58 protein-coding genes (1 of these 58 running past the window's edge) are annotated in these 55280 nt (G+C 63.9%); 24 read left to right on the top strand and 34 right to left on the bottom strand.

The window, feature by feature from the left end; genetic code table 11:
• The 4 genes from AC0L3C_RS07790 to ftsE all read right to left on the bottom strand — a co-directional run.
• Window positions 1-500 carry the 5' portion of a lysophospholipid acyltransferase family protein gene (locus AC0L3C_RS07790; protein ID WP_473263809.1) on the bottom strand. 274 nt of this gene lie to the left of the window's left edge, so 500 of the gene's 774 nt are visible here — the first part of the coding sequence; it begins with the start codon at window positions 498-500; its stop codon lies beyond the left edge, outside the window.
• Window positions 501-533: 33 nt separating this feature from the next.
• Window positions 534-1238: a YdcF family protein gene (locus AC0L3C_RS07785; RefSeq protein ID WP_473263810.1), complete on the bottom strand. Its 705-nt coding sequence runs from the start codon at window positions 1236-1238 to the stop codon at window positions 534-536.
• Between the two features lie 276 nt (window positions 1239-1514).
• Window positions 1515-2483, bottom strand: coding sequence for a cell division protein FtsX (locus AC0L3C_RS07780; protein WP_027514144.1), 969 nt, complete (start codon window positions 2481-2483; stop codon window positions 1515-1517).
• Entirely contained in the window at window positions 2476-3135 is a 660-nt protein-coding gene (gene ftsE, locus AC0L3C_RS07775) for a cell division ATP-binding protein FtsE (protein WP_275170936.1), read from the bottom strand. The genes AC0L3C_RS07780 and ftsE overlap by 8 nt, the downstream gene beginning before the upstream one ends.
• 191 nt (window positions 3136-3326) lie before the next feature.
• On the opposite strand from ftsE, the gene AC0L3C_RS07770 reads away from it, so the two are divergent.
• Both AC0L3C_RS07770 and AC0L3C_RS07765 read left to right on the top strand, forming a co-directional pair.
• Window positions 3327-4208, top strand: a complete 882-nt coding sequence (locus tag AC0L3C_RS07770; RefSeq protein ID WP_473407597.1) for an MJ0042-type zinc finger domain-containing protein — start codon at window positions 3327-3329, stop codon at window positions 4206-4208.
• 59 nt (window positions 4209-4267) lie between these two features.
• Window positions 4268-4642, top strand: a complete 375-nt coding sequence (locus tag AC0L3C_RS07765; protein WP_473407596.1) for a response regulator — start codon at window positions 4268-4270, stop codon at window positions 4640-4642.
• Window positions 4643-4747: 105 nt separating this feature from the next.
• Here AC0L3C_RS07765 and AC0L3C_RS07760 read toward each other — a convergent pair whose 3' ends face one another.
• Window positions 4748-5908: a DUF4175 family protein gene (locus AC0L3C_RS07760; RefSeq protein WP_456653287.1), complete on the bottom strand. Its 1161-nt coding sequence runs from the start codon at window positions 5906-5908 to the stop codon at window positions 4748-4750.
• Window positions 5896-7830, bottom strand: coding sequence for a TIGR02302 family protein (locus AC0L3C_RS07755; protein WP_473407595.1), 1935 nt, complete (start codon window positions 7828-7830; stop codon window positions 5896-5898). Before AC0L3C_RS07755 ends, AC0L3C_RS07760 begins: the two co-directional genes overlap by 13 nt.
• 177 nt (window positions 7831-8007) lie before the next feature.
• On the opposite strand from AC0L3C_RS07755, the gene AC0L3C_RS07750 reads away from it, so the two are divergent.
• Complete coding sequence (locus AC0L3C_RS07750) at window positions 8008-8391, top strand: carboxymuconolactone decarboxylase family protein (RefSeq protein ID WP_473407594.1); 384 nt, start codon at window positions 8008-8010, stop codon at window positions 8389-8391.
• A gap of 226 nt (window positions 8392-8617) precedes the next feature.
• Entirely contained in the window at window positions 8618-9514 is an 897-nt protein-coding gene (locus AC0L3C_RS07745) for an NAD(P)-dependent oxidoreductase (protein ID WP_456653285.1), read from the top strand.
• 401 nt (window positions 9515-9915) lie between these two features.
• Here AC0L3C_RS07745 and AC0L3C_RS07740 read toward each other — a convergent pair whose 3' ends face one another.
• Both AC0L3C_RS07740 and AC0L3C_RS07735 read right to left on the bottom strand, forming a co-directional pair.
• Window positions 9916-10242 (bottom strand): DUF1330 domain-containing protein, encoded by a 327-nt coding sequence (locus AC0L3C_RS07740; protein ID WP_219680482.1) that lies wholly within the window; start codon window positions 10240-10242, stop codon window positions 9916-9918.
• Window positions 10243-10376: 134 nt separating this feature from the next.
• Complete coding sequence (locus AC0L3C_RS07735; RefSeq protein WP_473407593.1) at window positions 10377-11075, bottom strand: winged helix-turn-helix transcriptional regulator; 699 nt, start codon at window positions 11073-11075, stop codon at window positions 10377-10379.
• Window positions 11076-11257: 182 nt separating this feature from the next.
• Between AC0L3C_RS07735 and AC0L3C_RS07730 the strand changes: the two genes are divergently transcribed.
• Window positions 11258-11776, top strand: coding sequence for an SRPBCC family protein (locus AC0L3C_RS07730; RefSeq protein ID WP_473407592.1), 519 nt, complete (start codon window positions 11258-11260; stop codon window positions 11774-11776).
• Window positions 11777-11833: 57 nt separating this feature from the next.
• Here AC0L3C_RS07730 and lysA read toward each other — a convergent pair whose 3' ends face one another.
• The 3 genes from lysA to argH all read right to left on the bottom strand — a co-directional run bounded on the left by lysA (window position 11834) and on the right by argH (window position 14904).
• Window positions 11834-13099 (bottom strand): diaminopimelate decarboxylase, encoded by a 1266-nt coding sequence (lysA, locus tag AC0L3C_RS07725; protein ID WP_473407591.1) that lies wholly within the window; start codon window positions 13097-13099, stop codon window positions 11834-11836.
• A gap of 23 nt (window positions 13100-13122) precedes the next feature.
• Window positions 13123-13413 (bottom strand): LPS translocon maturation chaperone LptM, encoded by a 291-nt coding sequence (gene lptM / locus AC0L3C_RS07720; RefSeq protein ID WP_007615309.1) that lies wholly within the window; start codon window positions 13411-13413, stop codon window positions 13123-13125.
• A 93-nt stretch (window positions 13414-13506) separates the two neighbouring features.
• Complete coding sequence (gene argH, locus AC0L3C_RS07715) at window positions 13507-14904, bottom strand: argininosuccinate lyase (RefSeq protein ID WP_473407590.1); 1398 nt, start codon at window positions 14902-14904, stop codon at window positions 13507-13509.
• Window positions 14905-15010: 106 nt separating this feature from the next.
• Here argH and tlpA point away from each other — a divergent pair, with 106 nt between their 5' ends.
• Window positions 15011-15700, top strand: a complete 690-nt coding sequence (gene tlpA / locus AC0L3C_RS07710) for a thiol:disulfide interchange protein TlpA (protein ID WP_473407589.1) — start codon at window positions 15011-15013, stop codon at window positions 15698-15700.
• 10 nt (window positions 15701-15710) lie between these two features.
• Here tlpA and AC0L3C_RS07705 read toward each other — a convergent pair whose 3' ends face one another.
• The 6 genes from AC0L3C_RS07705 to AC0L3C_RS07680 form a co-directional block, all read right to left on the bottom strand.
• Window positions 15711-15905 (bottom strand): hypothetical protein, encoded by a 195-nt coding sequence (locus AC0L3C_RS07705; RefSeq protein ID WP_473407588.1) that lies wholly within the window; start codon window positions 15903-15905, stop codon window positions 15711-15713.
• 147 nt (window positions 15906-16052) lie between these two features.
• Window positions 16053-16934, bottom strand: coding sequence for a 3-hydroxybutyryl-CoA dehydrogenase (locus AC0L3C_RS07700; protein WP_473387397.1), 882 nt, complete (start codon window positions 16932-16934; stop codon window positions 16053-16055).
• A 192-nt stretch (window positions 16935-17126) separates the two neighbouring features.
• Window positions 17127-18071, bottom strand: a complete 945-nt coding sequence (locus tag AC0L3C_RS07695) for an electron transfer flavoprotein subunit alpha/FixB family protein (protein WP_007597340.1) — start codon at window positions 18069-18071, stop codon at window positions 17127-17129.
• Window positions 18071-18820, bottom strand: coding sequence for an electron transfer flavoprotein subunit beta/FixA family protein (locus AC0L3C_RS07690; protein ID WP_473263825.1), 750 nt, complete (start codon window positions 18818-18820; stop codon window positions 18071-18073). The genes AC0L3C_RS07695 and AC0L3C_RS07690 overlap by 1 nt, the downstream gene beginning before the upstream one ends.
• A gap of 125 nt (window positions 18821-18945) precedes the next feature.
• A complete protein-coding gene (locus AC0L3C_RS07685) occupies window positions 18946-19518 on the bottom strand; it encodes a cob(I)yrinic acid a,c-diamide adenosyltransferase (RefSeq protein WP_473263826.1) in 573 nt (190 codons plus the stop codon).
• A gap of 1 nt (window position 19519) precedes the next feature.
• Window positions 19520-19714 carry a twin transmembrane helix small protein gene (locus AC0L3C_RS07680; RefSeq protein WP_035974492.1) on the bottom strand — a complete coding sequence of 65 codons (195 nt, stop codon included), beginning with the start codon at window positions 19712-19714 and terminating at the stop codon, window positions 19520-19522.
• A 204-nt stretch (window positions 19715-19918) separates the two neighbouring features.
• Between AC0L3C_RS07680 and AC0L3C_RS07675 the strand changes: the two genes are divergently transcribed.
• On the top strand, window positions 19919-20812 hold the full coding sequence (locus AC0L3C_RS07675; protein WP_473263827.1) for a YihY/virulence factor BrkB family protein: 894 nt from the start codon (window positions 19919-19921) through the stop codon (window positions 20810-20812).
• Here AC0L3C_RS07675 and AC0L3C_RS07670 read toward each other — a convergent pair.
• Both AC0L3C_RS07670 and gluQRS read right to left on the bottom strand, forming a co-directional pair.
• Complete coding sequence (locus AC0L3C_RS07670) at window positions 20739-22034, bottom strand: ATP-binding protein (protein ID WP_473407587.1); 1296 nt, start codon at window positions 22032-22034, stop codon at window positions 20739-20741. The two genes, AC0L3C_RS07675 and AC0L3C_RS07670, sit on opposite strands and share 74 nt — an antisense overlap.
• Window positions 22035-22137: 103 nt before the next feature.
• On the bottom strand, window positions 22138-23010 hold the full coding sequence (gene gluQRS / locus AC0L3C_RS07665) for a tRNA glutamyl-Q(34) synthetase GluQRS (protein WP_473263829.1): 873 nt from the start codon (window positions 23008-23010) through the stop codon (window positions 22138-22140).
• A 112-nt stretch (window positions 23011-23122) separates the two neighbouring features.
• Here gluQRS and AC0L3C_RS07660 point away from each other — a divergent pair, with 112 nt between their 5' ends.
• Window positions 23123-23776 (top strand): DNA-3-methyladenine glycosylase family protein, encoded by a 654-nt coding sequence (locus AC0L3C_RS07660; protein WP_473407586.1) that lies wholly within the window; start codon window positions 23123-23125, stop codon window positions 23774-23776.
• Here the strand turns inward: AC0L3C_RS07660 and AC0L3C_RS07655 are convergent.
• Window positions 23773-24660, bottom strand: a complete 888-nt coding sequence (locus AC0L3C_RS07655) for a LysR family transcriptional regulator (protein WP_473263831.1) — start codon at window positions 24658-24660, stop codon at window positions 23773-23775. The two genes, AC0L3C_RS07660 and AC0L3C_RS07655, sit on opposite strands and share 4 nt — an antisense overlap.
• Before the next feature lie 174 nt (window positions 24661-24834).
• Here AC0L3C_RS07655 and AC0L3C_RS07650 point away from each other — a divergent pair, with 174 nt between their 5' ends.
• From AC0L3C_RS07650 to AC0L3C_RS07610, 9 genes are all read left to right on the top strand, one after another.
• Window positions 24835-25809 carry an NAD(P)H-dependent flavin oxidoreductase gene (locus tag AC0L3C_RS07650; protein ID WP_473263832.1) on the top strand — a complete coding sequence of 325 codons (975 nt, stop codon included), beginning with the start codon at window positions 24835-24837 and terminating at the stop codon, window positions 25807-25809.
• 33 nt (window positions 25810-25842) lie between these two features.
• The gene (locus AC0L3C_RS07645; protein ID WP_473283487.1) at window positions 25843-27027 is read left to right on the top strand and encodes an ABC transporter substrate-binding protein; all 1185 of its coding nucleotides are present in this window, start codon (window positions 25843-25845) and stop codon (window positions 27025-27027) included.
• A 22-nt stretch (window positions 27028-27049) separates the two neighbouring features.
• On the top strand, window positions 27050-28558 hold the full coding sequence (locus AC0L3C_RS07640; RefSeq protein WP_473407585.1) for an acyl-CoA synthetase: 1509 nt from the start codon (window positions 27050-27052) through the stop codon (window positions 28556-28558).
• A 204-nt stretch (window positions 28559-28762) separates the two neighbouring features.
• Window positions 28763-29083, top strand: coding sequence for a hypothetical protein (locus tag AC0L3C_RS07635; RefSeq protein ID WP_473407584.1), 321 nt, complete (start codon window positions 28763-28765; stop codon window positions 29081-29083).
• Window positions 29084-29095: 12 nt separating this feature from the next.
• Window positions 29096-29725, top strand: coding sequence for a hypothetical protein (locus AC0L3C_RS07630; RefSeq protein WP_473263835.1), 630 nt, complete (start codon window positions 29096-29098; stop codon window positions 29723-29725).
• A gap of 250 nt (window positions 29726-29975) precedes the next feature.
• Complete coding sequence (locus AC0L3C_RS07625; RefSeq protein ID WP_473407583.1) at window positions 29976-31736, top strand: NAD(P)-binding domain-containing protein; 1761 nt, start codon at window positions 29976-29978, stop codon at window positions 31734-31736.
• A 126-nt stretch (window positions 31737-31862) separates the two neighbouring features.
• Window positions 31863-32840 (top strand): peptidyl-alpha-hydroxyglycine alpha-amidating lyase family protein, encoded by a 978-nt coding sequence (locus tag AC0L3C_RS07620; RefSeq protein WP_473407582.1) that lies wholly within the window; start codon window positions 31863-31865, stop codon window positions 32838-32840.
• Between the two features lie 214 nt (window positions 32841-33054).
• Window positions 33055-33612, top strand: coding sequence for an HNH endonuclease (locus tag AC0L3C_RS07615; protein ID WP_007597381.1), 558 nt, complete (start codon window positions 33055-33057; stop codon window positions 33610-33612).
• 255 nt (window positions 33613-33867) lie between these two features.
• Window positions 33868-34701, top strand: a complete 834-nt coding sequence (locus AC0L3C_RS07610; protein ID WP_473407581.1) for a GIY-YIG nuclease family protein — start codon at window positions 33868-33870, stop codon at window positions 34699-34701.
• A 200-nt stretch (window positions 34702-34901) separates the two neighbouring features.
• Here AC0L3C_RS07610 and AC0L3C_RS07605 read toward each other — a convergent pair whose 3' ends face one another.
• The 9 genes from AC0L3C_RS07605 to AC0L3C_RS07565 form a co-directional block, all read right to left on the bottom strand.
• Entirely contained in the window at window positions 34902-35720 is an 819-nt protein-coding gene (locus AC0L3C_RS07605) for a pPIWI-associating nuclease domain-containing protein (RefSeq protein ID WP_473407580.1), read from the bottom strand.
• An 86-nt stretch (window positions 35721-35806) separates the two neighbouring features.
• Window positions 35807-36799: a hypothetical protein gene (locus tag AC0L3C_RS07600; protein WP_473407579.1), complete on the bottom strand. Its 993-nt coding sequence runs from the start codon at window positions 36797-36799 to the stop codon at window positions 35807-35809.
• Window positions 36762-37589, bottom strand: a complete 828-nt coding sequence (locus AC0L3C_RS07595; RefSeq protein WP_473407578.1) for a hypothetical protein — start codon at window positions 37587-37589, stop codon at window positions 36762-36764. Before AC0L3C_RS07595 ends, AC0L3C_RS07600 begins: the two co-directional genes overlap by 38 nt.
• A 342-nt stretch (window positions 37590-37931) precedes the next feature.
• Window positions 37932-38324, bottom strand: a complete 393-nt coding sequence (locus AC0L3C_RS07590) for a hypothetical protein (RefSeq protein WP_473407577.1) — start codon at window positions 38322-38324, stop codon at window positions 37932-37934.
• A 91-nt stretch (window positions 38325-38415) separates the two neighbouring features.
• Window positions 38416-38886 carry a hypothetical protein gene (locus tag AC0L3C_RS07585; RefSeq protein ID WP_473407575.1) on the bottom strand — a complete coding sequence of 157 codons (471 nt, stop codon included), beginning with the start codon at window positions 38884-38886 and terminating at the stop codon, window positions 38416-38418.
• A 359-nt stretch (window positions 38887-39245) separates the two neighbouring features.
• Window positions 39246-39923, bottom strand: a complete 678-nt coding sequence (locus tag AC0L3C_RS07580; RefSeq protein WP_473407574.1) for a hypothetical protein — start codon at window positions 39921-39923, stop codon at window positions 39246-39248.
• 916 nt (window positions 39924-40839) lie between these two features.
• Window positions 40840-41157: a hypothetical protein gene (locus AC0L3C_RS07575; RefSeq protein WP_473407573.1), complete on the bottom strand. Its 318-nt coding sequence runs from the start codon at window positions 41155-41157 to the stop codon at window positions 40840-40842.
• Between the two features lie 9 nt (window positions 41158-41166).
• Window positions 41167-42693 (bottom strand): argonaute/piwi family protein, encoded by a 1527-nt coding sequence (locus AC0L3C_RS07570; protein ID WP_473407572.1) that lies wholly within the window; start codon window positions 42691-42693, stop codon window positions 41167-41169.
• Entirely contained in the window at window positions 42690-44090 is a 1401-nt protein-coding gene (locus AC0L3C_RS07565) for a toll/interleukin-1 receptor domain-containing protein (RefSeq protein WP_473407571.1), read from the bottom strand. Before AC0L3C_RS07565 ends, AC0L3C_RS07570 begins: the two co-directional genes overlap by 4 nt.
• A gap of 830 nt (window positions 44091-44920) precedes the next feature.
• On the opposite strand from AC0L3C_RS07565, the gene AC0L3C_RS07560 reads away from it, so the two are divergent.
• Window positions 44921-45670, top strand: coding sequence for an SOS response-associated peptidase (locus AC0L3C_RS07560; RefSeq protein WP_473407719.1), 750 nt, complete (start codon window positions 44921-44923; stop codon window positions 45668-45670).
• A 74-nt stretch (window positions 45671-45744) separates the two neighbouring features.
• Window positions 45745-47898: an exonuclease domain-containing protein gene (locus AC0L3C_RS07555; RefSeq protein ID WP_473407570.1), complete on the top strand. Its 2154-nt coding sequence runs from the start codon at window positions 45745-45747 to the stop codon at window positions 47896-47898.
• A gap of 257 nt (window positions 47899-48155) precedes the next feature.
• Here the strand turns inward: AC0L3C_RS07555 and AC0L3C_RS07550 are convergent, their stop codons facing one another.
• Together AC0L3C_RS07550 and AC0L3C_RS07545 are read right to left on the bottom strand one after the other, a co-directional pair.
• A complete protein-coding gene (locus tag AC0L3C_RS07550) occupies window positions 48156-49292 on the bottom strand; it encodes a recombinase family protein (protein WP_473407569.1) in 1137 nt (378 codons plus the stop codon).
• Between the two features lie 122 nt (window positions 49293-49414).
• Window positions 49415-49792, bottom strand: a complete 378-nt coding sequence (locus AC0L3C_RS07545) for a recombinase family protein (RefSeq protein WP_473407568.1) — start codon at window positions 49790-49792, stop codon at window positions 49415-49417.
• A gap of 246 nt (window positions 49793-50038) precedes the next feature.
• Between AC0L3C_RS07545 and AC0L3C_RS07540 the strand changes: the two genes are divergently transcribed.
• Complete coding sequence (locus AC0L3C_RS07540) at window positions 50039-50320, top strand: hypothetical protein (RefSeq protein WP_473407567.1); 282 nt, start codon at window positions 50039-50041, stop codon at window positions 50318-50320.
• Here the strand turns inward: AC0L3C_RS07540 and AC0L3C_RS07535 are convergent.
• The 3 genes from AC0L3C_RS07535 to AC0L3C_RS07525 are packed head-to-tail and all read right to left on the bottom strand — an operon-like array spanning window position 50317 to window position 52711.
• Window positions 50317-51738: a sensor histidine kinase gene (locus tag AC0L3C_RS07535; protein ID WP_473407566.1), complete on the bottom strand. Its 1422-nt coding sequence runs from the start codon at window positions 51736-51738 to the stop codon at window positions 50317-50319. The genes AC0L3C_RS07540 and AC0L3C_RS07535 overlap by 4 nt on opposite strands.
• On the bottom strand, window positions 51735-52400 hold the full coding sequence (locus tag AC0L3C_RS07530) for a response regulator transcription factor (RefSeq protein WP_473407565.1): 666 nt from the start codon (window positions 52398-52400) through the stop codon (window positions 51735-51737). Before AC0L3C_RS07530 ends, AC0L3C_RS07535 begins: the two co-directional genes overlap by 4 nt.
• Complete coding sequence (locus AC0L3C_RS07525; RefSeq protein WP_473407564.1) at window positions 52400-52711, bottom strand: PepSY domain-containing protein; 312 nt, start codon at window positions 52709-52711, stop codon at window positions 52400-52402. The genes AC0L3C_RS07530 and AC0L3C_RS07525 overlap by 1 nt, the downstream gene beginning before the upstream one ends.
• A 146-nt stretch (window positions 52712-52857) precedes the next feature.
• Here AC0L3C_RS07525 and AC0L3C_RS07520 point away from each other — a divergent pair, with 146 nt between their 5' ends.
• The 4 genes from AC0L3C_RS07520 to AC0L3C_RS07505 form a co-directional block, all read left to right on the top strand.
• Window positions 52858-53130 (top strand): PepSY domain-containing protein, encoded by a 273-nt coding sequence (locus AC0L3C_RS07520; RefSeq protein WP_473407563.1) that lies wholly within the window; start codon window positions 52858-52860, stop codon window positions 53128-53130.
• A 9-nt stretch (window positions 53131-53139) separates the two neighbouring features.
• Window positions 53140-53706, top strand: coding sequence for a cytochrome b/b6 domain-containing protein (locus AC0L3C_RS07515; RefSeq protein ID WP_473407562.1), 567 nt, complete (start codon window positions 53140-53142; stop codon window positions 53704-53706).
• A gap of 50 nt (window positions 53707-53756) precedes the next feature.
• The gene (locus AC0L3C_RS07510; RefSeq protein ID WP_007604849.1) at window positions 53757-54452 is read left to right on the top strand and encodes a VIT1/CCC1 transporter family protein; all 696 of its coding nucleotides are present in this window, start codon (window positions 53757-53759) and stop codon (window positions 54450-54452) included.
• Window positions 54453-54610: 158 nt separating this feature from the next.
• A partial coding sequence (locus AC0L3C_RS07505; protein WP_473407561.1) for an APC family permease occupies window positions 54611-55280 on the top strand: 670 nt, incomplete at its 3' end.

Here is a 55280-nt window from a genome sequence, read left to right as displayed (position 1 = left end):
CCGCTTTTGTAGTCCGGTGGCGCGCCCGGAGCGCGGCGCGTGCCTTCGGGAAAGATCACGAGCTGCCCACCGCTGCGCACCGCCTCACGCGCCCGCCGCGTCATGTCCAGCAGCGCCTTGACGCCGGCATTGCGGTCAATCGCGATCATCCCGGTCTTGACCAGGAACTGGCCGAACACCGGGATCTGCATGAGCTGACGCTTGAGGATGAAAATCGGACGGTCGAAAAAACCCGGCAAGACGAACGTCTCCCAGAACGACTGGTGCTTCGCCACGACGACCAATGGTCCCGTCGGGATCTTTTCGAGGCCGCGGAATTCCACCTTGATGTTGCAGACCGTCCGCATCAGAAACAGCGTCGCCTTCGCCCACCATTGCGCGACCGTGAGCATGGCGCGCGGCGGCAATGCGAAGGTCGGCAGCGCCACGATCGCGAGGCACACCAGCACGGTATAGAACAGCACGTTGAACACGAGCGATCGCAGGAAAATCAAGAACATCGAGGATCCGATCAATTGCCGATCAGTTGCCGATCAATTGGCCTGTGCGGTGGCGGGCCGCTTCGACTGCAGCCCGGAAGGCTGCTCCGACATCTCGGGCGAAAGGTCAATCCCGAAATCCTCCAGCCGCACCCTGACCTCGGCCGCGATGTACTTGACATATTCCGACAGCAGCAGCCGCAAGGTGGACGCCGAGGTCCACCACGGCTCCTCGCGCCATTTGTCGCCGACCACCACGAACGGGATCAGTGTCGTCTCCGGCATCGCATGCGAGAATTCCACCAGCGCGCGCGGCATGTGATAGTTCGAGGTGACCACGATCAGCGACTTGAAGCCGCGCCCCGCGGCCCAGCGCCGCGCTTCCGCGGCATTGCCGCGGGTCGAGACCGCCGTGCGGTCGAGATCGACGCAGCAACGCATGAAGGACTGGTTCTCCGGCAGCGTCCGGGAGATGTCGCTCGCGGTCGAGGTCGGATGCACGCCGGAGATCAGGAGCCTCTTGCCGTAGCCGGCAGCGAGCAGCTCCATCGCATCCGACACCCGCGAGGAGCCGCCGGTCAGAACCACGATGCCGTCCGCCTTGCGGTCCGGCGCGATCTCGGCGCCGCGCAATTGCGACAGAAACGCGATGAAGCCCGCCGCCGCGCCGACGAAGGCGAGCGCAATCGTCGACATCACGGCCGCGCGCAGCCAGCCGCGCGGCAGTTTCGGCGATCGATCGTCGGTCGGCGCGCTCATGCGATGTCGGTGATCCCTTCCCAGAGGTGATTTTAGGACGTTTTGAGGCGAAGTGGAGTCCGCTTTGTCGGCCTCAATCGATGTGGCGAAGCACTGGGGCCGCGAACTAGATTTCCCCTCTCCCCTTGTGGGAGAGGGTGGCTCGCCGCGATAGCGGCGAGACGGGTGAGGGGTATGTCTCCGCGAACTGGCATCGACGTTCGTGCACGTGGATAGAACCCCTCATCCGGCGCTTCGCGCCACCTTCTCCCACAAGGGGAGAAGGAAGAAACCATTTCAATCGACATCATTCAGCGTCGCGAACAGCGTCTGGCGCGAGGCGACCGCGGTGATGGCGCCAATCAGCACGGCCTGCACCGCGAGCACGATGTAGCCGGACGGCCGCAGCGAGAAGGTGCCGAGCAGCGCGGCGAACTGATCGCCGACGGGAGTGCCGGAAAACCAGCCTGCAATCGACTCCGAGAAGCCGAATACCAGCATGGCGGCGCCGCCGCCGATCACGCCGCCCTCCAGCCCCAGCCTGAGGAAATGCCGCAGGAAGCGGTTGGCGATGTAGCGGTCGCCGGCGCCGACGAAATGCAGCACCTCGACGATCGGACGGTTCGCCGCCATGGCGCCGCGGGTCGCGAACGACACCGAGATGATGGTGGCGACGATGACGAGCGCGAGGATGCCGAGACCGGCGAGCACCGTGGCGTTGGTCATCGAGCGCATGCGCTCGATCCAGGCGCGGTGATCGTCGACGCTGGCGCTTGGTGCCACCTGGGTCACGCGGGCACGCAGAGCGCCGAGATCGAGCGCCGTGCCGGGCTGCACGCGCGCGATGATCATGCGCGGCACCGGCAGATCGTCCATCGACAGGCCGGTGCCGAGCCAGGGCTCGAGCAGCTTGCCGCTTTCGTCTTTCGTGAACGGCTTGACCTCGACGATGCCGGCTTGCGCGCGCATGGCCTCGGTCACCGCCGCGGTGTCGCGTTCGAGATCGCGGCCAGTCTGCGGGCGGACCTGGATGGTGATTTCGCTCGCGACATCCGACTGCCATTCGGCGGCGGAGGCGCTCACCAGCAGCACCGTGCCGGTCGTCATCGACGCCAGGAAGGTCATGATTGCGACGACGGCGACCAGCGCGCGGCCGTGGATCGAGGCGCGCGGCACGATCGGCGACATGTTGCGCGCCCGGGCCGGAAGCGGCGGCCCCTCCTGCCCGAGATCGACCAGCACGCCGCGCTCGTCGGGCCTACTCATAGACGTGCAGCCGTCCCTGGTGCAGCACGAAGCGTCGCGCCTCGTACTGGTCCATCAGGGCGATATCGTGGGTGGCGATGATGACGGCGGTGCCTGACTTGTTGAGCTCGATGAACAGCCGCAGCAGGCGACGACCGAGCGTCGGATCGACGCTGCCGGTCGGCTCGTCGGCCAGCAGCAACTGCGGCCGCGAGATCACGGCGCGCGCGATCGCCGCGCGCTGCTTTTCGCCGCCGGACAGGATCGGCGGCAGCGCGTCCATGCGCTCGCCGAGCCCGACCCATTTCAGGAGGTCGATGACCTCCTTGCGGTAGCTCGATTCGCTGCGGCCCATGACGCGGAACGGCAGCGCGACGTTTTCATAGGTGGTCATGTGGTCGAGCAGGCGGAAATCCTGGAGCACGATACCGATGCGCTTGCGCAAGCCTGCGATCTCGTCCTTGCCGAGCTGCGAGATGTCGTGACCGAACAGATTGACGAGGCCCCGCGTCGGGCGATGCGACAGGAACAGCAGGCGCAGCAACGAGGTCTTGCCGGCGCCGGACGGGCCGGTGAGAAACTGGAATGAATGCGCCGGGATCTGGAAGTTGAGGTCGCGCAGGACCTCAGGCCCCAGGCCGTAGCGCAATCCGACATTTTCGAACCGAACCAAGCTCAGCTCCGTTCGAGAGAGGCCGCGGGCCGCACGGCTGTGCTCCGCCACACGCGATCAGCGGGTTTTGCGGCCGTTATGGTTTCCGGTTCGTTAACGGTCGTCCTGTAGCATAATTGATAGCATCTTTCCCGCTCGGTTCTCCGCGACCGTGTCACCGTCAAGACTTGTCCGTGCATCAAGGCTCGTCCATGCATATCGTCTGCCCTCATTGTACGACATCCTACGCCATCAAGCCCGCGAGCCTTGGGGCGAACGGCCGGACCGTGCGCTGTTCCCGTTGCAAGGAAACCTGGGTCGCCCATGCCGAGGATGCCATCGAGGAGGCATCTGTCCCGGCCATGGCCGCGGCCAGCCGGGCCGACGACCAGTCCGATCTCGCCGAGCAGTGGAACTCCTACGCGCAGGACGACGGCGCCACTGACGCGCCTGTCGTTGACAGCCCCTCGATCGCCAGCGACTGGCCGGACCAGGAAACCAGCGACACCGAGGACGAATGGTCGGCGGCCGCCCGGTCCGCCGAGGAGGAAGTCGTCGGCGAACAGCACCAATCCTGGTTCCGCGGCCTGTTCGGACGCCGCCGCGGCGCGCGGGTGCGCCGTCCGGTTGCCACGGCGGCCCCGCGAAAATCCCATTTCGGCCTGCCAACTGCCTGCGCCGCGATGGGCGCGCTGGTGCTGGCGCTGGTGATCTGGCGCGGCGACATGGTGCGGTTGCTGCCGCAGACGGCCGCCTTCTACAGGATCGTCGGCCTCGAAGTGAACCTGCGCGCACTGGCGTTCAAGGACGTCAAGCTCTCCAGCGAGACCGTGGACGGTAAGCAGGTGCTGGTGATCGAAGGCGTGATCGTGGGCCAAGGCAAGAAGCCGCTCGACATTCCCCGGTTGCGCTTCGCGGTGCGCGACGCGCAAGGCGCGGAAATCTACGCCTGGAACGCCGTTCTGGAACAAACGGTGCTGCAGCCCGGCGAGCGCGCCTTCTTCCGCTCGCGCCTGGCCTCGCCCCCGCCGGAGGGCCGCAATATCGACGTTCGCTTCTTCAACCGGCGCGACATTGCCGGTGGCAGCGTATAATCGATTTCGCAGGTCTCGCAGGCAAAGTTGGTCGCGAGATTGATCCCGAGGTTCGTCTCATGTCCAAGATCCTGATCGCCGACGACGAGGATTCGATGCGCCAGCTGGTGGCGCGCGCCATCGCCATGGACGGGCACGATATCGTCACCGCGCAAGACGGCGCCGAGGCGCTGGAGATCCTTACGCGCGCCGACGGCGGGTTCGACCTGCTGCTCACCGACATCCAGATGCCGGTGATGGACGGCATCGCGCTGGCGCTTTCCGTCGCACGCGATTTCCCCGATTTGACCATTCTGCTGATGACCGGCTTTGCCGACCAGCGCGAGCGCGCCTCGAACCTCAATGCGCTGGTGCATGACGTCGTGACGAAGCCGTTCTCGGTCGCAGACATCCGCACGGCGGTGGCGGATGCGCTTGCGGCGAAGAAGGGGTAGCGAGTCGGGTTCGTAGTTTGTAGCCCGCATGAGCGCAGCGACATGCGGGACCGGCGGGCCCCGGATATCGCTTCGCTCATCCGGGCTACGAGAGCTGCGTCAGCCTCAAAAATCCTTCAGCAGCCGCTCAATGTAGTCGAGTTCGATCTGCGGGCGCGAGCTGTCCCCCAAGCGGCGGCGGAGCTCCTCGAGGATGCGGCGGACGCGCTGGGCGTCGATCTCGCCGGGGATCTTGACCGTGTAGTCGTCGCTCAGATCGCGGCCGTGAAGCGGGCGGCCGAGCGGATCGGTCTGATTGCCGCCGCTCTGCTGGCGGCCGGCGCGGTTGCCGGGACCATCGCCCTGCCCGTCGCCATCACCCTGCTGCATCGCCTCGGCCATCTTCTGCGCGCCCTTGCGCAGGGCTTCGAGCGCCTTCCCCTGCGCGTCCACGGCACCGTCCGAATTGCCTTCGCCGAGCTGCGAGCCGGCATCGCCCATGGCCCCGTCGGCGGCGTCCAGACTGCCGTCGTCATCGCCCTGGTCGCCGTCCTGATCGCCATCCTGGCCCGGCTGTCCCTGCTCGCCCTGCTGACCCTTTTGCCCCTTCTGGCCCTGGCTCTTCTGGCCCTTTTGCCCCTTCTGCGTGAGGCCGCGCTTGGCGAGTTCATCCTGCAGCTTCTTCAGGCGGTCGCGCAGCGACTGCTGATCCTGCTGGAGGTCCGACATCGACTGGTCGCCCTGCTGCTTGCCGCGCGAGCGCTCACGCCGGGAATCCTGCCCCTGCTTGAAAGTCTTGTCGCGCAATTGCTGCTGCTTGCGGATCATGTCGCTGAGCTCGTTGAGCGCCTGCTCCATGTCGCTGTCGCCGGATTGCCCGGGCTGCGCCATCTGGAGGTTTTCCATGATCTGCGCGAGCTGCTCGAGCATGCGCTGGGCCGCTTCTTTGTTGCCTTCGCGCGCTGCCTTCTCGATTTGCTTCAGCAATTCGTCGAGGTCGCGCTGCGTGATGACGGAACGATCGCGGTTGGAGGATTGGCTCTTTTCCGTCGCGCGCTTGTAGTCCTCGAGCTTCTGAATCGCATCGGATTGATTGTTCAGGCTCTTGCCGGATTCCTTCTGCCTGAGGCTATCGCCAGAATCCTGCATCGCCTTTTCAGCGCCATCGAGCAGGGCATCGACATCCTGATCCTGCTGGGCAGCCACGGGCGAGACACCTCCCAACAGGAAGGCGAGGCAGGCGATCGAGATCGCCTTCAAGACTGGCACGCGTGCTAGCTTCCGCATTTACGGTCTCGCGTCGACTGGTTGGCACCGTCGTTGCCCGGCTTCGCCCGGTTGTTGGCCGACTTGCGATAGGCCTGAAGCTGCTCGCGCAACGCGTCCTGCTGCTTCGCCAGCTCTTCGAGCTGCTCGGGCGTGGCGTTCTGGGTCTTTTGTTTCAGCTCGACGGACTTGTCGAGGATGAGCTGAACCTCTGCGGGGAACGGCTGCCGGGGTCCAAGCGGGTTCTGCTCGGCGCGCCGGGCGAGATCGCGCACCTTGCCGGCCATGGCCTCGCGAAGCTTTTGCGTCAGCGCCTTGATCTCGTCCTCGCTGGCGCCGCGTTCCAGCGCCCGCTTGAGCGCATCCTGGGCCGAGCGCAGCGCGGCGTTGACGCTGCCGGCGACACCGTCGTCCTCGATGGTGACGGCGAACGCCCACATGCTTCCCACCACATCGCGCAGCGCCTCGTCGGTGCGGGCAGCCTCCAGCTGCAGCGCCAGGCTGCGCAGGCCGAGATAGCAGCCCGCATCCGGCGTGAACAATTCGGGTGCGATCATCAGCGCGTCGAGCGCGGCGTAGACATCCGAATTCTTGTTGGCGTCGAGCGCGAGGATGCGGCGCTGCTCGACCAGCGCGCGCGCGAGCGAGTTGGTGAACAGCCGCTCGGGCAGGCGCATGTTGAACGGCTCGCTCCTGGCCTCGTTGCCGGCCTCGTCCTTTGCGCTGAGGGTCAGCGTGACGTCGGCGCCGGCATAGGGATCCTCGCTCAGGTCTTTCACCGTCTGGCCGACACCGTTGCGGGTGCGCGCATTCGGCAGCACGAGCGGGAATTGCGGCGGCTGGAATAGCGGCCGCGCGGCGGCCTTGGTGTCGGCCTCCTTGCGGCCATCTTTGGCATCGGCGGGACGCAGGCCGATTTGCGCGTCGGCGCCGGTGACGCCGTAATCGTCCTCGACCTTGTAGGTGAGCTGGAGTCCGCCACGGGCCTGGCGCTCGGGATCCTTGGCCAGCGCGATCGTCGGCGGGCGGTCCGGTGTTGCCGCAAACGCCCATTGCGGCTGGCCGGAGGGCGCGCGGACATGCGCGGTGCCGTCGCCGCTGATGGAAAAATGCTTCTCGTTGGTGCCTTTGGGCGCGGCTTCGGTAGGCTCGACTTCCTTGAGGCCGCCGGAGACGGCAACATCAAGACTGCCGCCGGAGGAGCGAACGATCAGGGTCGAGCCTGCGGGAACGGCAAGCGGCCCGCTGGCCGGTAGCGCCGCGGCCTCCTTGTTCGCGGCCGACAGGATGACCGGCGGCTTGCCGGTGTAGAGCGGTGGCGTGACCCAGGCATCCACACGAACATTCGTCGGGGCCATCATGCCGTTCCAGTGGAAGGCAGCCACGAGCCGCATCGCACGCTCGTCGCCGGCGGCTAAGAAGGTCGCAACCAGCATCACCATGACCAGCGCGCGCAGCGCCCAGGGGTCATGCAGAGCGAGCCGGGGCTTCGGCAGACCGGCGCGGATGCGCTTGATCGAAGCCAGCGTGCGCTCGCGCTGCGCCCGCCACAATGCCTGCGCAACCGGGTCTTGCGAGCTCAGCGTGTCCGTCAGCGTGGTGGCCGGCCGATGACGGATGCCAGAGCCGCGGTCGAGCCGAGCCAGAGCCTCCTCGCGGCTCGGCCAGCGGAAACGACTCAATGGGAACAGCACGGCAATCGCAACGCCGGCGAAAACGACAAGACCGATGGCGCGGGCAATGGACGGCAGGGCCAGCCAGAGGCCGGCCCAGGACACCACCAGGAACAGACCGACGACGGTGAGAAGCCGCGCCAAATTTGGCCAGGCACGCTCCCACGCGATGGCATAAGTGGCCCGCTGCAGGGCTTGCGCCAGCTTCAGCCGCGACAGAGCGTCGCCATCGCGGATCGGGTCTGACGGGTCGGGGGTGACGCCGTTCAATCAACTCTCCAGGTTGCCCGGTAGAGAAGCGTACCACAACGGCAGCACTGAGGCATCCGTTCCTGTACGGGAGACACCCCTTTTCCCGCATAACACGAGGACGTGACTGGCACGCCGCAACCCCGTAATTTCCGCGCCGCCAGCCAAGAAAAACGCAAGAGAAGCAAAGGAAACGCCATGGACAAGAAGATGCACGACAAGGGCCTGGAAGTCCGCAAAGCGGTGCTCGGCGAGGCCTATGTCAACAACGCCCTGAAGAGCGTCGACGATTTCAACCGCCCGTTCCAGGAGATGCTCAACGAATATTGCTGGGGCACGGTGTGGGGCCGCGAGGAGCTGCCGCGCAAGACCCGCAGCATGCTCAACATCGCGATGATCGCGATCCTCAATCGTCAGCACGAATTCCGCGCGCATCTGAAGGGCGCACTCACCAACGGCGTCAGCCGCGACGAGATCCGCGAGATCCTGATGCAGGTCGCAATCTATGGCGGCATGCCGGCCGCGGTCGACAGTTTTCGGATCGCGCGCGAGGTGTTCGCGGAGATCGACGCAAAGGCGTGAGGGGGGGCCGGTGTGAGGGACGGGGCCGTGACGTCCCTCCTCCACGTCGTCCTGGCGAAAGCCAGGACCCATAGCCACCGGCAGGCGTGGTTACGGGGGACTGGGAGTTGCCACTTCGCGTTACAACCTCTCCCTGGGGTAAATGGGTCCTGGCTTTCGCCAGGACGACACCGAGGATGGATGCGCGCCGATCAACAACAACGAATATTCAACACAAGGAAACACCATGGACATCGGATTCATCGGCCTCGGAAACATGGGTTTCCCGATGGCGCGACGGCTGATCGAGGCCGGCAACCGGCTCGTCGTGTTCGACACGCGCCAGGAGGTCGTTGACAAGTTGGTGGCGCGCGGCGCCACTGCGGCGACGTCGCCGAAGCAGGTCGCCGACCAGGTCGAGACGGTCATGGCGAGCCTGCCTTCGCTGCAGGCTTCGCTTGCGGTTGCGACGGGGCCGAACGGCGTGATCGAGGGGAGCAGCGTCAAACGCTTCATCGATCTCTCCACCGTCGGCTCGGCGATGGCGGTGAAGATTCACGGCCTGCTCGCCAAGCATGGCATCGTGCAGATCGACTGCCCCGTCTCCGGCGGCGTCGGCGGCGCCGAGAAAGGCACGCTCGCGGTGATGGTCTCGGGGCCGAAGACCGAGTTCGAGCTGCTCAAGCCCGCGCTCGAGATCATCGGAAAGGTGTTCTTCATCGGCGAGAAGCCCGGCGCGGCGCAGACCATGAAGCTCGCCAACAACTTCTTGTCGGCCACCGCAATCGTGGCGACCTCCGAAGCGGTAGTGATGGGCGTCAAGGCCGGACTCGATCCCGCCGTGATGATCGACGTCATCAATGCCGGCTCTGGCATGAACACCGCGAGTCGCGACAAATTTCCGCGCTCGGTGCTGCCGCGCAGTTTCGACTTCGGCTTCACCACGGGACTGATGGTGAAGGACGTGCGGCTGGCGCTGGAGGAGATGAAGCAGCTCGGCCTGTCGATGGAAGTCGCGGATGCGGTCGGCCGGTTGTGGGAGACGGTCATCAGCGCGGAAGGCGCCGAGTCCGATTTCACCGCGGCGATCAAGCCGATCGAGAGGAAAGCGGGCGTTTTGGTTGGCGGCAGGCCACCCAGCTAGCGCCAACACGAGAACGCAGCGCCGATGACCGGCGCTGCGCTGTCCTCCTTGGATCGATCTGCTACGAGCGGCGTCTGCCAAGGTCCGGAAGGTCGATCGGCTGTTCCAGTTGAAGGGAGGCCGAGCCCCCGCTGCATTTGATATACTTCTCGTCGCACCTGCGCATGCACCGTCTCTCGCTCGAGCATTTCGCAGAGGTATTGTTGCAGCTGACCCACGTAATGTCGCACCGCGTGACCCGGGCCGACGCAACGCCGGAAAGTCCGAGCAGGAAGGCCACGCCGCAAGCTACGAAAAGCATGCGAAGCAGGCCGACGCCGGCGAGTGAACCGTTCATTCCAATCTCCTATGTTGGCCGGGCACGTCTGCGCCTGCCGCCGAGTGTTTGACGAAGACGCAGTTCAAGCCTTGGCGAGATAGGGGATCGTGCCGGCCAAGTCCGTATCGTCGATCAACTGGAAGCGGCTCTCGCTGCCGCCCCTGCGCGCTGCCGCGAAGCGGCCGTAGGCGGGATCAGCGACGAAGGACTCCGCTGCCTTTGCGGTTGGAAAGGACATGATCGCGATCAGCGAGGTGTCGAGAGGGGCACCTTCAAGGGTTTTCACATTGCCGCTGCGGGAAAGATACTTGCCGCCATGCTTGTGCACCAGCTCGTGGACGGACGCTGCGTAGTCCGGCACCCACTTTCCGTCGGTAACTTTGATGTCCGCGATCAGATACGCTGTCATGTCGTGTCTCCTGGCTCGAGTTCAGCTCCGCGTTGATACAGGCGGGCATCACTTGGGTGCCAGAACACGGCCGGGGCTCGCCAGTACGGGAACTGTAGCGGGGCGATACAAATACTGAATTGCGCTGCCCTGGATCAGCTCGCCAGCTTGCGTTCCTTGGCGAACGGGCTGAGGCCCAGCCAGCTTTGCATGGCCGCGGCAAGCTGCCGGTCGCCCGTGAGGAGCATCCGCCGGCTTGCGACGGCCGCGCGCACGGTATCGAGTCCCATCCAGATCGCCGTCATCGTGCGCAGATCCACCGACACGTAAAGATCGACGTCGAAACCGGGATCAATCGAGCAGAGGTCGACGCTGTCGTCGGGATCGACGATCAGCCACCACGATCGCTGCGTCGAAGGCAATTCCGGATACGCGAACTGCAGAACACTGCGGCGGGTCGGCATCGGCGTCGTGTTCAAATTCCGCCGCATGTCCCACATCAACAGCTGGACATCGAGATGCTGAAGCGACAGATGCGACTCGATGCGGCGCTGGCCCCAGATGCCGAACGCCTCGACGATGGGGCCGAGTTCGCGTCCGGCGGCGGTCAGCTGATACTCGATCACGCCGCGCTCGGAAGCCGACGGCTGGCGGATGACGATGCCTGCGGCTTCGAGTTCCTTCAGGCGCTGGGAAAGCAGCGCAGGCGACATGCGGGGAACGCCGCGGCGCAACTCGTTGAACCGGGTCGAGCCGGCGACGAGTTCACGTAGCAGTACGACGGTCCAGCGCGTGCATAATATCTCGGCCGCCATCGCGACCGGACAGAACTGCCTGTAGCTGCCGATGGTCATGCGGGCCTCCGTGACAAGCGAAGGTGCAACCTTAGGGCCGCGGCGCGCGGCTTCCTAGTTCAGTTTCTGTATCAGCAGCGATTCATTCCCTGAACTGGCCGCGGACCGTGGTGAGCGTCTATTCGACCTGCATTGGCAAGCCGGCCGCCGCGATCACGGCCCGCCGGACACAGGAGATTACCATGAAGAAATACGATTCAGCGGCTTCCAGATTGCTCGTTTCGGTTCGCAGCGCCGCGATTTGTGCCCTCGGCCTGGGCGTCAGCGTCATGCCGGCGTCTGCAGCCAATCTGACGAGGAGCATCGAGGTCAGCAGTGCTGCGGCCGAGGTGTGGTCCGTCATCGGCCCGTTCTGCGCGATCAAGGATTGGCTGCCGCCGGTGGGGCAGTGCATTGCAGACGGCAAGTCGCCGCCAACCCGGACGCTCGTCACCAGGGACGGCAAGGCCTCGTTCGTGGAGACGCAGACTGCGCGGAACGACAAAGACTACAGCTATTCCTACGCGTTCCTGTCGAGCCCACTGCCGGTGAGCCAGTACAAGTCGACCATCAAGGTCACGGCAAAGGGTGAAGGCGCGTCGGTGGTGACATGGACCGGAATCTACACGCCCGACCCCGGGCGGGAGAAGGAAGCGGTCGATGCCCTCGGCGGCGTCTATGATTCCGGTCTCGCCGCGATCAGGGACCGGTTCAAGAAGTAGGAGTCAATGCAGCGATGGGCGCAGCGGTAGCTGCGCTCATCGTGGACGGTCACAGCCTCACAACCAGGGCGCCGGCTTATCCATCGCGATCAGCTGCTCGACCTCGATGCGCGGTCGCACGACGGCGTACTGGTCGCCCTTCACCAGCACTTCGGGCACCAACGGCCTCGTATTGTAGTTGCCGGCCTGCACTGCGCCATAGGCACCTGCGGTCATGATGGCGATGAGGTCACCGGGCTTTGGCGTCGGCAGCGTGCGGTCGAGCGCGAGGTAATCGCCGGTCTCGCAGACCGGGCCGACGACGTCGGCCGTGATCGTGGCCGCGCCCTTCGCCGGCTGTCTCACCGGCAGAATATCGTGATGGGCCTCGTACAGCGTCGGCCGGATCAGATCGTTCATAGCGGCATCGATGATGACGAAATCCTTGCCGTCGCCGTGCTTCACATAGATCACCTTGGCGACCAGGATGCCGGCATTGCCGACGATCATGCGGCCCGGCTCGAACATCAGCGTGCAGCCGAGATTGTGGCTGACGCGCTTGACCATCGCGGCATACGCATCGGGCGCCGGCGGCGCTTCGCGGTCCATGTAATAGGGAATGCCGAGGCCGCCGCCGAAATCGACATGCGAAATGTTGTGGCCGTCGGCGCGCAGCGTCTGCACGAATTCGGACAGGATGCGGAACGCGATCTCCATCTTGGAGAGGTCGGTGATCTGGCTGCCGATATGCACGTCGGTGCCTGTGACCTCGATGCCCGGCAGCTTCGCGGCGCGGGCGTAGATCTCGCGGGCATGCGCGATCGGGATGCCGAACTTGTTCTCGGACTTGCCAGTCGAGATCTTTGCGTGAGTGCCGGCATCGACGTCAGGATTGACGCGGATCGAGATCCGCGCGGTCTTGCCCATCTCGGTCGCAAGGCGCGACAGCAGCTCGAGCTCGGGCTCGGATTCGACATTGAGACAGAGGATGTCGGCGGCCAGCGCGGCACGCAGCTCGGCTTCCGTCTTGCCGACGCCGGAGAACAGGATCTTGTTTGCGGGAATGCCGGCGGCCAGCGCGCGCTTCAATTCGCCGCCGGAGACCACGTCCGCGCCGGCCCCGAGCCTCGCCAGCGTCCGTAGCACGGACTGGTTGGAGTTCGCCTTCATGGCGTAGCAGACCAGCACCTTCTCGCCCGCGAAGGCGTCGGCGAAAACGCGATAATGCCGCTCGAGCGTCGCGGTCGAATAGCAATAGAACGGCGTGCCGACGGTTGCAGCCAGCTCGGACAGGTTCACCGCCTCGGCGTGCAGCACGCCGTTGCGATAGTCAAAATGGTTCATGGCGTTGGCTCAGTTGCCCCAGCCTATCGGCTGGGTCTTTCGTCCAGGAGCGGGTCGAGGATAAACGGTTTCTTCCTGCCCTTGGTCGCCGCCGGTGCGGCGTCCGCGCCATAGGTGGGATTGAACACGCTCGGCGTCTTCTGGGCTTCGGTCTCGGTATCGGTCGGCGGCGCGACGTTGGCCGTGGACGCGCTGGAGGCTGTCGGCGGCAGATCCAACGGGCCCTTGCGGCCACAGCCGGCAAGCGCGAGCGCCGTCAGGCTCAAGACAATGATGGCCCACCCCGAGCCGGCCGGGCGAAACTTTGACGTCACGACGAAATCCCCACTACGCGCGGCGCACCATACAGAGATTGGCGCGCTCTGGCGAGACCCGGATGATCATGAAACATAAGCGAAATTTTGCCCTCAGCCCAATTTTCGCTGTTTTTCCAGCCGCCTCAGCCAGGCCTTGGCCTGCGCCGCCACGTTCTTCGGCGCGGTGCCGCCGAAGCTGGTCCGGCTCTTCACCGACGATTCGACCGAGAGCACGCCGAGCACGTCCTTCGTGATCTTCGCTTCGATCGCCTGCATCTCCCTCAGCGGCAGCTCGTGCAGCGCCACGCCGCCCTCGGCGGCTTTCGCAACGATGCGGCCGGTGACGTGATGGGCCTCGCGGAACGGCATCTTCAGCGTCCGCACCAGCCAGTCGGCAAGATCGGTCGCGGTGGCGTAGCCCTCGCCTGCAGCAAACTTCATCTTCGCTTCATCGGGCACGAGATCGCGGACCATGCCGGTCATGGCGCGGATCGCGAGCGACAGCGCGGCGAAGCCTTCCATCGCGCCCTGCTTGTCTTCCTGCATGTCCTTTTGATAGGCGAGCGGCAGGCCCTTCATCACGATCAGCAACCCATTGAGCGCGCCGATCACGCGGCCGGTCTTGGCGCGCACCAGCTCGGCGGCATCAGGATTGCGCTTCTGCGGCATGATCGAGGATCCCGTGGTGAACTTGTCGCTGAGGCGGATCATGCCGACCAGCGGCGAGGTCCAGATCACGATCTCCTCGGCGAAGCGCGACATGTGCACGGCGCAGATCGAGGCCGCCGACAGGGTCTCCAGCACGAAGTCGCGATCGGAGACCGCATCGAGCGAGTTCGCCATCGGACGATCAAAACCGAGCGCCTTCGCCGTGGCGTGACGGTCGATCGGAAACGAGGTCCCGGCGAGCGCCGCAGCTCCGAGCGGGGACTCGTTCAGCCGCTTGCGCGCGTCCTGGAACCGGCCGCGATCGCGCGCGGCCATCTCGACATAGGCGAGCAGATGGTGGCCGAAGGTCACCGGCTGCGCGGTCTGCAGGTGCGTGAAGCCCGGCATGACCGTTCCGGCATGCTCCAGCGCGCGCTCGACCAGCGCCTGCTGGAACGCGGCGAGCGCGGCGTCGGTCTCATCGAGGACATCGCGGACATAGAGACGGAAATCGGTCGCGACCTGGTCGTTGCGCGAGCGCGCGGTGTGCAGGCGGCCGGCGGCAGGGCCGATCAGCTCGGACAGGCGGCTCTCGACATTCATGTGAATGTCCTCGAGCGCGCGCTTGAATTCGAAGCCGCCCTTGCCGATCTCTGACAAAATCGTGTCTAGACCTTTGCCGATATTTTTCGCATCAGAGGCCGTGATGATGCCCTGTGCGGCCAGCATCGCGGCGTGGGCCTTGGACGCGGCAATGTCCTGGGCAAAGAGGTGACGATCGACGTCGATGGAGACGTTGATCTCTTCCATGATCTCGTCGGGACGTTCCGAGAACCGGCCGCCCCACATCTTGTTGCTCATGATCCCCTGCTCACGCCTTGCCTGTCGCCGCCGCATGTTTGCTGACGGCTGCCAGCCGTATTAAGAGGCCTCTGATAGCCATATCTGCGACCGGATGACAAACGATATGCTCGACCCCAACGATAGGCTCGACCAAAGGAAAGCGCGGTCGGCCACGCGCCGTATCCCTGTCGTCATCGCCACCGTGGTGGTCGGGGGCCTGGCTGGCTTTGCAGCGCTGTACGGGCTGGGTCTGGGCCGGGCCCCATCCGGCGATCCCGCCTGCCGGGCGGCGGTGAACACCGCACAGAAGATCGCGCCGCTCGCCCATGGCGAGGTGGCGGCGCTGACCATGGCGACCGCACCGCTGAAGCTGCCGGATCTGGCCTTCGAGGACGCCGACGGCAAGCCGAAGAAGCTGTCGGATTTCCGCGGCAAGACGCTACTGGTGAACCTCTGGGCCACCTGGTGCGTGCCCTGCCGCAAGGAAATGCCGGCGCTCGACGAGCTCCAGGGCAAGCTTTCGGGCCCGAGTTTCGAGGTGGTGGCGATCAATATCGACACCCGCGACCCCGAAAAGCCCAAGGCGTTCCTGAAAGAGGCCAATCTTATCCGGCTCGGCTATTTCAACGATCAGAAAGCCAAGGTTTTTCAGGATCTTAAAGTGATAGGCCGGGCTTTAGGCATGCCCACCTCGGTGCTGGTCGATCCCCAAGGCTGCGAGATCGCGACGATCGCGGGGCCGGCGGAATGGGCGAGCGAGGATGCGCTCAAGCTGATCCGGGCTGCGACGGGCAAAGCCGCCGCTTCGTTCTAGGCGATGATGTTTAGGCCGTGACGTTGAGGTTGCCGCCCATGCCGGCGCCGACATTGGCAAGCGAGGGCTGTCCGGCGCCGAGCAGCGTCAGGACGGTGGATTTCTCCGCATCCGCGTTCTGCTTCATCAGCGTCGCCGAGATATTCGACTGCAGCGCCCCTTGCCGAGCGGCCAGCATGCTGCTGACCATCGCCATCATGTCCATTACGCAAACCCTCGTACCGCGCGTAACCTAGACGCGACCGGTTAACGAGACCTGAATTGTCAGGAAGCACCGTAGGGTAGGCTCGTCCGTGTTCCGGACGCGGCACGGCATGAAAGTGACGCACCGCAAAGCCGGGGACGAGACGCCTTATCTCGTCGGAACCGGCTTGGCGCCGCGGTAGTCGTAAAAACCGCGCTGGGTCTTGCGACCGAGCCAGCCCGCCTCGACGTATTTCACCAGCAGCGGGCACGGGCGGTACTTGGAGTCGGCGAGACCTTCATGCAGCACCTGCATGATCGACAAGCAGGTATCGAGACCGATGAAATCGGCGAGCTCCAGCGGGCCCATCGGATGGTGCGCCCCGAGCTTCATCGCCGCGTCGATCGCCTCGACGTTGCCCACGCCTTCGTACAGCGTGTAAATCGCCTCGTTTATCATCGGCAGCAGGATGCGATTGACGATGAAGGCCGGGAAATCCTCGGAGACCGCGACCTGTTTGCCGAGCTTGCCGACGAATTCCTTTGACGCCTCGAAGGTCTGGTCGTCGGTGGCGATGCCGCGGATCAGCTCCACCAGCTCCATCAACGGCACCGGATTCATGAAGTGAATGCCGATGAAGCGTTCGGGCCGGTCGGTGGCGGCGGCGAGCCGCGTGATCGAGATCGAGGAAGTATCGGAGGCAACGATCGCCTCCGGCTTCAACACGGCGCAGAGCTCGTGGAAAATCTTGCGCTTGACCTCTTCCTTCTCGACCGCGGTCTCGATCACGAGATCGCAGTCCGCGAGATCGTCCAACTTTTCGCCGGCCACGATACGCGCCATCGCCTTGGCTTTGTCGTCCTCGCTGACGGCCTTCTTGGAGACCTGCCGCGTCAGGTTGCCGTTGATCGTGGCCATGCCTGATTTGAGGCGGTCGGTCGAAATGTCGTTGAGCACCACGTCGAAGCCGGCCAGCGCAGCGACATGCGCGATGCCATTGCCCATCTGCCCCGCGCCGATCACGCCGACCTTCTTGATTACTGCCGCCATAATGTCATCCACCGGAACGGCGCGCTGTCAACCGCGCCTGCCTATCCCCCGAGCCGGGAGATCCGATTTAATCAGAACCCGGCCTCGAAACCTAGATTGGATCGCTTCGAAGGCGTGTCCCGCGCCAAAGAAAACGCCTCAAAAAGCAATACCGGCCGGAGTTTATAGCTCCGGCCGGTGTTTTAGCGCGTTTTACTTGCCGAGCTTGCCGAGTTCGGCCGTCAGCTCCGGAACCGCCTGGTAGAGGTCGGCGACCAGGCCATAATCGGCAACCTGGAAGATCGGCGCGTCCTCGTCCTTGTTGATCGCGACGATCACCTTGGAGTCCTTCATGCCGGCCAGATGCTGGATCGCGCCGGAAATGCCGACCGCGACATAGAGCTCGGGGGCCACGACCTTGCCGGTCTGGCCGACCTGCCAGTCGTTCGGGGCATAGCCCGCATCCACCGCGGCACGCGATGCGCCGACACCGGCGCCGAGCTTGTCGGCGAGCGGCTCGATGTACTTTGCGAAGTTCTCGCGGCTCTGCATGGCGCGGCCACCGGAGACGATGATCTTGGCCGAGGTCAGCTCGGGACGATCGCTCTTGGCGACTTCCTCGCCGACAAAGGACGACAGGCCCGGATCGGCCGCCGCCGCGACGCTCTCGACCGACGCGCTTCCGCCTTCACCCGCTGCGGCGAAGGTGGAGGTGCGCACGGTGATGACCTTCTTGGCGTCCTTCGACTTCACCGTCTGGATGGCGTTGCCGGCGTAGATCGGACGCTCATAGGTGTCGGGCGCGACCACCTTGGTGATCTCCGAGACCTGCATGACATCGAGCAGGGCCGCGACGCGCGGCATCACGTTCTTGAAGCGCGAGGTCGCGGGCGCGACGATGGCGTCGTAGCCGGGGGCCAGCGAGACGATCAGGGCGGCCAGTGGCTCGGCCAGATCGTGCGCGTAAAGCGCGCCGTCGGCGAGCAGCACCTTCTTCACACCGGCAAGCTTGGCGGCCGCGTCCGCCGCGGCCTTGGCGTTCTCGCCGGCCACCAGAACCTCGACGTCCGCGCCGAGCGCGGCCGCGGCGGTCAGGGCCTTGTTGGTCGCATCCTTGAGCGACGCATTGTCGTGTTCGGCAATCAGAAGCGTCGTCATCAGAGCACCCCGGCTTCGTTCTTGAGTTTCGACACCAGCTCGGCGACGTCCTTGACCTTGACGCCCGCCTTGCGGCCCGCCGGCTCGGTCGTGTTGAGAACCTCTAGGCGGGGGGTGGGGTCGACGCCGTAATCGGCCACGGTCTTGTCCGCAATCGGCTTCTTTTTGGCCTTCATGATGTTCGGCAGCGAGGCGTAGCGCGGCTCGTTGAGACGGAGATCGGTGGTGACGATCGCCGGTCCCTTCAGCTTCACGGTCTGCAAGCCGCCGTCGACTTCGCGGGTGACCTTGAAGTCGCTGCCTTCAACCTCGAGCTTCGAGGCGAAGGTCGCCTGCGACCAGCCGAGCAGCGCGGCCAGCATCTGGCCGGTCTGATTGCTGTCGTCGTCGATCGCCTGCTTGCCGAGAATGATCAGGCCCGGCTGCTCTTCGTCCGCGATCTTCTTCAGGATCTTGGCGACGGCGAGCGGCTCGACCGCGCCCTCGGCCTTCACCAGGATGCCGCGATCGGCGCCCATGGCGAGACCGGTGCGGATCGTTTCCGACGCCTGCGCCGGTCCGATGGAGACCACCACGACTTCGGTCGCCTTGCCGGCTTCCTTCAGGCGCAGCGCTTCCTCGACCGCGATTTCGTCGAACGGGTTCATCGACATTTTGACGTTGGCGAGTTCAACGCCCGATCCATCGCTCTTGACGCGGACCTTGACGTTGTAATCGACCACCCGCTTTACCGGCACCAAGACCTTCATCGATCCTCTTTCACTCAATCTGGGAGGGGATTTATCAACTGGCGCGGAACCTAAAGGCCTGATCCGGCCCGGTCAACGCGCGAAGGGGTCTAATTTTGGCGCCCAGAAATGCGCCGCCTGATGGGTCAGCGATTCTGGCCCGGAACCCAAAGCACGTCGCCGGCGCCGTCGTCGTTACTGGCGCGGCTGGCCACGAACAGGAAGTCTGACAGGCGGTTCATATACTGGATGCCAGCGGCACCAACAGGCTCTTCCGGCCGGGCCGCCAGTTCCACCATCACGCGTTCCGCCCTGCGGCAAATCGTACGGGCGACATGGAGGTAGGCTGCGGCTGGCGTCCCGCCCGGCAGCACGAAGGAGGTCAGGGGTGCCAGCTTGTCGTTGAGCGCGTCGACGTCGCGCTCGAGCCGCTCGACCTGGCTCGCCACCACCCGCAGCCGCTCCGCCTTGCCCTCACGTTCGGGCACCGCGAGGTCCGCGCCGAGGTCGAACAGATCGTTCTGGATGCGGCCAAGCATCGCGTCGAGCTCGGGCGCATCCCTGGTGTGAAGCCGGACCACGCCGATCGCAGCATTGGTCTCGTCGACCGTGCCATAGGCCTCGATGCGCAGATCGTATTTCGGCCGGCGCTCGCCCGAGCCGAGCGCTGTCGTGCCGTCGTCACCGGTTTTCGTATAGATGCGGTTGAGCACGACCATGTTAACGCCCCATCGCCCACACGGCGACCATCGCGATGACGATCGCCACGAACTGAAGCAGCACGCGCCAGCGCATCAGCTTCTGCGAGGTGTTGGGCGAGCCGCCGCGCATCATGTTGATGAGACCGAGCAGCAGCACCAACGCCACGGCGCCGGCCGCGATCGGCAGGATGAAAGTACTCAGGAGAGATGCCATTCGAGGGTAGATAACACCCTGCGCGCCGGTCCGCCATGGCGTTCCCGATCTGGCTTTTAAGCCAATAATATCAGAAGCTAGCTGGATGAATCCGGATTTGCGCGAACTGCCCATCCTCTTCGCCTCTCCCGACTTGCGGGAAGAGGCCGGAATACGCTCCCCGCGCGCGGGAAGCGGCAGCGGCAACAGCAGTGCAGGTGGCGCGTGAAGGCAGTCCGCACCGTCTACCTTGTCGTAATGGACGCGTTCTACACGTTCCTTGCCGATGACGGCTGGGCGATCGCGAGCCACATCGCGCTGTCGACGCTGATGGCGCTGTTCCCGTTCCTGATCGTGCTGACCTCGCTCGCCGGCTTCTTCGGCTCCAAGGAACTCGCCGATCAGGCGGCCAGCCTGATGCTCCAGGTCTGGCCCAAGCAGGTCGCGGATTCGATCTCGGGGGAAGTCCACGACGTGCTGACCACGACCCGCACCGGCCTATTCACCATCGGTGCGGTGCTGTCGGTCTACTTCGCCTCCAACGGCGTCGAGGCGCTGCGGGTCGCGCTCAACCGCGCCTATGCGGTCGTGGAGATGCGGCCCTGGTACTGGCTACGGCTGGAATCGATCGCATACACGCTGATTGCGGCCTTCACCGCGCTCGCCATGGCATTCCTGATCGTGCTCGGGCCGCTGCTCATCGAGGCCGCGCGTGCGCACATTCCGCTATTCGTTGAATCCAACGAGAGGATCCTCACCTGGCTGCGCTACGGCATCACCGTCGCCGCGTTGGTGGTGGCGCTGATGATCCTGCATACCTGGCTGCCGGCGGGACGGCGCCGGTTCCTCCAGATCCTGCCCGGCATCGTCTTCACCATCGTGGCGTCGCTGATCTCGGGCATCGTGTTCGGCCAGTACCTCGCGCGCTTCGCCAACAATTACGTGACGATGTATGCGGGGCTCGCCTCGGTGATCATCGCGCTGGTGTTCCTGTATTTCATCGCCGCGATCTTCGTTTTCGGCGGCGAGCTCAATGCCGCGATCATCAAGTCGCGGCTTCCTCACGGCGTGTCGCTGCAAGCAGCGCAGTCGCTAGCGCCCGCGGAGACACAGGCTTGACCAGAAATGCGTCGGCGCCGGCCTCGCGTGAAGCGACTTCGTCTTCGCCGCGACCGGACACCCCGATGATGGGGATCTGAGCCAGCGGCGTCGCCATGGTGCGGATCCGCCTGATCGCCTCGACGCCATTGATGCCCGGCAGCACCATATCCATCAGCACCGCGTCGAAGGCGCCCTGCGCGAGCCGGTTCACCGCGTCCTCGCCGCGCCCGATGAATTCGGCATGATGACCGAGCTCGGTCAGGATGGTGTTGAGCACGACGCGGCCGAACGGATTGTCCTCGACGCTGAGCAAGCGCAACGCCGGGACCGCATCCATCTCGGCTTCGCCCTTCGACTTGCGGGACTTGCCCGATCCCGTGGCACACACCGACACCGTCAACGTGAAGGTGGCGCCGCCGCCGGGCCGAGGGGCAACCGTGATGTCGCCGCCCATCGCGCGCGCCAGTTGCTTCACCGACGACAGGCCCAGGCCGGCGCCGCCGAAGCGCGAGGCAATGGTGACGTTGGCTTGGGTAAACGGCCGGAACAACCGCTTGATCTCGGCCATGGTGAGGCCAATGCCGCTGTCGGACACCGCGAAGGCGACACCGACGCTGCCTTTGCCCTTGGCTTTGCCTCTGCTCTTGGTCTTGCCCTTGGCGGAACGCCAAGGCGCGACCGTGAGCGCCACGCCGCCGTGCTCGGTGAATTTCACGGCATTGTCGATCAGGTTCTCGAGTGCGGCGCGCAGGCGCACGGGATCACCGACCACCAGCCCGGGCAGATTCTCTGAGATATCGACCTCGGCTTGGAGACCCTTGGCTGCGGCGCGACCGGCCAGCGAATCGCCGGCGTTGCGGGCAAGGGTCCGCAGGTCGAACAAATCCTGCCGCAGCGTGCTTCCACCTCCGACGCCCTTGCCGGTCCCCTTGCCGGTTCTGGCGGCATCGACGAACAGGGTGGCAAGGTTCGCCAGATGCTCGGCACCGGCCTTGATCGTGTCGGCCCAGCGTCTTTCCCGCTCACCGAGATCCGAAGTCGCGAGCAGATCGCTGATCGCGAGAATGCCGGTCAGGGGGGTGCGGACCTCATGGGCAAAGGCGGCAAGCGCAGCCTGGACGACGTCCGGCTCGACCCGCTTGGTGCTGCGCTTGCGCAACCGGGCGGTCGGCCCGGAGCGCTTCCGAGCCACTCGCTTGGACGTCCCCGTAGTGCGCGCTGCGCGCGTTTTCGCCGCCATAGCTCCCCTTCGAAGTATCCCCTTCGAACCCGGGCCGTCAGGTGAGCATGGCACGGCGGAACACCCGGAGTCACGGCGGCGTTTGGCTAACCCCCAGAGAAACTTAACCTAATCCCACCAGCTGGCGGATACCGGCCGGCGTGGCGCCGGCAGCACGCAATTCACGTAGGCCGGTCGAGCTGGTTGATTTCGACAGCTTCCGGCCGGCCTCGTCACGAAGTAGCCCATGGTGGCGGTAGACGGGTTCCGGCAGGCCGAGCAGAACCTGGAGCAGACGGTGGACCGAAGTGGCGTGGAACAGGTCCTGGCCCCGCACGATCTCGCTGATGTCCTGGAGCGCATCGTCGACAACGACGGACAGATGATAACTGGTCGGCGTCTCCTTGCGGGCCAGAATGACGTCGCCCCAGGCTTCTGGCCGCGCCGGGACGACGCCACGCTCACCATCGGGCCCCTCGCCCAGTTCGTTCCAGCTCAGGCCGGCGGCGCGGCGGCAGGCCGCCGCCATGTCGAGCCGAAGCGCATAAGGCGCGCCGGTGTCGATGAGGCGGTCGCGCTCGTCGGCGGACAGCGATCTGGCGGCGCCGCGATAGAGCGGCGCGCCGTCGGGATCGCGAGGCCACGGCCCATCCGCTTCACGCGCCGTAACCTGCCTTGCGATCTCGGCGCGGCTTTCGAAGGCGGGATAGACCAGGCTGAGCGCCGAGAGCCTGTCCAGTGCCGCCCGATACGCGTCGAGATGCTCCGACTGCCGCCGCACCGGCATCTCCCAGGCGATGCCGAGCCAGGCGAGGTCTTCGTCAATCGCTGTCTCATATTCCGGCCGGCAACGCGTCGCGTCGATGTCCTCGATCCGCAGCAAGAGCCGCCCACTGGTCTCGCGCGCGCGGTCGGAATTCAACAGCGCTGAATAGGCGTGGCCAAGGTGCAGGTAGCCGTTCGGACTGGGGGCAAATCGGAAAACGGGTGGCGACATATGCACAAATCTCGTCATGACCGGACTTACCCGATCATCCATCTTCCAACACTCTGTTACGATAGGAGATGGATGCGCGGGTCAAGTCCGCGCAGGACGAGTTGAGCAAGCAATGACCATCCACCTCGAGACCCAGTCCGACCTCGAAGAAGCCGTCCACGCGCTGGTCAAGCGCGATCCGCGCCTGAAGCCCGTGCTGGCGACTGCCGGCATGCCGACGTTGCGGCGGCGCGAGCCGGGCTTTGCGGGGATAGCGCACATTGTCTGCGGGCAACAGCTCTCGACCGCGAGCGCCGCGGCGATCTGGGGACGGCTGTCGGCTGCCTTCGATCCGTTCGACCATGACGCGGTGCGACGCGCGCGCACCGACCGATTGGGGCGGCTCGGCCTGTCCGCCGCCAAGATCAAGACGCTGAAACATCTCGCGCGCGAGATCACCGCACAGCGGCTGAACCTCGACGTGCTCGCCGAAGAAGACGCCGATGCCGCGCATCACACGCTGATCGCACTGCCCGGCATCGGCCCCTGGACCGCGGACGTCTATCTGCTGTTCTGCCTCGGCCATGGCGACGCCTGGCCGGCCGGTGACCTCGCCGTGCAGGAAGGCATTCGCATCGGGCTCGGCTTGCAGGCGCGGCCAACGGAGAAGCAGATGGCGCCGCTCGCCGAATCCTGGCGCCCCCTGCGCGGTGCGGCGGCGCATCTATGGTGGAGCTATTATCGCGCGGTGAAAAAACGCGAGGGCGTCATCGCGGGATCAGCTTAGCCCCGCAACCCAACGCGATCGGTCCGGGCGCAATCGGCGACGAAGTCGACCACGGCCCGCACCGCCGGCAGATCGACGAGGTCGGGATGGGCGAGCAGCCAAAGGTCCGCCACGCTGGCGAGCTTCTGCGGCGCGACGCGCACGAGATCGGGATAGCTTGCGGCGACAAAACACGACAGGGCGGAGATTCCGAGTCCGGCGCGGACCGCCGCCAGCATGTCGCCCTGCGACGAGCAGCGCATCACCACCCTGGCCTGACGCGTGACGACGTCGCTCCAGCGCGCAAGCTGGACGTTAGAGGTCTGATCGGCGAAACCGATGACGCTGTGCCCCTTCCACTCGCCGCGCCGTTCCGGCAAGGACCGCCCGCCGGCGTAGTCGCGTGAGGCGTAAAATCCCGTGCCGAGACGGCCGATCTTGCGGCCGACCAGATTTTCCTCGCCGCTGTCAAAGGGCCGCAGCACCACGTCCGCCTCGCGCCGGCGTACGCTGGCCGGAAACGGATGGGTGATGATCTCGAGCTGGACGTGATCATGCGCGCGCAGGAAAGCAGGCAGGCGCGGCATCAGCCAATGCGAGGCCAGCGTCGCGCCGATCGACAGCTTGACGGTACCACGCGCCTTGTGCCCTCCGGCCGAGACGGCCGTCTCCGCCCGCAGCGCGGCCGCCGCCATCGCCTCGGCGTGCTCGCGCAGTGTCCGTCCATCCGCGGTCAGCGCCAGACCGTCGGCGGCGCGTGCCACCAGCCTGGTGCCGAGCTGGGCTTCCAGCGCCGCGATCTTGCGGCTTACGGTGGGATGGCTGCTGTGCAGCCGGCGTGCCGCGCCGGTGAAGCTGCCGGTCTCGGCGACCGCGACGAAGGTCTTGCAAAGGTCCCAGTCCATGCGCGGCCTCTGTTCAAATCTGAATAGTCATGCGTTCAATATTGAACGATCGGAGGCCGCACTCCAACCCTATAATGGCGTCAAATGAACATGGGCGGCAACTCGCCCGCGACGATCAACAGGGAAACGCCTCGTGATCCGCCTGCCGGCGGGCTGCGTTTCCGGGAGGACATCATGGCGCTGCCGGCTCTCTTGAAGGATTCGCTCGAGCTGCCCGTGGTCGGCTCGCCGCTCTTCCTCGTCTCCGGCCCCGAGCTGGTGATCGCGCAGTGCAAGGCCGGTGTTGTCGGCTCGTTTCCGGCGCTCAATGCCCGTCCGGTGGAAAAGCTCGACGAGTGGCTGAGCCGCATCGAGGACGAACTCGGCGAATACAAATCGCGCAATCCCGGCAAGAAGGTCGCACCCTACGCCGTCAACCAGATCTGCCACGCCTCCAACGACCGGCTGATGAAGGACATGGAGACCTGTGTGAAGCACAGGGCGCCCATCATCATCACCTCGCTGCGGCCGCCCGCCGAACTCGTCGAGGCCGCACATTCCTACGGCGGCCTCGTGTTCCACGACGTCATCAACGTCAAGCACGCGCGCAAGGCCGCCGAGCAGGGCGTCGACGGCCTGATTCTGGTCTGCGCAGGCGCTGGAGGACATGCAGGAACGCTCTCGCCTTTCGCGCTGGTACGTGAGGTCAAGCAATGGTTCGACGGCGCGATCCTGCTGTCGGGCGCAATCAGCGACGGCTTCGCAATCGCCTCCGCGCTGACGCTGGGCGCCGACCTCGCCTATATCGGTACGCGCTTCATCGCGACGAAGGAAGCCAACGCTGACGAAGCCTACAAGTCCGCGCTGACACAGCACGCCGCGCACGACATCGTCTACACCAACCTCTTCACCGGCGTGCACGGCAACTATCTCGGCCCTTCGATTGCCGCGGCCGGGCTCGATCCGGACAATCTGCCGGCCGCCGACAAGACGAAGATGAATTTCGGCTCCGGCGGCAACATGAAGTCCAAGGCGTGGCGCGACATCTGGGGCTCGGGCCAGGGTATCGGCCAGATCGCCGACGCGCCGCCGGTCGCCGAGCTCGTCGACCGGATGAAACGGGAATTCGACCAGGCCCGACAGGATTTCCTGATGCGCGCCAGCGCCTAAAGGCTCGGACCGACAACAAAACGGGAGGACACCATGAAGCTGACAGCCGCACTGATCGGCATGTCGTTGCTGACGCTCGCTGGCGGTAGCGCCCATGCCGAAGGCAGCGACGAGATTCGCATCGGGCAGACCCTGCCCTATAGCGGTCCGGCCTCCGGCTTCGGCGCGATCGGACGGACGCAGGAAGCCTTCTTCGAGAAGGTCAATGCCGAAGGCGGCATCAACGGCCGCAAGGTCAAGTTCATCACGCTGGACGACGCCTATTCGCCGCCCAAGACCGTCGAGCAGACCCGCAAGCTGGTGGAGCAAGAGGAGGTGCTGATGATGTTCGGCTCGCTCGGCACCGCTACCAACAGCGCCGTGCAGCGCTATCTTAACGCCAAGAAGGTGCCGCAGCTGTTCGTGCTCTCGGGCGCCACCAAATGGGCGGATCCACAGAAGAACCCGTGGACGATGCCGGGCATGGCGGCCTACGAATCCGAAGGCGTGGTCTATGCCAAGTACATTTTGCAGACCAAGCCGGATGCCAAGATCGCGATCCTCTCGCAGAACGACGATTTCGGCCGCGACTATGTCGCGGGGTTCAAGCGCGCGCTCGGGACCAAGGCCGCAAACATGATCGTGGCGGAAGCAAGCTATGAGACCAGCGCGCCGACGATCAGTTCGCAGCTCTCGACCTTGAAGGCATCAGGCGCCAACGTGCTGTTCGGCGTCGTGCTCGGCAAGTTCACCTCGCAGATGGTCAAGGGCGTGGCCGAGATCGGCTGGAAGCCGGAGCTGTTCTTCGTGCCGACCTCGGCGTCGTCGATCTCTTTCCTGGAACCGGCAGGGCTCGACAACGCGGTCGGCCTGATCTCGTCCAGCAACCAGAAGGACACGATGGACCCGCAATGGGCCGACGATGCCGGCGTGAAGGAATATTTCGCCTTCATGAAGCGCTACATGCCGACCGCGGACCTCTCCAACTCCAACTACGCCGCGGGCTATCACTATGCCACGCTGCTGATGACGGTGCTGAAGGCGTGCAGGGATGATATCAGCCGCGACAACATCATGCGACAGGCGGCCTCGTTGAAGGATGTGAAGCTGCCGCTGCTGCTGCCGGGAATGGCTGTTACGACCGGCCCCGACGACTATCTGCCGTTCCAGCAGCTTCAGCTCCGGCGCTTCAACGGCAAGAGCTGGGTCGGCTTCGGCGACGTGCTGGATGATCGCTAGACGAGCGGGATGAGGAGACGCCATGATCATCAGCGGCGAACGCCAGATCAGCTATGACGACATCCGGGCCCGGATCAGGCGGGCGATGAGCGGCTTCCGCGCTCTGGGGCTTGCCGAGGCCGCGCCGGTCGCGATGATGCTGCGCAACGATTTCGCCCTGTTCGAGGTGGTTGCGGCCTCGGCCGCGCTGGGAAGTCCGGTGGTGCCGATCAACTGGCATTTGAAGGCCGAAGAGGTCCGTTACATCCTGGCCGACAGCGGGGCGAAGATCCTGGTCTGCCATGCCGATTTGCTGCCGCAGATCCGCGACGGCATACCGGCGGATGTCCTTCTCCTGGTCGTCGCGACCCCGCCCGAACTCGCAGCGACCTTCTCGATCCCTCGGGAGCTGACCGAGATCCCGGTGGGACTGACCGATTGGGACCGCTGGCGCGACGACCATCCGCAAGCGCAGGAGCCGCCGCGGCGGGCCGCAGCGATGATCTACACATCGGGCACCACGGGCATGCCGAAGGGCGTGCGGCGCATGCCGATGCAGCCCGAACAGGCGGCCGCCTCGGAACGTGTGGGCGGGATCGCCTACGGCATCAAGCCGCGGGACAACCAAATCGTGCTGATCAACGGGCCGATGTATCACTCGGCGCCGCATTCCTACGGCATGCTGGCGTTCCGCAGCGCTTGCACCATCATCCTCCAGGCGCGGTTCGATGCCGAGGAGCTGCTGGCGCTGATCGAGCGCCACCGCGTCACGCACATTCACATGGTACCGACCATGTTCGTCCGGCTGCTGCGGTTGCCCGACGCGGTCAGGCAGCGTTACGACCTGTCGTCGCTGCGCTTCGTCGTGCACGGCGCCGCGCCCTGCCCGCCGGACGTCAAGCGCGCCATGATCGACTGGTGGGGACCGGTCATCAACGAATATTTCGGCTCCACGGAGACCGGGATCCCGGTGTGGCACTCGGCCGAGGAAGCACTGAAGAAGCCCGGCACGGTCGGTCGCGCCATCGAAGGCGGCATCGTCAGGATCTTCCGCGACGACGGCAGCCCGTGCGGCGCCAACGAAGTCGGCGAAATCTACATGCGCCAGACGGCGGTGCCCGATTTCGACTATCACGGCAGGTCGCAGGCAAGGGCCGAGGCCGGCCGTGACGGCCTGGTCAGCGTCGGCGACGTCGGTTACCTCGACGCGGACGGCTATCTGTTCCTGTGCGATCGCAAGCGCGACATGGTGATCTCCGGCGGCGTCAACATCTATCCCGCCGAGATCGAGAACGCGCTGATCGGAATGCCCGGCGTGCGCGACTGTGCCGTGTTCGGCATCCCCGATGAAGAATTCGGCGAACGACTGTGCGCCTTTGTCGAGCCTGAGGCGGATGCCGAGCTCTCGGCCGACGCCGTCCGATCGTTCCTGCGCGGGCGGCTTGCCAACTTCAAGGTGCCGAAGAACGTCGAGTTCCGCGACGCGCTGCCGCGCGAGGCAACGGGAAAGATTTTCAAGCGCAAGCTGCGGGAGCCCTATTGGGCGACGTGAGCCGGGAGCTCACTTTCAGCTCACGACAAGAGCCAGTCTTCTCGGGCGAAGTGCAGACTGCATAAACGGGAAAGAGCGGCAATCGTTCCTGGATTCTTGAGAATTCTAGAACGTTGAAGCCACGCGCTTCGATTTCCGAGCTGCCGCAACCAATTCGAATCTCGTCTGTTGTCGACCGGCACAATCACTGCCGGAGGATAAACTATGTCACGTCTCATTTCGCTCGCTGCGGCTGTCCTGCTGCTCGGATCAATGCCCGTAAGCGCACAGTCGCAAAAGGCACAAAGCGGCCCGGGCAACAACGCCGTCAACAGCTCTGATCACAACAACTCCAACGCACCGGTTGCAGGCCGCAACAGCTTCACCGAGGGACAGGCGAAGTCGAAGATCGAGAGCGCGGGCTATTCCAATGTTTCTGGCCTGCAAAAGGACGACAACGGCGTCTGGCGCGGCAAGGCCGACAAGGCTGGGGCCAAGGCGGACGTGAGCGTCGATTTCCAGGGCAACGTGAACCCCGCCAAGTAAGGAGGATAAAACATGACCACCACCATTTCTCGACTTTATGACACCTATTCGGATGCGGAACGTGCGGTCAGGCGTCTGGAGGCCGCGGGCGTGCCGCACTCCGACATCAGCATCGTCGCGAACAACTCCGATAATTGGTACGGCTCCTCCACCGGCAAGGTCGACCGCGACCGCGACGGCGTCGACGATCGCGCCGAAGGTGCCGGCACGGGCGCCGGCATCGGCGCAGGCCTCGGAAGCGCGGCGGGCCTGCTTGCAGGACTTGGCTTGTTGGCTATTCCGGGACTCGGCCCGGTGGTTGCTGCCGGATGGCTGGCTTCGACCGCAGTTGGTGCCGCAGCCGGCGCCGCGACAGGCGGCATCGTCGGCGCGCTGACCGAAGCCGGCGTCTCCAAGGACGATGCGTCGCGCTACGCGGAGGGCGTCCGGCGCGGCGGAACGCTGGTATCGGCGCGGGTACCCGACCAGGACCGTACGCGTCTCGATGCCCTTCTGCACGAGAAGGCCGTGAACCTGCAGGAACGCAGCACCGCCTGGCAAAAGTCCGGCTGGAACGGCTTCGATGCCGCAAGCCCGCCGTTGTCGCCCGACGATGTCGGCCGTGAGCGTGAGTTGTACGGCGCCGGCACGCGGGTGAGATAGGGATGTTCCGCTCGCCCCACGCGAGCGGCTGTGAATCCTAAGCGCGAGGGGGGCTCCACCAAGGTGGAGCCTTTTTCGTGTGCCCCTCCTCGAACACCACGAGGGTGCCGCAGGTCTCTCTCAACGGGCGCATTCCGCTGAAGCAGGGGCACATGTTCTTACTGCTCGGGTAATCGGCTATTGGCCGTCTGCGAAACAGTATAGCTTTCGACCCTAGAGGAAACGCCGCGAAGACGGCACGAGGTCGCGCATGCTGGACAGGACGAAGGATATTGCGGCATCCGCGCAAGCCTGGCTCGACGAATTTGAGCGCACGCTTGACGCACCCCATGACGCTGGACTGGATCGTCTGCTCCTCGCCGACAGCTATTGGCGCGACGCGCTGGCACTCAGCTGGAACCTGCAAACCATCGCCGGCGGCGACTCGATCAAGCGGGAGCTGACAACGCTCGCGGCAAAGGTCGCGCCGGGCAGCTTCAAGATCGCGCCGAACCGAGCGCCACCGCGCTGGGTGACGCGTGCCGGGACCAACACGATCGAAGCGATCTTCGATTTCGAAACCGCACTGGGGCGCGGCAGCGGCATCGTCCGGCTTGTGCCCGACGCCACCGACGGCGACCGCCTGAAAGCGTGGACGCTCCTCACCGCGCTCGACGAGCTCAAGGGCTTCGAGGAGCAGCTCGGCACCTCGCGGCCGCGCGGCCAGGCCTATTCGCGCGACTTCCGTGGACCGAACTGGCTCGACCTGCGCAACGCCGCGCGCGACTACGCCGATCGCGATCCCGCCGTGCTGGTGGTCGGCGGCGGCCAGGCCGGGCTCGCGATTGCGGCGCGGCTGAAGCAGTTGAACATCGACACCCTGATCGTCGATCGCGAGGCACGGATCGGGGACAATTGGCGCAAGCGCTATCACGCGCTGACCCTGCACAACCAGGTGCAGGTCAATCATTTGCCCTACATGCCGTTTCCGCCGAGCTGGCCGACCTATATCCCCAAGGACAAGCTCGCCAACTGGTTCGAAGCTTACGTCGACGCGATGGAGCTGAACTTCTGGACCGGCACCGAATTCGAAGGCGGCCCCTACGACGATGCCAAGGGCAATTGGACCGTCACGTTGCGACGCGCCGACGGCAGCAAACGGACCGTGCACCCGCGCCATGTGGTGATGGCAACCGGCGTCAGCGGCATCGCCAATGTGCCTGCTATTCCGACCCTCGATAACTTCAAGGGCACGCTGCTGCATTCGAGCCGCTACGAGGACGGCGAGACCTGGGCAGGCAAACGCGCCATCGTCATCGGCACCGGCAACAGCGGCCACGACATCGCGCAGGATCTTCACTCCAGCGGCGCCGAAGTGACGCTGGTGCAGCGTTCACCCACGCTCGTCACCAATATCGAGCCGTCGGCCCAACTCGCTTATGCCACCTACAACGAGGGCACGCTCGAGGACAATGATCTGATCGCCACCTCGATGCCGACGCCGCTGGCGAAGAAGACCCATGTGATGCTGACGGAGCAGTCGAAGCAGCTTGATAAGGAGCTGCTTGACGGCCTCTCCAGCGTCGGCTTCAAGCTCGATTTCGGCGAGGCCGGCACCGGTTGGCAGTTCAAATACCTCACCCGCGGCGGCGGCTATTATTTCAACGTCGGCTGCTCCAACCTCATCGTGGAGGGCGCGATCAAGCTCAGGCAGTTTTCTGAGATCGAGGGCTTCGTCGCCGAGGGCGTCCGGATGAAGGGCACGACCGTTCCAGCTGACCTGATCGTGCTTTCGACCGGTTACAAGACGCAGGAATATCTGGTGCGGAAACTGTTCGGCGAGGCCGTCGCCGACCGGGTCGGCCCGATCTGGGGCTTTGGCGACGGCCTCGAACTGCGCAACATGTATGTGCGCACTGGGCAGCCCGGCCTCTGGTTCATCGCCGGCAGCCTCGCGCAATGCCGGATCAACTCCAAATATCTCGCGCTCCAGATCAAGGCGATCGAGGAAGGGATTCTGGGGCGGACATGAACACAGCCGTCATTCCGGGGTGCGCGCAGCGCGAACCCGGGATCCATTCCTCCTCGAAAATGCCGTACGATGGATTCCGGGTTCACGCTTCGCGTGCCCCCGAATGACAACAAGAGAGGACATTCAATGCCAGCCATTCTCGGCACCGGCGAGCACCGCTACCGCGTCGTTGAGAACTTCGCAAAGCTGCCGGACGGATGGCAGCTCACCGACGTCGCCTCGGTCGCGGTCGACAGCAAGGACCGCGTCTACGTCTTCAACCGCGGGGCCCATCCGATGGTCGTGCTGGACCGCGAGGGCAATTTCTTGCGCAGTTGGGGCGAAGGCCTGTTCTCGCGCGCCCACGGCTTGCACATCGATGCCGACGACAACCTCTATTGCACCGATGACGGCGACCACACCGTGCGCAAGTGCACCACCGACGGCAAGGTGCTGCTGACGATCGGCATTCCCGAGAAACCGTCGCCGTTCATGAGCGGCGATCCCTTCCACCGCTGCACCCACACCGCGCTGTCGCCAAAGGGCGAAATCTACGTCTCCGACGGCTATGGCAATGCGCGCGTGCACAAATTCACACCCGATGGCAAGCTGATGACAAGCTGGGGCGAGCCCGGCACCGATCCCGGCCAGTTCAACATCGTGCACAACATCGCCACCGATGCCGACGGCTTCGTCTATGTCGCCGACCGCGAGAACCACCGCGTGCAGGTGTTCGACGGCAACGGCAAGTACGAGACGCAGTGGAACAATCTGCACCGCCCTTGTGCGCTATGCTGCTGCGGTGGGGCTAAGAGCCCGACCTTCGTCATCGGGGAACTCGGACCTGGCCTCGCGGTCAACCGCAAGGTGCCCAATCTCGGCCCGCGGTTGTCGATCGTGGACGCCAAAGGCAATCGCATCGCGCGGCTTGGCGGTGAGGCAGGCCCGGGCGTTGCGAGCGGAAAATTCCTGGCACCGCACGGCATTGCACTGGATTCCAGGGGTGACATCTATGTCGGAGAGGTCGGAGTCACCGACTGGAAGACCAGCTTTCCGGACGAGGAGATGCCGGCCGCGGTGCGCGCGACGCGATGTTTGCAGAAGCTGGAGCGGGTGCGGGACTAGCTGCCTCGGCACATCCACGTCGCGCTGTCAGGACGACGCTGCCTCCGCGGCCTCGGACCTGGAAATCATGGCGTTTTGCGCGGTTTGCCACCCCCCGGCCGCATTGCTTGCGCCGGAATAAGTCGCTCAACGGGCTTCACAATCCCGTCACGCTGCATGTAGTATGTCAGTTACGTGCTGCTTCGCAGCGTACATTGGAGGCCAGGAGCGTTACTTGAACGCACATGTCTCGCAAGGCCATTGGCCGGTGTTGGTGCTGAATGCGGACTTCCGGCCGCTGAGTTACTACCCACTGTCTTTGTGGTCGTGGCAGGACGCGATCAAGGCGGTATTCCTCGACCGCGTCAACATCGTCGCGCATTACGATCAGGCGGTCCATAGTCCCACGCTGCAAATGCAGCTGCCGAGCGTCGTCTCGCTCAAATCCTTCGTCAAGCCGACCACGCACCCTGCGTTCACCCGATTCAACGTCTTCCTGCGCGATCGTTTCGCCTGCCAATATTGCGGTTCGCCCGAAGACCTCACCTTCGACCACATCATCCCGCGCAGCAAAGGCGGCCAGACCACCTGGGAGAACGTGGTCGCGGCGTGCTCGCCCTGCAATCTGCGCAAGGGCAATCTCACGCCGGTGCAGGCCAAGATGTTTCCACGCCAGCACGCGTTCGCGCCGACCGTGCACCAGCTCCACCGCAACGGCCGCCTGTTCCCACCGAACTATCTGCACGACAGCTGGCTGGATTATCTCTACTGGGATACGGAGCTGGATCCGTAGGGTTGACGTCTGGCTGTGATGCACCTTATAAGAGTGTCAAAACACACATAAGTGCGTCACGTTTTGCCGCCTGATCTAGTCAAAACACCGCCATCGGACCGAGCGAGATCCAAGAACGAGTCGTCCGACGCTATCGCTCGGTCCATCGTGGTTAAATCTTCGTCTACATCAACGGGCCCGGCGGCCGTGGCCTGGCCCCCGGGAAGACGATGGGCAAATTGGCCGACTAGGCCACAAGTGTGCTAGAGGGCGAAAATGAGCGCCTCTGAGCCGCCGCCTTCCTCCCTTCGGCTTTCGGACATTTGGTCGATATCCGGTCCATCGGACTACAAGCTCCATTTTGCGCGCTGGAACGGGCACAGCCAGCCATTAGAGGTGTGGGCCCGCGACAGGGGAGAATGGCAAGGTTGGCAGGAGTACCGCCCTTCGCGCGACGAGTTCAATCGTCAGAAGATCTTTTCACTCATCCAGTTTTATCACGAACCGGACGCTTGGCTCTTCGGTGGTGTGTTCTGCGTGTTGGAACGATTGTCAGATCGCTATGTGGTGACGCTGAGCGAAGAAGGCGGCGGCTTCATCGGTCGCCTAAAACTTCGTTCTTCGTACCGGGAGCGCGCGACGCGAGTGAATTTCGAAAACCATTACTCCAGCTTCGAGGTCCTTGAGCTTCTTCGGGAGCCCTATACTGGCCGCAGCTTTCCGGGCTTTGAGAATATCGACCTTTCGTTCGAGGAGCTTGAGACGCTTGTCCGGACAGGCCGCCCCGATTGGAAAGCAGCTCTAAGTAGCGTCAAAGGCATCTATCTGATCTCCGATACGAGTACCGGAAAGCGGTATGTGGGCTCGGCTTATGGGTCGGAAGGGGTATGGGCCCGCTGGTGCAGCTACGCTTCCACGGGTCACGGCGGCAACGTCGAACTCACCGCTCTGGTTCGCGACCCTACGCTCGAATATTGCCGAAACAATTTCCGGTTTGCCTTACTCGAATATCGTGCGAGCCCGACTCCTGATGAGACCGTCCTTGAGCGAGAGGCCTTCTGGAAGCGAATCCTGCTGACGCGCGGTGAGTACGGCCTTAACCGCAACTGAAGCCCGTCATCCCGTACGTCGAACGTGGCGCCGCAAGTGGTGGAGTTCGGGAGAGGCTTGCGCAAGTGCTGGCGGAGACGTCCGTGCGGGCCCGGGATGTCGGTGATCAGAATTGGGCGTTCGGCCAGTCGGCGTCGGACCCAGGTAAGACGTTCCTCGACGCCTAGATGTCCCGGAGACGGCTGCGCCGCATCCGGGCGTCACTCTCTCCAGGAAGAGACGTCGACCTCGACCGTCGTATCGGCGGCATCGAAGGCCTCCGGCGTCGTCGCCGCCGCCGAGGTTTCACAGTCGAAAGGAAAGCTGTTGCGGAATTCAACCGCGTCGTGCCTGCCGCCCGCCATCAGCGTGACGCCGACGGTCCCGGTGAAGCGGCACAGGATCCGGTCGGCATCCAGGCTCAGGATCTCCGGATCGTCAATTAGGACGATGCCTGTCTCATACCGTCCGGAGATCTCATCGAGTTCGGCGATCGTCTGGTTGATGAACGCACCGGTGGCGGCACCGCTCAAGGCTCGCGAAAGGGCCGTCGCGACACGACCCTTCATCTCGTCGATGGTCTCGAACAGATCCTCCAGCGCGGCCAATGCGGTCTCCGCGAACTCTTCGATCTCCTCTTCCGTCTTCAATTCGGTGTCCGGGCGGACATGGGTCCGCTTGTTCAACTCCTGAAAGGCGGGACCCAAGCCAGCATGCAGCGTTTCAGGCTTGATGCCGACCCTGTCCTTCAGGAACTCATCGGTCAGCCCACCGCGGCAGGCGTACAGCGCACGCTGCCGTCGCGTCGGTCCTTCGGCGTTCTTGTCCTGCTTGAACCACGTGCACCGCATCACGTCCGCGTCCGGCGCCATGGTCTCGAGCACGTGCGCGGTCAGTTCGCGGAACGAACTCGCGGACTGGTTCGCCCGCGCCGGATTATTCTCCTGAGTAAGCACCGCCAGCGCGCCATCCAGCTGCCGCCTGGAAAAATCATCGGGAAGGCGGCTTCGTACCCCGTCGATAAGCTCCTGGCTCGGCACTGCTTCGCTCCATTCCGATGCGGTCGAAGTCGCACTACTATCGAAGCCGCGGCAATCGAGATCGGGCTTCGACCTCATCGCGGATATTATCGCCCCAAGGTTGTCTGCATCATGTGGTTGAGCACCGTCAATTCAGTTCCGAACGCGTCGGAAAGCGGGTTCTCATGCGAGACCGGAACAACGGTGCCGACCTTCAGGGGCATGACCACCTGCTTGCCGGTCTGAGGGTGAAAGGCGACGGTCGGACAGAATGCGAGACAAAGAACCGAACCGGTCGCCTTCTTACCACGAAAGAGAGCGTCGATGGCCGGCCGACCGTTGTCGATGACAATCTGATCGACCATTCGAGCGCAACCCTGCACCACGGCCGCCGCGGGCATGTTCCAGTCGAGAAAACATCCGCCATGAGGCCAGATTGAGTGCTCCTGAAGCAGGCGCGGCGTCAGATTGAAAGCGACGATCCCCTCGGTGCTCGACGACACCTCGATCTGCTCGATGCCCTTCTTGAGGTGATCGAGCATGTTCTGCGTGTGCGGCGACCGGACTGTCTTCAGCGCGTAGCCATGCTTGGATCGCCTCAGTTCGGCGCTGGTGATGATGTCCGGGTTTTTCCCGTCGGATTTGATCGGATGATCGAGCTCGATGGTCAAGCCGGCGCCGAGGCAGAGACCGGCCCAGTAGAGTTCGATCAGCTTGTTGTACCCGTCCGGATAGGCCGGCGGCAATTCGGTCAGATGGATCGCCCCCTTGGTCAGCAGATCGAGATGAGGCACCAGATCCGCGAATTGCGGGAGTTGGCACACGTCGAGCATCTTCGCCGCCAAGTCGTGGGCGGCCAGACCGGTCGTGTATTCTTGTCTGAGCTCATCCGGACTTCCATTGAAGCCGGCCCGAACACGCTGCAACACTTTCCACATCGAGAGCATGTCCGCGCCGGTCTGCGCGTGCTTCGGAACGCTGATGCCGCATGACGACAAAAGTTGTTCGAAGCGGTCAATCAGTTCGGACGCGGATTCGACGGTTACGTCCATGTCCGTCCTCCTAACCGGCCAAGGCGCGCGGGGCGCGCATGTCTTCAAGAATTCGACCGGGCATCTGCACGTTGCCGACCGAGGCGACCATGACGGGCAAAAGGTCGACCAAGTCCGGCAAGCCGACGATGCCGTAGGAAGCCAAGCGGTCTTCTTCTTCGCGCAGCCGCCCGACATCGTCCCAAGGCGCAGATCCATCGCCCCAGAACCAGGTCTGCCCGACGTGCTTGATCCATTCGGTTGCTGGCACCTGGACCGGAGGTTGGCCCTCCCGAAGGCGCCATAACGGGGCATAGTCGCGGGAGAACAGCACGGTGCTTCCATCCGGCTCGACCCATGCGCCGTAGGCGAGGCGTAGGCGATGGGGAACGAACAGGGGGAGCGGGTCACGCGGGACGGCGATCTCGCTTCGGACGCAAATCCCGCAGCGATTGTCGCTGATGATCTGGACCAGGTCGCTTCTTCCGGCATCGAAATTAGCGGTCAACAAGGCGACGCGCCGCGAAACCCCGAACGGGACACGAAGTCGGACGACGGTGCCGGCCATACCGGTCGAAGGCCAGCGACCGGACGCCTTCCAACATAGCGAGCGGATCACGAGATGGTCCTCGAATGTCGCGCCGTCGCCCGTCAATCGGGAGGCAAGCAGGGCCTGCTGCGCCAAGCCGTCGCCGATCCCAAGCGAGGCCGCGAGCCTGAGTGCCACGCCGGCGGCCCGACCGTGGAACACGTCCGGAGGCAGTTGCTGATCCAAAGGCGTCGCCGCGCCCTGCGCGTGCGAATTTTCGAGTTCATGCCAATCGCGGTAGCCGACCGCTACCGCGAGACCGTTCTGCACCTTCGACAGCGGAATTGCACCATCGAGAAGGCGAACGAACTTTTGGGCGGCCTTCTTTGGCCGGTCGAGATTCTGAAAATGGAAACGCATGACGTCCTCATCGCGGGCGCGCGACTTAGAGTGGCTGGTTCACTCGGCCCCAAGGCGCCCTATGAAAAGGATGTCCATGAGGGATGAAGACGCGAAGATCGCGATCCTGCCCGAAAGGCTTCGCCAGCGTGAACGGCGTGGCCGGATCGGCCATCCGTCAAGATGTGGGCGATCCCCCATGATGTCAACCCGACGGGCGTTGGAGGTCCTAAATCGGTCCTTCCGCTTGCGGACCTCGATGCGGTGCGGCGATCATTGCAGCACCGGGCCGGCGATGGCGGTGGCCTTGCGGATCCGGAAGGTGGTCTCGACCTGCTTGCCGGGCCAGTCCGGATGGGCAGCCTTCACGGTGAGGAGCTCGGACACCTTCATCGGTTTACCCCGCATGTTCGTTTCGAAGAAACGCTCGTCTTCGTCTTCGCAGGCGGCGCCCCAATCTCCGCGGCCGTCCTTGTTGATGAAAAACGGCCACCGTTCGGAACTCTTCATCTCGCCGCCGACGCCGGTGATCATGATACCGGGGGCCGGCATGCACGACGGCTCGCACAAGACGTACAGGATCGCTTCTTGGATTCCGGGGTCGTTCGCGGTGGGCAGACTTTCAATTTCGACAACGAGCATGGTCCTTGACGGCATGGCATTCATTCGAACCTCCTTCGCGTGCTTGGCTGAGGCAAAGTCCGACCGTTCGCGCCAACGGTAAGAAGGCGTGCCCGGCGGTTTCGCTTCGGTTTCTTCAGTCCTTGGGCAGTGAACGGATGTAGAGTGCCAATCGATCTGCTTCCCGTTGAGTGAGATCGCGTGGCAGTTTAAAGATAACTTGTTCCTCATCCTCCCGAAGGGGGTACGAGTATTCCCTGAGATGGTCGCTTGCGAACGGCGTGTCGCTTCCGGTCTCGACCAGGATCTCGGTCTCGCCCCGCGCGACCTTTTCGATGCTACGCAAAGTGAAGAGCCAGCGGAGTCGTGTCTTGCTGCCGTGCCGGCCGATGATGCGAGTGCCGATCTTCACCTCGGTGATCCCGCTGACTAGGTCCGCCATCTCGCGGCGGCTCGCTCCGATGGCTTCCTGGATCTCCTCGACCGTGGTCTCACGCGGCGTCGTCTCCTGCTCGCCGCACCATTTCAGAAAATCCAGAGTGGTCTTCCACGCCTCTTGATAGGCGGCGCGCAGTTGCTTGACCTCGTATTGATGCTTCACGGCCATCGACGTTCAAGGACCATCGGCTTGCCGCGTCAATGCACGGCTGCAGCTTTATCCATTATGGTAGCCAAATAAAAGAAGACCGTCAACAATCCTTTTTGAAATCGTTGCTATGTAGAGAAGACGCGGGCTTTCTCCAGTCGGCCGAACCGGACGAAAGCGCCGTCGCGGTTTAAGCGCGCTAGATGCGGGCGGAGAATCGCGTGAACGCCGTCAACGTCTGCCCGAGAGACTTGGAACCTGGGCTCCAATTTTCCCACCGGACGTTCCGATCGGAGGTCAGCTGCTGTCTATTGGCGCGAAACGCACGCCGGATGCCGAAACGATCCGTACCGCTGCGTCCCTAGTGCAGTAGTATCCTGCTAGAATTCGAGCGAACCGGAGCTTGAGGGCGGGGGCCCCTGAGCACGATCAATGGCGCGCGGAATGGGCTGCTGGAAGTCCACATCGACCAAATCGTCGGGAACGACGCGCAAAATGGGTGTCTTTTGGAGACCCGAACCCCACATCTGCGCAGGCGTGCAATCCAAAGCGGGGTCAAGCCGCTGGTGATAGATGTCGACGATCCATTTCGTGACGATCCAACTGGCCTCTCCGAGCGATAGCGCTCTACGGCTTTTGCCGCCGGGACGTTCGAGAGAATTGAACCAGCTTTCGATCTGGCCCGTAAGCCACGGCTTTTTCTGCGGCTTGAAGTGAAGGCTGAACTGCAACACTTCACTCGCTCCGCGAAGCTTTTCCGAGTGTGAGCCTCGCCCGGCATCTGTGGTGACGGCGGCTGGTACGCCGTGGCATTCCCAGGAATTGGTCATGCCGCCGAGGCGGGTCAGCATCTTATCCTTCCGCTTGATGCCCATACGCACGGCGTCGAAGATGGCGTCCCCTGAAGGCGGGGTTGTGCAAAGCGAAAATCCGACGATGCAGCGCGAATAGCGGTCCACAAGAAACGTGAGCCACGGACGGGCAATACGGATAGTGTCGCCGTCGACTGTTTCGAAGTCGAGAAGCAAGTGATGGCTATCCCAGTGGCCGTTGAGCATGCGTCGCTCCCTGCGAGGTCTCGAACGCCAAGAATCCAGATCGGCCGTATCAAACCGTTAACTCGAGCCGTCGGGCCTAACCGCCACCGCTTTATCGATAACAAAGAGTTTTCCGGGCAAGCGAAGATCAGGGTCTCGTTCGGCAAGATCGCCAACCGACCGCAAGAGACAGCGGACAGTTCGACCGCCACGATCTCTCGACCCGCGTTGGTAGTTTGACGCAAACACCCGATCGACGGCCACCAGATGTCCTTGGGCGAGACCGAAATGGCCTTCTTGCGATCCAAGTCGTCCACTAAGTCCGCCCACGCCATCTTGCCGACCCGCACCGAGCAATAGGCACCCGCCATCGCCGCGAAGGCCTTCAACACAGTCAGCAGGTCGTCGATGAAGCCTGTCAACAAGGCCGGCACGGACGTTCCGTATGCGAGGTAAATAGCGTCGCGGTAATTGCCTTTCCACGATATCGGGATGCCTGGTGGAGGAACGCGATGCCCCGCTTCTCATAGGCTGCATCACGCAACTCGCGCGCGGCCTTCGTCCTGAAGTCCGAAACCTGTAACGCCTTGAACGTAGAATTCTCCCGTACTCTCTCCTCGACGTTCCATCGCTCTCAACCCGCCGTTCCGGAAAGATATTCAGCGCAGCAACCCCAGGCTTCCTGTGCGGTGGACGGAGCGTTGACCAAGGAATGACGACCCCGCGCCCTCATTGGAGCAAGCTCGGCATCAGCCGTGGCGGGAAGGATGCTAGAGAGGAAGTCGGCAAACGGATGAATCGCCAGATTTCGAGCGGGGAAGCGCCCCTGCCACTTTCGCGCGGTCTCGCTGTGGTTATCCCGAAACGAACCGTCCATCGCCGCCGTCATCGCCGAGGCGGCACTGTAGACGCCGTAGTACCAGGCGACGATCGCGGTTCAGGTCACGTCGGCTTTGTTCGGGGCTGTCGCCAGAACCTGCAGAGCTCCGATCTGATTCAGGACGAACAAAAGCTGTTCGCAGACGGTATTGAACTCGCGTTCGGGCAGTCCACGCGCCTGCACCTTGGCGTAGAAGGTCCTCGCCGCGGAGTAATCGATCCTCTGATCGACGGTGAGGATCGCCAATGCACGCATCCAGTTGATCGTCGACGGCAGCGCGAAGCGCGCGTCTGGAACGTCGCGCGGCTCTTCCGTTAGCGTGCCATGGGCCTGCATGCGCGAATAGAGTGATGGCGTCTTCGGAGCGGAGGCCATGATGCATTCTCAGATATAGAACTTGAAGGGCAGCGGCGCGTGCGGCGTGATCGGACCTGCCGTCAGGATTTCGCCAACCAGATCGGCGAAGCGTAAGGTAACCGGCAGGCCATCGCAGAACTCGGCGCCGTTGAAATTAAGCTTCGTCAGCGACATCACATCCCGCATCACCTGCTCGATATCTGCGTCACCGCGTCTGATCTCGACGGTGAGCGGATTCGGCACTTCGCGGCCCGGGTACGTCCGAAGTCGCGGGATGTATCCGCGCGTCCAGAGGTAACCCGACGTTTCGGACGTCACGACGGCCGTGCCGCGCAGCACGGCGTTGGCGCCGTATCGGAAAACTTTGACGTCCGCGTTGTCGCGGATCTGGATGCCGACCAGCTTGGTCGACTGCGGAACCGCGCTGGCGAATCCCGCCCATTCCTTGGATTCGAAGTTTGTCTTGCCGTGGATGAACAGTTCCTTCGGCGCCTCGCCGTGATTGTCCTTGTACGCGCGGACGATCATCTCCATCAGCTTGGCCGCCTGATCCTGATCGAGATGGAAGGCGTCATTCGTCTCGGAGTACCAGGGGCCCACGGCACCCCTAAAAACAAGACCATCGCCGGATCCGAGGAACATCTGCGCGCCGCAGCAGGCGTTATCACGCCCGCTCGGCCGATCGATCCGCTTGAACACCAACCCCACGTAGCAAACGCCGTCGCGCAGATCGGCGAGGCGCCACGGGCGTCCGCCGATTTTGTAGAAGCTGGTGGTCGAGAGATTCCAGGCGATGGTCGCCGGATCCTGCATCTGCGCCTTGGCCTTCTCGGTCGGCGGATCGAGCGTGACTTCCTTGACGACTTGGATAACCTGGCCGGTGTCCATGACCCGCGCCTTGAGCTGGTTGTGGAAGTTCAGTTCGTATTCGTAGACGGCCGCCGCCTCCCTCTCCTCCTGAAACATCGAACCTTCCGTCAGGATCGCGCGTGCCGCCTTCATCCCGAGCTTGCGGGTACCCGGCGTACGCAGCTTGACGGGCACCGTCGATTTGGGCCGGCCGTACTTGTAGACGTCGTCGGGCACCACCGCGAACCACAACTGCGGGCGCGCCTCCTCCTCGCGGAGATACTTCCTTAGTGCCTCTTCATACAACGCGACCGCGGAATAGATCGCCTGGTGCCGGTCTGCACCAAGAATCCGCTTACTGAGTTCGACGGCGTCGATCGTACATGTCGCGAACGGCTTGCTCGGCCAGGCGGCGCCATAGACCGCCTCGAAACCGGGCCAAACGAAGGTATTGGCGTCGTTGCGCTTGCGGTTCGGCGCAGGCGGCGGCACGTCGATGAATTTCTCGATCGAAGCGATCCACTTCGAATACTTTTCGAGACCGGCCGGCGTCCCGATCACACCGACGTCCATGCGGGCCGGGTTCTGTCCGGACGCGACAGGGCCGAACAGGAAGAGCCCATCCTTCGGATGCTCCGCGCATTGGTCATGCCCAAACGACAGCTGAGGCTCGTCGATGTGGATCGCCCGCCACGTAGCCGTCATTCCTCATCCCCCTCGTCGATCCCGTCGTCCGACTCCTCGTCGTCTTCGGCATCGTCCGGCTCCTCGGGCTCGCCCTCCTCGTCGGCAACATCCAGGTCGAACGGCATGCGCATGCCCGCGGTGAGTTTCAGACCCTCGCCGGCTACGGCCCAACTGCGATGCTCGCCCAACGCGATCGGCACGCTCTCGGAACCTGCGCCGAAGAATTCGAAGAACGCCTGCCAAAGCGGTCGCCAAACGTGGTTGAACCAACTTTTGCAGAAGCGCCGCCGCAGCTTGCTCATCTCGTCGGCGTCCTTGAGGGGCGTCTTGCCGTCCCTGGTGAAGACGACGTAGGGGCGTAGCCGCACGGTGGGTGCATCGCCGAGGCGAACGACCGCCCGCATGCCGAGATGCCATTGAGCCTTGAGCACCTTGCTTTCGCCCACGACCTGCTTGTAGGTCCGCTTGCCTTTCGCGTTCGTGTAGTAGACGCGATCGTCGGCCAGCAGCCTCTTTGGGAAGAACATGACCGTCCCGGCGGACGCGGCATAGGGGAGCAACCCCCGCATGGCGAGGTGCGCCTCGAAGGACTCCCGCAGCATGCGGACCGCCCAGGAGTTAGCGTCGCGACGTTGCGGCCCCACCGGGTCGGTGACCTTGCCCTCCAAAAACAAAGGGAAGCTTGCGGTCCCACGGAGCGATACGGTCAGTTCGGCAGGTAGATGCGTCTGGATCTCGTGCACAGCGGCGAAGCTGACGAGCAGCCTGTTATGCATCGCGTGCGGATGCGGCACCGTCTCGATCGCCTGCTCGAATTTCTTGTTTTCACCCTCGTACTCGTAGAAGGAGATCTCGTCCGGCAGCCGGACTATCGGGATGATGCTGGTCAGCAACGGCTCTGCGCCGCGCTCGACCACGACGTCGGACCGCACGGATGCCTGCCGCCACCGGTCGAACTCGGCCGACAGATCGGTCACCGCTCGCGGCACGTTTGCCTTGGTGAGTGTGTCGACGAGATCCGCAAGCTTCCCGCCCCATCCCGTCGTGAAGTCGATCGCGTTCAGCCGATGGATCTGAATAGGCAAATCGCCGAAGGCGATGTCGTCAATCCGAACGGGGATGATGAAGTCCGGATCCTTGAGGGACTTCTTGACCGCGTCGGCCACTGAAATCTCGTTCTGGACACCCGTGCGGTTCGGGTCGCAACTGGCCTTCGAGACCACAAAGACCACCTTGATGGTCCGCTTCCGCAGCGCGTCCTCGATGCTCGTCCAAAACGGCGTACCGCCAGCCAGATCGAAGATGTCGGCCCAAACCTTGTACCCGATGCCTGTTAGCCTGGTGCCGAGCCAGCGGACGAACTCGTTGTCGTCCGGCGTCGCGTGGCTGATGAAGATGACGTCGCGCTCCGACAATCCGAGGACTCCCGCCCGACCTTCCCGTCGGAGTAAACGTTCCGTGGGCGATGTTCGCGCGTGCCCGCCCAACCCCTGCGTCTTCTTGCGCCCGACTTCGTCCAGCCTTCGCTTCTGCCGACGAGAGCCGCTGCTGCATCAAGGTAGTACCGCGGCCTAGGCGCCATCTCTAAGGTCCATTGTCCCCAACTGGCGGGAGATTCGGCAACCGTCGATTTTGGCTTTGCCCGCTTTTGTTTACGGCGCTCGCAGAGACGTGAGGGAAATACGGACTCGACTCTTTTGTTCTTGATATGTTCTAATTGGCCATGACCGACCACCCCGCCAGCTGGCGCATGCCGACCCGAAAGCAGATGGATCTGATGGCCGCCACCGTCCGCAGAAGGGCACCTACCGAGCGCGGATTGGCGCCGGACGACGATCTGCCGCGCGAATATTGGCAGGCGCTCCTGGATGACCCACGCGCCGATGGCGCCAATCCGGGGCCCGGCCCATCCGGACGCTCTCTGCGGCTAGACCAAATTCCCAGACACTTGCTGAGGGTGGAATGCCGGCGCTGCGGTCGGACCCTCGAGATCCAAAAGGCGGATGCCGTCAGACTCTACGGTCCGGACGCGGCTTGGCGGAACGTCGGCCAGCGCCTTCTGGACAACACATGCGCTCAGCGCACCGGGCGCCACGAGGAGGACGGCTGCTGGCCGTCGTACGAAGTTTAGCGGGCGGAAACGGCCATGGCGCCCAAGCACCATCCGACGCCGCTTTCCGGGGTCGACCGCAAGGCGATCTGGCCAAAAGTCTGCTACAATCCTGACAAGTGGGGGGCCGTCCACATCTGCAATCTGTACTCGATCACCACCAATCAGGCCGCCATCAGCGCGCTGTTCCGGGTCGTCAACCGGTACGTCGGCAACCTGGCGCCGATGCCAGGCGTCTTTCCGGACTACCGGGCGCCGATCGTCCGAACGGGCGCCGAGGGGCGCGAACTCACGACCGCGCGCTGGGGCATGCCCTCCTCGTCAAAGGCGCTGATGGATGCCACCAAGAAGCGCGCCGAGAAGCTGCAAGCGAAGGGCAAGACGGTCGATTTCAAGGAATTGCTCCGGATGGAGCCGGACGGCGGTACGACCAACATCCGCAACGTAAAGTCCAAGCACTGGACGAGGTGGCTGGGTCCGGAGAACCGCTGCGTCGTGCCGTTCAACTCGTTCAGCGAGTTCAACAAGGCCGAAGGCGGCGACATCTGGTTCGCGCTCGATGAAAGCCGGCCATTGGCCTGCTTCGCCGGCATCTGGACGAACTGGACGTCGGTCCGGAAGGTCAAGGAGGGCGAGACCACCAACGACCTCTACGCGTTCCTGACGACGGAGCCGAACGCCGAAGTCTTCGCCATCCATCCGAAGGCGATGCCGGTGATCCTGACCACGCCCGAGGAGGTCGAGGCCTGGATGACCGCACCTCCGGACGAGGCGCTGAAGTTACAACGGCCGCTGCCGGACGGGGCGCTGCGGATCGTCGCGCGGGGCGTGAAGGAAGACGCCGCGCCGGCGACCGCCGAAGTATTCGGAAGTGGTCACCTGTAGCCGTCGAGCCGCTTGACTCTGAGGACGGCACTAGAACAGAAATAGAACTAACGATTCCTTCCGCGAAGGTCCGCTTGGCCAAATTGCCTCAACTGCCTGTCTACTATTACTTGGACCACTTCGCCGAAATGCTCGGGTTCGTGCAGCGAACGTACGAACCCGTTCTTGGCCCGGATCATCACGCTTTCATAGCGCGCTTCGAGGGCCTTTCGAGAGATGCCCGATGCCTGTTGATCCGCATGATCAACCGGCGTGGTGCGATATTCAATCGGTCCCTGTTCGACTACCCTGAGATCGACGATATCGAGCAGGCGACGTCGGATCTGATGATGGTCGGTCATGCCCGCGTGATCGGTGAAATCGACTACGCTGGGTTCGTCGTGTGTCTTCCCAAAGATGTCCTCTTCACCGGTGCACAGGCGGCTGGGCGCAAAGACGTCCGCAAGTCTTGGGCCAAAGCCAAGTTCATCGACTATTATCTCGAACAGATCCCGTTTTCGACGGCCGCGCAGCACTGCGGCGCCCGGAAATTCATCGCTCTCGACGGCACGCGGCCAATCGAATTCCTGCTGTATCTCTACTTCGGCAAGACCGAGGTGAACCTCAAGAATTTCGCGCTGCGGGACTTGGGTATCCTCCGCACCAATCGCGAGACCGCGTTCAGCGCACGCTTCACCGATGCCGAGGAGGCGCTTGCCTCGTTCCACTACAGCCAGATTCTCGATAGCCTTGAGAACGGATCGGAGCCTGTCCACAGGCGGGCCGCCATCGACGTGCTGTCCGGGCCTGCATGCGGGACACAGTACGGCAAGGACCTCCGCAGCCGAGCGGCTCATCAGACCGGACTTTTCTTCGAGAAAGCGGGCGAGAGCGATCTTGCCCGTCAGCTCTACCGGCTGGGGTGCTCGCCGGACTGCAACGAGCGCCTGGTCCGCCTGCTTTACAATACCGGGGATCGCATTGGGGCCGAAGACCTGCTGCAGCGGATGATCGATGATCCCGCCAGCGACGGGGAGCACGTTTTCGCAACTGACTTTTACGCTCGCAAGTTCGGAGGGAGGCGCACAGGCGTCTACACCGAACTGCTGCGGTCCGGGCGAACGATCACCGTCGACGATACCCATCGGGGCAATCCAGAAGCAGGCGTCGCCGGCGTTCTGCGGCGCGAGGGCACCAAGGTTTTCTTCACCGAGAATGTGCTGTGGCACACCCTGTTCGGCCTTCTCTTCTGGGACGAGCTCTTCGAGAGCACCCGAATGCCCAGCGGGTTCGACTGGCTACCCCATTGCCTGAAGGACCGCAGCTTCCGTCGGCTCTTCGCCGTGCCGATCGACGAGAAACTGGCCGCCATCGCATCCGGAGCTTCTCTTCCGTTGATCCTCCGCACCGTCGCAGCAAAATGGGGCCGCCCGAATGGGGTGTTCAGCTGGGATCATGTGCAAGTGGAGGCGCTGCGCGCGCTGCTCGAAGGATCCGATTCGGCCGGCATCGCCGGCATCATCGGCAGTATGTGCGACGATTTCCGCGGCATGCGGGACGGTTTCCCCGATCTGATGCTAGTGCAGGACGGCAAAGCGTCCTTCATAGAGGTCAAGGCCGAGGGGGACGTGATCCGCCGCAACCAGCTGACCCGCCTCCGCCAGCTAGGCGCCGCCGGCATCATGGCCGAGATCGGTCGGGTGGATTATCGTTTCGACCCCGAGCAGGACTACGTGGTGGTCGATATCGAGACGACCGGCTCCTGGTCGAATGGCGATCGCATCACCGAGATCGGCGCGGTGAAGGTTCGCAATCACTGTGTCGTCGACGAGTGGCATTCTCTCGTCAATCCTCAGCGCTCCATTCCCGCAAAGATCGTTCAGCTGACCGGCATCACGAACGAAATGGTTCGGGACGCACCCTTGTTCGCGGAGGTAGCCGACCGTTTCATGGAGTTCATGGGGGACAGCATTTTCGTCGCCCATAACGTCAGCTTCGACTACGGTTTCATGGCCTACGAATTCGATAGGATCGCGCGGCGCTTCAGATTCCCGAAGCTCTGCACGTGCGCCGGAATGCGGCGGCGCTATCCAGGACACAAGTCCTACGGACTTGGGAAGCTTTGCGAGATATATGGCATCTCGCTCGACAATCATCATCGAGCCTTATGCGATGCGCGGGCCACCGCGCAGTTGTTGAACCTCATCAACAAGAAGCGGAGCGAAGAGGGGTACCGCGAAGCGGCCTAGCAATTCATAATCAAGCAGGTGGCCTGGACTGCGGCCGCATCTGAGAATTCTAAAGCTTCCGGCCAAGTTCCACTGCGATCATGTTTTTTCTGATAAGACGAAATACCACTTGCGCCGTCGGGCAAAACAGTGGTTCATAAGGCGCTGGTCCTACCAAGACGAAGGAGCCAGCCCGATGGCAAATGACGTCGAGACGTCCTCGGAATTGTCCAAGATTGCACAATTGAATGGTGACTTCCGAAGGAACTACGGCACGCTCATCGGAGCGGTTTTGTATCTCCGCACCGTGAGCGCCGCCCGTCGAAGCCCTTGGCTTTGGGCCGGCCTGATTTCGATCGCTTTTTCGACGGTGCTGAGCTGGTTGGGGCGGCACGGTTGGTTTTTGCCAGCATTGTCTTGATGGCACCGAACAATGCCCCCTTTTCCTCGTAAAACGCGCCCCGACGCCGACGAAGGGAATCGGATGAGAGCCAGACGTAGCGTTCCGAACTCAGCGGGGCAGGCAACAGCACGTAGTCCTCGATCGCCCGATTCGCCGCATCCAACCGCATCACGGCGAGCAGGCCGGATGAGATCTTCCTTCGGTAGGCTTTCCATTGCGCCGCGTGGTCCTTTCCACGATGCGCCAGTCGTCGCGCGACGAGAAACGAAACTACGCGTGAGCCTCCGACGTCAAGCCCTATGCCGTCCGGAACAACAGCAGCCTTGATGTCAAATTCCGTTCGCAGGTCCTCCGCGAGTTCGGTGGCATGCCTCGATTGTTCGGCGGCCCAAGAATCCCGGGTATCAATCCAGTCGCAGTCGCGCGGGGACACATATCCGATCAGCGCATAGGCCTTCCGCAGCGAACCGAAGTGCTTCATGTACGAGGAGACGTGATTGAGACCCAGCGTCGTATTGATGATGTGCGAGTTGAGTTTACCGCGCCGGCGGAGCGTGAGACGAAGGCGCAGCAGCATCTCTTCTTCCGGAATCCCCACGCGTCGATCGGCCAGCAGCTTCTGCGCGCGAGCGAAGATGCCTTGGTCCACGATAGGCTCGATCGCCGCAGCACCCCGAACCCAAGCGTTATCCGGATTCTTGACCAGCTTCTGGCCCAAGCGTCTTGAGGTGCGATTGTAGACGGTCTTGCCGATGTAGTTCTCGTTCCCGAGAATGGTGGGTATCATGCCGTCGGTCCAGGGCCGACCGTTGTGATTGGCGATGCCGGCGTCATTCAGTTGGCGACTGATCTCGCTGTAGGATTTTTGGCAGTTGACGAACTGATCGAAGATTTCCCGGATGACGGCGGCCTCTTCGGCCGAGCCGTGCTGCAGCCGAACGCGATCCGACTGCAGAGCCTTGAATTGCCCCTTTAACAGAAGAGCCTTCGGATGCTCGCCTTCGTCGACCATCAAGCGTCGGGGGCCGTAGCCGACTGGAGCGCCAACGCGGTACCCAAGGCTCGCGACCCGGCAGTGTCCCGCGTGCACCTTGACGGAGAGCTCCCGGCTCCACTCGGCGGCCATCCCGCGCTTCAGGTTTTTTGCGATCCCGGAAACAAAGGTGCCGTCGTTCTTGAAGATCTCCGCGCAGTATTCGACCTGGACGCCGCTCCGCTTGCACAGGAATTCGTAGTAGGCACTCTCGTCGACATCCTGGAATCGGGGCCCCAGCGACTCAGTTCGATGAGACCAGGACGCCCCTTGATCCCGAGCCCGCTGCGGCCCTCGTCGCGGTAGGTGCGCACAATCGTGAGCGCGTTCGTCTCGGCATAGGCGGCAATGGCCGCCATCTGGTTCGCGATCGAGTAGCGCTGGAGCTCCCTCGACATTCGGACGTACTGCGCCGCGCGGCGCGCCCGGGTCCGCCTCGCCAAGCTTGTCCCTTTCGGAACAACGAGCCAGTTACCCATGCACCCCTCCTGCCACTTCGGAGGTACCTGCGAGTGCAATTAAACCTTCCACGGTCGGGATAGCAATGCCGAGCAGCCTGCAGGGCACTGGGACGCGCCTCATGCCGGCACCGGACGGTGGGTTGTGCACAGCCCCGCGGAACACGGGGACAAACCTCAGCCCTGCCGTTGCGAATCCCTGCTGCGTGCTGACCGCCCGGAACGAGAAGACGGGCGAAGGGATTCGTTCCGGCAGGAGCAAGCTCGATGCTGATGACGAAGGAAAGACGCCCGGCGATCAGAACTTTGCGCGGATGGGCGCTCGGCGTGCTGCAGGAGGCGGGCGCCGTCCACGAATGCGAGGAGCATGGCTGGGCAAAGGACCGAGCCGACCCTCACGCCCGCGAGCGCGCGTTGGACTTCGCAAGACAGGAGCCTCCGGACGGCTTGTCTCCGGACCAGGCTGTCGCCGAGGTCCAAGACGTGCTGGAGTCGATCGGTGATACTTGCCCCGAATGCACCTGTCGCCAACTGCCGGCAAACCATTAGGCTTGCTGCGGCTGAGCCATCGATGACGAGGGCGAGCGCTCTGAACCAATGACGCCTGCTTTCTCGATCAATGCCGACCTCGGCCCAATTGTGGCCATCAGGCCGCCGAGCTTCGACCCGGAGAGCTGCAGTCCCCAGTCGTAGGCGTCCAAGACGTCCTGCACGATGGCAAGGCCAAGGCCGGCGGTCCCACCTCGCTCGTCGAGGCGCGCGCCGCGCTCAAGCGCACGCGCCAAATGGGTTGCATCGATGCCTTTACCATCGTCTTCGATCACGATGGAGGGCGGACCGCCCTTTGTCTTGATCCGGACCACTCCCGCGCTGTGGCGAGTCGCATTCTCAAGCAGATTTCCCAAAACTTCGGCGAGGTCGGTCCGGTCGACCGGAACCCGGAGGTCGTCGCCGATGAGGTTGTCGAAGCTCACCCGCGCCCCGTCGGGCGTGCGGGACAGGGTCGCGATGATCGATTGGACGAGCGGACTCACCGAAACGGATGGGGCGATGCCTCGGGCGCGACCGCGGACCCTGGCCCGCGCGAGTTCGCGGTCGACGTGGCGCCCCATAGCTTCGCCGACGGCTTCGATGTCACGCGCGATCTCCCCCTCGCCCCGCCCCCGAAGACGCTCGGCATCGGCCGCCAGCGCCGCGAGCGGCGTCTTCAATCCGTGCGCCAAGTCGGCGGCGCGTCCGCGGGACCGTTCGATCTCGGCTTCCTGGGCGTCGATCAGCGCGTTCACCTCCTCGACGAGAGGGTGAACCTCGGAAGGGACGGACGAGGGCAGATGGCGGGTCCGCCCCGCCCTGATGTCGGCCACGCCGCCGCGTAGCGCGACCAGCGGGCGCAGGCCGACACTGATCTGGACCCAGCTGGCAACTGCCAGCACCCCGCCGAGCAAAACGAGCGCAACCGAAAGATCCTTCGCAAAGGCCGAAGTCGCCGCCGAGACCCTCGCCAGGTCCTCGGCGACCGCAAGACGGACGATCACCGGCTTGCCCTCCGCCGTGAGCGTGACGGCGCGCTCGGCCACGAGCACGCGCTGCACGCCCGGTCCCACCGCTTCGTGCTGGTGAGTCTCGCCAGGCCCGAGCCGATCCGCCGGTAGCTTCATCGCGGAATCCCACAGCGAGCGCGAGCGTAGAAGCTGCCCGCGATCGTCTCCCACCTGCCAGTACAGCCCGGAAAGAGCATCCGCGAAGCGCGGATCGACTGGCGTCTGCGTCAGAACCAGCTTGCCTTGCGGATCGAGATCGATGTTCGCCATGAGCTGTTTGAGATGGACCTCGAGATCCTGGGCCAGCGTGCGGGACACATGCCGCTCGAACAGGACGACGAGCCCGCCCCCGGCGACGGCAAGCGCGATCAGGATGGCGATGATGCCGCCGGCGACCAGCCGTAGCCGCAAGGAGTGCCTGATCATTGGACGGGCTCCGGGACTAGGTACCCGAAGCCGCGGCGCGTCTCGATCGCCTCTGCGCCCAGCTTCTTGCGGACGCGGCCGATCAGCACCTCGAGAGTGTTGGAGTCGTGATCTTCGCCGTGACCGTAGACGTTCTCGTCGATCTCCTGCTGAGAGACGACCCGGCCGCGATTGCGGAGGAGATGGGCGATGAGCCTGTACTCGAGCGGCGAGAGCGCGATCGGCACGCCGCGGCGGGTCACCCTCATCTGCCGTTCGTCGAGGGTGATCTCGCCCGCGGTCAGAACCGAGGACCCGTGCCCCGCCGAACGCCGCACGATCGAGCGCAGACGCGCCAGCAACTCCTCCATCCGGAACGGCTTCGGCAGGTAGTCGTCCGCGCCGGCGTCGATGCCGTCCACCCGCTCGGCCCAGCTTCCCCGAGCGGTGAGGATGAGGACCGGCATCTGACGGCCGTTGGCGCGCCAGCGCTTCAGCACCGCCAGGCCATCCATGCCCGGGAGCCCAAGATCGAGGATGACGGCCCCGAAATCCTCGGTGTCCCCGAGAAACCAGGCGTCCTCGCCATTCCCGGCTGTTTCAACTACGTAACCGGAAGCCTCGAGCGTGTGCGAGACGTCGGATGCGATCCGAGGGTCATCCTCGACAAGAAGCACGCGCATCACTTCTCCTTCGTCCGCTCGACTTCGCCGCTCTTCGCATCGACGTGGATGTCGAACAGCCGGCCCTTGCCGTCGAGCACGCGGAATTCGTAGGTCCATGCGCCGCCTTCGCGCTCGAGCTTCACGCCGACTACGTCGCCGGGAAGCTTCCCCTTCACCAGGTCGAGAACGTCCGCGAGCGGACGTATCTCGCCGGCCTCCACGGCGCGCCGCGCCTCGTCGTGGTCGCGGCCGGACGCGGGCACACCAGCCGAAGCCAGAAGCGAGAGGGCAAGGATCAGGGGCCGAAGCCGGTGCAAGCGCAAATCCATCAGGACACTCGTCATGCGAAGCATATGGATGCCAGATCCAACCTGACAAATCGCTGACTTGGGTCAACAGGCGGCAGTCAGGCGACTTCTGGCAGGTTGAGCGCATGGCCGGGGCATGGTGTCCCGGCCACCCTCAGGAGATACCCATGCGCAAGATCGCCATTTTGACTGTCGCCGCCGTCGCCCTCGGGGCGGCTTCCGCCCAGGCCGGCAGCTTCGGCAAGCCCTGCACGTCGGCACCGGAGTCCCAGTGGCTGCCGATGCCTCAGTTGCAGGCCAAGGTGGAGGCCCAGGGCTACAAGGTCCAGAAGGCCAAGCTCAAGAGCGCATGCGGCGAACTCTACGCCTTGGACAAGAACGGCAGCCGGATCGAGCTGTTTGTGGATCCCACCAACGGCCAGATCATCGGCCAGATGTGATCGTCGCAAATGAAAACCGTTAGCAACACGATCCAGGCCGGCGGCGCGAGGCCGCCGGCGATGGTCAAGGTCTGGGATCCGTTCGTCCGGATCTTCCACTGGTCGCTGGCGACCTGCTTCGTGCTCGCCTACGCCACCGGCGACGAGATCGAGCGGGTGCACATCGCGGCGGGCTACACCATCGCCGGTCTGCTCGCGGCACGCATCCTCTGGGGGTTCGTCGGTCCGCGGCATGCGCGATTTTCCAACTTCGTCCGACCTCCGCGAGAGGTGCTCGCCTACGTCCGCGACGTCGCGCTGCTCCGGGCGCCGCGCTACATCGGGCACAACCCCGCGGGCGGGGCCATGATCGTGGCACTCCTGGTCGCGCTGGCCGGGACCTGCGTCACCGGCTACATGATGATCACGGACGCCTACTGGGGCTCGGAGATGCTCGAGCATGTCCACGAATTCCTGGCCAACTCGACGATCGGCCTGGTCGTGGCGCATGTTCTCGGCGTGCTGATCGCGAGCTTCGAGCATCGCGAAAACCTGGTCGTCTCCATGATCTCCGGTCGCAAGAGGGCTGCCGACTAGGCAGCCTTCTTCGGACTCGACCATCAACTCCGTCAAGCAGGAGCATCACCGTGCCCGCCACGCCCCATGTCGAAAAGCACTTCACCGCCACCGAAAGCGTCCGCGACGTCGTGATCGGCATGGCCGACGGCTTGACCGTCCCGTTCGCGCTGGCCGCAGGTCTCTCGGCGGCCGTCGCCAGCACGGACGTGATCGTCACCGCCGGGCTCGCCGAGGTCGTCGCCGGCGCCATCGCGATGGGGCTGGGCGGCTATCTCGCGGCGCGCACGGACGCGGAGCACTTTGCGGCCGAGGAACAGCGCGAGCACCACGAAGTCGAGCACCTGCGCGAGCGGGAGATCGAGGAAGTCGAGCAAGTCTTCCGCGAGTACGGACTCGAAGGGGACGCGTTGAACTCCGTCGTCGGCGCCATCGCGTCCGACAGGCAGCGCTGGGTCGACTTCATGATGCGCTTCGAACTCGGGCTGGAGCGCCCCGACCCGAAGCGGGCGCCGATCAGCGCAGTCACCATCGGCGGCTCCTACGTGGTCGGCGGTCTGATTCCTCTGGTGCCCTACATGTTCACGAAAGACATCGGAGCGGCCCTGCAGATCTCGGTTGCCGCGACAGGCATGGCCCTGCTGTGCTTCGGAGCCGTCAAGGGGCACTTCACGGGCGTCAACAAGCTCAAATCCGCAGCGCAAACGCTGCTGGTCGGCGGCTTGGCCGCAGGAGCGGCGTACTGGCTCGCGCACCTCTTCGGCTAGGCGTCGCATCAGCGCCGGGCCGCGAAGCGCGTGCCTGCTCGCTCGGAATGATGACCTAGCGCGCCTGCGATGCACTTGATCAGCGTCAAGCAGTGCTCGCGTGGCCATGACAAAGAAGGTCAAGTCGGTTCTCATGGGCCCATCGGCGACCAAAGAAAATGACCACTGAAACACGGCCGAAACTGATCCGCTCACTAACGCTGACGCATGCGGTGCTCTATGGGCTGGGCGTCACCATCGGCGCCGGAATCTACGTCTTGGTCGGGGCGGCAGCGGCCCGGAGCGGCATGCACGCGCCTCTCGCGTTCCTCGCCGCCGCGGTCGTGATGGGCATGACCGCAGGAACCTTTGCCGAATTGGGGACGCGACTGCCGGTCGCGGCAAGCGAGGCAGCTTACGTCCAGGCAGCCTTTCACCGGAAATGGCTTAGCGGCGCCACAGGACTGCTCGTGGTGGCCGCGGCGACGATCTCAGGCGCCACCATCAGCGTCGGGAGCGCCGGTTACATCGGCGTCTTCGTGCCGCTCCCTGCTGCCTGGATCATTGCCGGCGTCGTGCTCGCGATGGGAGCCATCGCCTGCCTTTCCGCGGTTCAGTCCATCAGCTTCGCCGGGCTGATGACGGTCGTCGAGATCGGAGGGTTGATCCTCATCCTCGCCGCCAGCCTGTTCAATGGCGGCGCGCTCGTCTCTCGTCTGCCTGAACTTTGGCCTTCGCTGGATGACCCGGGGGCCTGGTCGGGCATCGCGCAAACTTCGCTGCTCGCAGTGTTTGCGTTCATCGGCTTCGAACACCTGGTGAACATCTCCGAGGAAATGAAGAATCCTC

The organism is Bradyrhizobium sp. WSM4872 (assembly GCF_055811715.1).
The sequence above is the reverse complement of the archived record's forward strand: the minus strand, read 5'-3'. Positions and strand labels throughout refer to the sequence as shown.

What these genes read in the sequence shown, in the direction of transcription:
- AC0L3C_RS07515 (WP_473407562.1), top strand. Translation starts at nt 53,140, where the DNA reads ATGAAAACCGTTAGCAACACGATCCAGGCCGGCGGCGCGAGGCCGCCG.
- lysA (WP_473407591.1), bottom strand. Translation starts at nt 13,099, where the DNA reads ATGAACCATTTTGACTATCGCAACGGCGTGCTGCACGCCGAGGCGGTG.
- AC0L3C_RS07630 (WP_473263835.1), top strand. Translation starts at nt 29,096, where the DNA reads ATGACCACCACCATTTCTCGACTTTATGACACCTATTCGGATGCGGAA.
- gluQRS (WP_473263829.1), bottom strand. Translation starts at nt 23,010, where the DNA reads ATGTCGCCACCCGTTTTCCGATTTGCCCCCAGTCCGAACGGCTACCTG.
- AC0L3C_RS07660 (WP_473407586.1), top strand. Translation starts at nt 23,123, where the DNA reads ATGACCATCCACCTCGAGACCCAGTCCGACCTCGAAGAAGCCGTCCAC.
- AC0L3C_RS07785 (WP_473263810.1), bottom strand. Translation starts at nt 1,238, where the DNA reads ATGAGCGCGCCGACCGACGATCGATCGCCGAAACTGCCGCGCGGCTGG.
- AC0L3C_RS07585 (WP_473407575.1), bottom strand. Translation starts at nt 38,886, where the DNA reads ATGGCCGTGAAGCATCAATACGAGGTCAAGCAACTGCGCGCCGCCTAT.
- AC0L3C_RS07655 (WP_473263831.1), bottom strand. Translation starts at nt 24,660, where the DNA reads ATGGACTGGGACCTTTGCAAGACCTTCGTCGCGGTCGCCGAGACCGGC.
- AC0L3C_RS07695 (WP_007597340.1), bottom strand. Translation starts at nt 18,071, where the DNA reads ATGACGACGCTTCTGATTGCCGAACACGACAATGCGTCGCTCAAGGAT.
- AC0L3C_RS07645 (WP_473283487.1), top strand. Translation starts at nt 25,843, where the DNA reads ATGAAGCTGACAGCCGCACTGATCGGCATGTCGTTGCTGACGCTCGCT.
- AC0L3C_RS07730 (WP_473407592.1), top strand. Translation starts at nt 11,258, where the DNA reads ATGAAGAAATACGATTCAGCGGCTTCCAGATTGCTCGTTTCGGTTCGC.
- AC0L3C_RS07765 (WP_473407596.1), top strand. Translation starts at nt 4,268, where the DNA reads ATGTCCAAGATCCTGATCGCCGACGACGAGGATTCGATGCGCCAGCTG.
- argH (WP_473407590.1), bottom strand. Translation starts at nt 14,904, where the DNA reads ATGAGCAACAAGATGTGGGGCGGCCGGTTCTCGGAACGTCCCGACGAG.
- AC0L3C_RS07590 (WP_473407577.1), bottom strand. Translation starts at nt 38,324, where the DNA reads ATGAATGCCATGCCGTCAAGGACCATGCTCGTTGTCGAAATTGAAAGT.
- AC0L3C_RS07625 (WP_473407583.1), top strand. Translation starts at nt 29,976, where the DNA reads ATGCTGGACAGGACGAAGGATATTGCGGCATCCGCGCAAGCCTGGCTC.
- AC0L3C_RS07690 (WP_473263825.1), bottom strand. Translation starts at nt 18,820, where the DNA reads ATGAAGGTCTTGGTGCCGGTAAAGCGGGTGGTCGATTACAACGTCAAG.
- AC0L3C_RS07640 (WP_473407585.1), top strand. Translation starts at nt 27,050, where the DNA reads ATGATCATCAGCGGCGAACGCCAGATCAGCTATGACGACATCCGGGCC.
- AC0L3C_RS07770 (WP_473407597.1), top strand. Translation starts at nt 3,327, where the DNA reads ATGCATATCGTCTGCCCTCATTGTACGACATCCTACGCCATCAAGCCC.
- AC0L3C_RS07760 (WP_456653287.1), bottom strand. Translation starts at nt 5,908, where the DNA reads ATGCGGAAGCTAGCACGCGTGCCAGTCTTGAAGGCGATCTCGATCGCC.
- AC0L3C_RS07650 (WP_473263832.1), top strand. Translation starts at nt 24,835, where the DNA reads ATGGCGCTGCCGGCTCTCTTGAAGGATTCGCTCGAGCTGCCCGTGGTC.
- AC0L3C_RS07780 (WP_027514144.1), bottom strand. Translation starts at nt 2,483, where the DNA reads ATGAGTAGGCCCGACGAGCGCGGCGTGCTGGTCGATCTCGGGCAGGAG.
- AC0L3C_RS07535 (WP_473407566.1), bottom strand. Translation starts at nt 51,738, where the DNA reads ATGATCAGGCACTCCTTGCGGCTACGGCTGGTCGCCGGCGGCATCATC.
- AC0L3C_RS07570 (WP_473407572.1), bottom strand. Translation starts at nt 42,693, where the DNA reads ATGACGGCTACGTGGCGGGCGATCCACATCGACGAGCCTCAGCTGTCG.
- AC0L3C_RS07750 (WP_473407594.1), top strand. Translation starts at nt 8,008, where the DNA reads ATGGACAAGAAGATGCACGACAAGGGCCTGGAAGTCCGCAAAGCGGTG.
- AC0L3C_RS07525 (WP_473407564.1), bottom strand. Translation starts at nt 52,711, where the DNA reads ATGGATTTGCGCTTGCACCGGCTTCGGCCCCTGATCCTTGCCCTCTCG.
- AC0L3C_RS07530 (WP_473407565.1), bottom strand. Translation starts at nt 52,400, where the DNA reads ATGCGCGTGCTTCTTGTCGAGGATGACCCTCGGATCGCATCCGACGTC.
- AC0L3C_RS07580 (WP_473407574.1), bottom strand. Translation starts at nt 39,923, where the DNA reads ATGCTCAACGGCCACTGGGATAGCCATCACTTGCTTCTCGACTTCGAA.
- AC0L3C_RS07550 (WP_473407569.1), bottom strand. Translation starts at nt 49,292, where the DNA reads ATGGTCGACGAAGGCGAGCATCCGAAGGCTCTTCTGTTAAAGGGGCAA.
- AC0L3C_RS07685 (WP_473263826.1), bottom strand. Translation starts at nt 19,518, where the DNA reads ATGGTCGTGCTCAACCGCATCTATACGAAAACCGGTGACGACGGCACG.
- AC0L3C_RS07520 (WP_473407563.1), top strand. Translation starts at nt 52,858, where the DNA reads ATGCGCAAGATCGCCATTTTGACTGTCGCCGCCGTCGCCCTCGGGGCG.
- AC0L3C_RS07745 (WP_456653285.1), top strand. Translation starts at nt 8,618, where the DNA reads ATGGACATCGGATTCATCGGCCTCGGAAACATGGGTTTCCCGATGGCG.
- AC0L3C_RS07620 (WP_473407582.1), top strand. Translation starts at nt 31,863, where the DNA reads ATGCCAGCCATTCTCGGCACCGGCGAGCACCGCTACCGCGTCGTTGAG.
- AC0L3C_RS07610 (WP_473407581.1), top strand. Translation starts at nt 33,868, where the DNA reads ATGAGCGCCTCTGAGCCGCCGCCTTCCTCCCTTCGGCTTTCGGACATT.
- AC0L3C_RS07540 (WP_473407567.1), top strand. Translation starts at nt 50,039, where the DNA reads ATGCTGATGACGAAGGAAAGACGCCCGGCGATCAGAACTTTGCGCGGA.
- AC0L3C_RS07735 (WP_473407593.1), bottom strand. Translation starts at nt 11,075, where the DNA reads ATGACCATCGGCAGCTACAGGCAGTTCTGTCCGGTCGCGATGGCGGCC.
- AC0L3C_RS07575 (WP_473407573.1), bottom strand. Translation starts at nt 41,157, where the DNA reads ATGGCCTCCGCTCCGAAGACGCCATCACTCTATTCGCGCATGCAGGCC.
- AC0L3C_RS07545 (WP_473407568.1), bottom strand. Translation starts at nt 49,792, where the DNA reads ATGGGTAACTGGCTCGTTGTTCCGAAAGGGACAAGCTTGGCGAGGCGG.
- AC0L3C_RS07635 (WP_473407584.1), top strand. Translation starts at nt 28,763, where the DNA reads ATGTCACGTCTCATTTCGCTCGCTGCGGCTGTCCTGCTGCTCGGATCA.
- AC0L3C_RS07700 (WP_473387397.1), bottom strand. Translation starts at nt 16,934, where the DNA reads ATGGCGGCAGTAATCAAGAAGGTCGGCGTGATCGGCGCGGGGCAGATG.
- AC0L3C_RS07680 (WP_035974492.1), bottom strand. Translation starts at nt 19,714, where the DNA reads ATGGCATCTCTCCTGAGTACTTTCATCCTGCCGATCGCGGCCGGCGCC.
- AC0L3C_RS07670 (WP_473407587.1), bottom strand. Translation starts at nt 22,034, where the DNA reads ATGGCGGCGAAAACGCGCGCAGCGCGCACTACGGGGACGTCCAAGCGA.
- AC0L3C_RS07705 (WP_473407588.1), bottom strand. Translation starts at nt 15,905, where the DNA reads ATGGACATGATGGCGATGGTCAGCAGCATGCTGGCCGCTCGGCAAGGG.
- AC0L3C_RS07740 (WP_219680482.1), bottom strand. Translation starts at nt 10,242, where the DNA reads ATGACAGCGTATCTGATCGCGGACATCAAAGTTACCGACGGAAAGTGG.
- tlpA (WP_473407589.1), top strand. Translation starts at nt 15,011, where the DNA reads ATGCTCGACCCCAACGATAGGCTCGACCAAAGGAAAGCGCGGTCGGCC.